The sequence below is a fragment of the Synergistaceae bacterium genome, from assembly GCA_017540085.1.
Classification (GTDB): Bacteria; Synergistota; Synergistia; order Synergistales; family Aminobacteriaceae; genus JAFUXM01.
Genome location: JAFYBQ010000009.1, coordinates 1 through 53,602, shown reverse-complemented (window position 1 = coordinate 53,602; position 53,602 = coordinate 1). Strand labels below are relative to the sequence as shown.

Sequence of the window (53,602 nt, the reverse complement as noted above, 5' to 3'; positions counted from 1 at the left end):
GCGGTGTCGAATGCGTCTCGCAAGTGGACAATGCCGATAAGCAACTGGTCAAAAGCGTTAAGCCACTTCTATGTGAGATACGCGGATCGTTTTCCGAAAGTGGCATAGAAAATCTCATACACAGTTTACTTGACAGACCCGGGAGTCAAAATAGCATACTGAGACAAATAATCCGGGGTATCAGGCGCAAACCTGCCCCGGAATTTTTCTGACTACATCACCGCAAGCATTACCCACCGCGTAATCATGGCCGCAATCCACGCTATCACGCACTGCCAGATCACAACGCCTAACGCCCATTTTCCGCCCATCTCGCGCCGTATTGACGCTACAGCCGCCGCACATGGTGTGTACAACAGGCTGAACACTAACAGAGAGGCCGCCGACACTGACGACAATACAGAGCTGACATTATCCCCGAAAAGCACATTGAGAGTCGATACTACGCTTTCTTTTGCGAGAAATCCGCTGATTAATGACGTGCATATTCTCCAGTCGCCTAACCCTAAAGGAGCGAATACAGGCACAAGAAGCCCCGAAACCGCCGCCAAAATGCTCTCGTCCTGATTCGCCGTGAAGCTGAAGTGAGGCGTGAACGTCTGCAGGAACCATATCACAACCGTTGCGACGAATATCACAGAGAACGCCCGCTGAATGAAGTCTTTTGCCTTCTGCCATATCAGCATGATTACATTTCTCGCGCCGGGCATACGGTAATTAGGCAGCTCCATCACGAACGGCACAGCCTCGCCCCTGAACAGCGTATTTTTGTACAGCAATGCCACAAGAATCCCTATCACGATTCCAAGAACGTATAATCCCGTTATGATAAGCCCCTCGTGTTCCTCAAAAAATGCGTCAACAAAAAATGCGTATATCGGCAATTTCGCCGTGCAGCTCATGAACGGTGTCAATAATATCGTCATTCGTCTGTCTCTTTCACTGGGAAGAGTCCTTGTTGACATTACAGCAGGGACAGTACAGCCGAAACCTATTAACATCGGGACAATGCTCCGCCCTGAGAGTCCTATCTTCCGCAATAGCTTGTCCATGAAGAACGCTACACGCGCAGTATATCCGCTGTCCTCAAGAATCGACAGGAAAAAGAAAAGCGTTACGATTATCGGCAGGAATGACAGAACGCTCCCGATACCCGCAAAAACTCCGTCAATAACAAAACCGTGAATAACGTCATTGACTCCCATCGCCGTCAAAAATTCGTCTGCGTGTTCCGTCAATGCCTCTATCCATTCCTCTAACACGTCCTGAAAGTATGCGCCGATGTATTCGAACGTAAGCCAGAAAATTCCGGCCATGACCGCAATAAACAGAGGGATTGCCGTATATTTCCCCGTCAAAATGCTGTCGAGCTTCTGACTCCTGAGATGTTCCCGGCTCTGCTTGGGTTTCTTGACGGACTGGGCGCAGACCTTCTCAATGAATGCGAACCTCATATCAGCCATTGCCGCGTGGCGGTCTAATCCCCGCTCGTGCTCCATCTGCACAATAATATGCTCTAACATTTCGCGCTCGTTCGTGTCGAGACTGAGACGCTTTAATGTCAGCTCGTCATTCTCAATCACTTTGCTTGCGGCGAATCTCAGGGGGATATTTGCGCGTTCGGCGTGATCTTTGATGAGGTGTGATATTGCATGTATTGCCCGGTGAACCGCCCCGCCGTGATCGTTCTCATCGCAGAAATCATAGCGCGATGGCTTTTCCTGATACTTTGCGATGTGGACAGCGTGATTCACGAGTTCGTCAACGCCTTCATTCTTGAGGGCTGAAATCGGCACGACAGGGACTCCCAGCAATGACTCCATCCTGTTTATGTCGACTGTTCCGCCGTTGCCGCTCAATTCGTCCATCATGTTAAGGGCTACAACTGTCGGTATCTGCATTTCGAGCAATTGAACAGTAAGGTACAAATTCCGCTCAATGTTCGTAGCGTCAACGATATTGATTATGGCTTTGGGCTTTTCGTTGAGGATGAAATTTCTTGAGACTATCTCCTCTCCGCTGTAGGGGGACATAGAATAAATGCCGGGCAAATCGGTAATGAGGGTATCAGGATGCCCGCGTATAATTCCGTCTTTGCGGTCGACAGTAACGCCGGGAAAATTTCCGACTCTCTGTGAAGCTCCCGTGAGCTGGTTGAACAGAGTCGTCTTGCCGGAGTTTTGATTCCCTGCAAGCGCGAATGTTAATGTCGTCCCTTCCGGCAGAGGCTCGGACTCTCCTTTGACGTGATATTTTCCTTCCTCGCCGAGTCCGGGGTGTTCTATGCTGTGGAAAGCGTCAATGAGTTTTGTGGCTGTCTCTGTGTCATTGGCCGGGGTGATTGTTATCCGTGAAGCGTCTTTTGCCCGGAGCGTGATTTCGTAGTCGTGAATCCTGAACTCTAACGGGTCTCCCATAGGGGCGGGGCGAATCATTTTGACTCTTGCGCCGGGGATTATTCCCATGTCAAGCAAATGCTGACGGAGATGGCCTTCACCGCCGACTGTCTCAATGACGGCTGATTTTCCTGCTGATAATTCTTTGAGCGTCATGTGAAAATTCCTTCCTGTGAAAAGTTTTTGACGACTCAAATTTTACCCGTCAACCGCAAAACGCAAAAGGGCAGCGGCAATTCTTCACGGCAAAATCACAAAGGGGGGCAGGAAAAAAGCTGCCGGGATTCCTGTGAGCCTTTTCGGGAGTCCCGGTTTTGTTGCGGCCTAAAGAGTGTTGAAGACTGTGTATCTGTTTCGTATCTTTAGCGCGTAGGGTATAAGGCCGGAAAATTCGTCCTCGCTCCATGATATGCACTCGTCAAGTATTCTGTTCATGCCCAAGTCCCGGAAAAATCTGCTGAGAGTCTCATACTGCTTGGGATTTTCGCGGTAATTCCTCTCTATTATCATATGCGCCCATGCTACTTGAAGCCCGTGTATTGATGACCTTTCCGGGAAATGCTCATCTATTGCGTGGCTTATGAGGTGTTCGGCACCGCTGTTTGGTCTTGTTGAACCGCATATTATCATCGCAAGCCCTGACGTTATGAGGCCGTCAGCCAAATCCATCAGAAAATCACCGCTCATAATATCGTCTGACTTATAGCCAAGCATAGGCATAACAGCTTCTTTTGACAGCATGAACGCAAGCTCGTTGATGTCCTCGCCTGTGTCTTTGTGTGAGAGTAGCCAGTCGTCAAGCGCGGAAAGATTTGACACAAGATCACCGACTCCGGCATATATCAGTTTCAGCGGGGACTTCCTGATTATGTCCAAGTCTACAATTATTCCCATGGGAGGCTGAACGGCGTAGCTTCTTTTTTTCCCGTCAGCAGTGAGCCGGGCAACGCATGAATATACAGCGTCATTTGACAGCGCAGAAGGCAGGGTGATATACGGCATGTCGCATTTTGACGCGCAGTATTTCACGATGTCGAGAACGCTCCCCCCTCCGAACGCGAGAATAACAGCGTCCCTGCCCTTTATCTGCTCTATGACTGAGTCGGCCTCGTCAATTATTCCGCCCTGCACGAAAATTTTGCGGGTAAAAGAGTTCTCATCAAGCGTTTTCCTGTACATGTCGTACAAATATTCCTGCGTGATAAGAATCTTGTCCGGGAAATATAAATGCCTGTGCCTGAGAATGCCGTCAATGTTTCCGAGAATGCCGCTTCCTGTTTTTATCAGCGCGGGTGCTTTGAACTCATCGTAGAACATCAGCGTATCTCCTCATAAACATTCATGATTGACCCGAAACAGTAATCCGGCTTTATCTCTGAGGCAGAAATTTCTTCCCTGTCAGCCTCGCCCGTAAGAACGCATACCGACACCGCCCCGGCATTTACAGCGGCTGCAATGTCCGTGTATAACCTGTCGCCTATGCAGGCTATATACTCGTTTGGGATATTCCATTCTGCTGAGACTGAGTCAATCATTTCGCGGTCAGGCTTTCCGACAAAGACGGGCATTCTTCCGGCGGCGTGGCTTATCATTTCGGCGATGGCCCCGCAGTCAGGAATGAATTTCCCCTCACGGACCGGGCATTTCAGATCGCAGTTTGTTGCAACATACGGATAACCGCGGCTGACATAGTAGCAAAGCCCCGCAATTTTCCCGTAAGTAAGCTCCGTGTCGAACCCAAGAACCGCGAAATCTATATCGCTTCCCCGGTAATCTTCCGGCATTATCCTGAAGCCCGCCCCGGAAAGCTCGCGCCTCAATGACTCCGTGCCTGCAAGGTAAATATTCCGCCCTTCTCCCTGCCGTCTGAGATAGCGTATGAGAGCGTCCGCCGATGATGTTATGTTCTTCACGCCCGCTTTGATTCCGAGCCTGTTTAGTTTGCTGACGTAATCGGCTTTGCTCCGTGATGAGTTGTTCGTCATGAATACATAGGGAATGCCGTGCTCATTGAGGAGTCCGAAAAATTCAAGCGCACCGGGGATTAATTCGTCCTCATGGTAGATTGTCCCGTCCATGTCGAGCATGAACAGCTTTATTTCCTTCAGGCTTTTCACAGCGAGTCCCCCCTGAAAATCTCTGAGGCTTTCTCCAAATCCTGAAGGCTGTCGATTTCGTACCATCTATCATGAATCACATACGGCTGAAAGTCTGAGTCCGGGAAAATTTCATCAAGAGCTTTCTCCGTCCATGAATTTACATCGCCGCGGACCTTTATTGTTTCTTCCGCTTTCCTGAAAAGCAATGATGATGTACGCGCCGAAATCTTGTAGACATCAATCGAAACCGCGTAATATTCCTCCGGGGTGATTGTCTTGCTGATGTGGGTTATTTTCCTGCCGTCGTAAATAACCTTCATGGACTCTTCTAGGTACTGTGATTTGTCGCAGGCTATTGCGTCTTCATGGCCGCAGGAGAGAAGCCCGGCTGTTATTCCCGCGTCAAAATAAACATCTCCATTCATGAGAAGGAAATTGCTTCCGTCAAGAAATTCACGTGCGAGGAAAAGCGAGTACATATTATTTGTGCGGTCATAGTCTCTGTTAGTGATTACGCGGACAGAAGGCCATCTGTCATTGATGTGTGCTGAAAGAATTTCTGACTTGTAGCCGGAAATCATGTATATGTCGCTGAGTCCGTTTGCCTGAAGGTTTGAGAGCTGACGGTCAATAATCTTGATACCGTTCACTTCTGCCATACATTTTGGGCGGGTGTCTGTGATTGGGCGCAGTCTTGTTCCGAGTCCCGCCGCGAGGATTAATGCTTTCACGCTAATCACCTCCCTTCGTGAGAGGGCTGCGTTTTCTGAGGTTTTTACCCTCCCCTATAACATAAAACACGCAGACTTTCATGCGTAATATTGCCTGTAGTAATTCTGTATGTCAGCATAAAATATCACTTCTTTCATTGGGATATAGAGCTTCCGGGATTATATGCAAAATGATTCCGCTGTGTCAATGAAAAAATTTCCCGGCCATGTTTCAGACCGGGAGTCCTGTTACTGTTCTGACGTAGTATCACTCTTCTGCTTCAGTTCGCCGTTCATGTATTTCATCATCGACTCAGCTGCCTTCTTTGCGCCTTCAACAGCATGTACTACAGTCTTTGCCCCAGTAACAACATCGCCCGCCGCAAAAACTCCTTCCCTTGTCGTCATATAATTCTCGTCAACAATCAAGAGTCCATTTTCTGCGGCAGTGAGTCCGCTTGTTGTGCGTACCAATTTCCCGCGGGGTATCTGGCTGATTGAGATGATAGTCGAGTCCGCGTCAACCTGAATCCGCTCATCCTCATGGCCGATAATCTCATCATTTTCGCCGTAAATCGTCCGGCAGAAGACCGGCCCTCTTTCTGTGATCTCCTGAACCTGCATTCCCGTCTCAATTTCTGCTCCGTCAAGTTCTGCGTATGCCACCTCGCTTGAGCTTGCCGCTATCTCTTTTCCCATTGCGTAGAGTGTTACGGATTTCGTGCCGTTCCGCAGGGCTGTGCGGGCTACGTCCATTGCCGCATTACCCACGCCAATAACAGCGACATGATCCCCAAGGTGATGGGCTTTAGGGTTGGCAAGGTAATTCATCGCAAAGTGAACATTTCCGAGACTCTCGCCCCTAATCCCTAACGTTCGCGGCCTTTCCGCCCCTGTCCCGACAAAAACAGAGTCGTAGCCGTCGCGAAACAAGTCATCAATCATCAATATACTTCCGATTGTCGCATTCAGCCTGATTTGTATTCCCATTTCTTCAAGCCGGGACTCGTAGCGGTCAAGAATGGATTTCTGCAATCTGAACTCAGGAATCCCATACTGCATTACGCCGCCGATTTTGCTTTTCCACTCGAAAATTGTTACCCTGTATCCCTCATGCGCGAGAATCACAGCTACAGTAATCCCCGCCGGGCCTGCACCGATTACGGCGACATGCTTCCCGTTTTGCGCTGACGGTGCCGAGACGGGCATACGGTCTAAATACATGTCGGAGATATACGTCTCAATGCTGGAGAAATGAACGGGGCTGTCCTTTCGTCCCCTGATACAGTTTCCGGCGCACTGATTTGCGTGGTTGCAGACCATAGAGCAGACGAGCGACAGAGGATTGTTGCGGAAAAGAATTTCTCCGGCCTCCATGAGTTTGTGTTCCCTGAATAGCAGTATCACCTGCGGGATCGGAGTGTGAACAGGGCATCCTTTCTGGCACATGGGATTTTTGCACTGTAGACAGCGTTCGGCTTCTGTGATTATGTGCAGAGGCATTAAATTTTTCCCCCTCGTTTGATTTTGGAATTGCCGAGATTATATCAGCAAACAAAAACCGAGTCCCCCGAAAGAGACCCGGCCATGTGAAAATGAATCTGCGCTAGAATTTCGCGGCTTCCTGCCCGGCGATTCTCCCGAACACAACAAAATCTGACACCGCAGTGCCTCCGAGTCTGTTACCGCCGTGAACGCCCCCCGTAACTTCTCCGGCCGCATACAAGCCCTCAATCACTGAGCCGTCAGCACGGAGAACGCGAGTCCTCGTGTCAATCTTCAGTCCGCCCATCGTGTGATGGATTCCCGGCGTTACCTTTATCGCGTAATACGGTGCTTTGTCGAGAGGATTCATAAAGCTCGTGCGCCCAAAATCAGGATCTTTCCTCGCCGTTACGTAGCTGTTCCAATCGGCCATTGTCTTTGCGAAAACATCAGCAGGAATATTTATCTCCTTTGCTAATGCCTCGTATGTGTCGCCCTTAAATGAATAACCCTTTGCGATATATCCCTGAATGAGAAGCGACTCATCAGCCATTTTCTGATCTATTATCAGGTAAGCGAATGAGTTAGGCTGCTCGATTTCTGCCTTTGAGACAACATCACGCGCAAGAACTTCATCAACGAATCTCTTTCCGTTCGTGTTGACGAGAATAGCACCGTCCCCGCGCAAACCTTCCGTAATGAGATTCGATGAGTCATACTGCACTGTAGGGTGAATCTGAATCTGCTTCATGTCAACCGTAGCCGCTCCGAGTTCCTGAGCCATTACGATTCCCTCGCCGTTAATGCCGGGTGCGTTCGTTGTCATGAAACCTTCAAGCGCGGGATTGAGTCTCGCTACCATCTTCAGGTTCGCGCCGAATCCCCCTGTCGCAAGAATTACGGCCTTTGCGTTCACGGTGATTTTCGCGCCTTTGCTTTCTGCCTCAATGCCTGAGATTTTGCCGTCTTTGTCGGTCATGATTGATTTCGCGGTCGTCTCCATTAACATTGTGATGTTCTTGCGTGATTTGCAGGCCGCTTCAAGTCTCGGAACCATATAGCCGCCGACAGAAACAACTTTCTTCTGCTCGTTCAACGGCCTGTGGATTCGTTTGACTGATGCCGCCCCCGCAAAACCTACAGATGACAAGTCAATATTTACCGTCTTCAGCCATGCTATAGCGTCTGCTGTGTTGTCGGCGAGAGTCTTCACGAGTTCGGGATTATTGATTCCGTGTCCGCCTATGAGAGTATCGAGCTGCATTAATTCGGAGCGGTCAAAATATCCGTCGGGATTCGCTTTGTATGCGTCCCATTCTTTTTTGACGGCCTCAGCAAGTTTTGTGATTGCGGGATGGTCTTTCCATTTGTCTGCGGCATTCTTTAGAGTCTTCTCGACTCCGGCATCCTCCGTGAATTTGTTGCTGTTCTGCTCAGGGGTATGAGCCGCGTTCATTCCGCCGGAAGCCCGCACAGAGTTCCCGCCCGTCATGGCCTGCTTCTCAATGAGGACGACTTTTTTCCCCGCGTCCGCCGCAGTAATCGCCGCAATCATTCCCGCACCGCCCGCGCCAACGATGACAACATCAGCATCATATGTCTTATCCTCGGCCTTTGCTGATGAGGCACCCATGAAATCAGCAGGATTCACGCCCGCCGCTTTGAGGGCTGACTCTGCCGCTTTGAGGATTCCTGTTGATGTTACTGTCGCCCCTGAAACGCCGTCAACGTTGATTGTGTTTCCCGCAACCATTTCGCCGGGCATTTTCTCGACAGCTACAGAGCCTATGCCGGGAGTCTCTTTCGGGCCGTCGGCTTTTACGTCGGAGATTTTGCCGTCTTTGAGGGTAATTGTTACGGAGATCGCCCCCGGTCCGCCGAAACCGTCAGCAGTCCCCGAACCCATTACAGCCGAGCCGCGATTCTGCTGTGTGATTACCATAATGACAATTATCACTATGGCTGAAACAAGCGCAAATACTTTTTTCTTCATGATAGTAATTGCTCCTTCTGAAAAATTTTTGATTGGGTGCGATAAGTATATAACATATTAAGCTATAATCACTGCAAATTTTCCCAATCATTAAAGGAGGAATCATCTTGCACAGAAAATTATTGCTGTTATTGTTCTCACTTCTCATAATTACGATAGCTCCATCAGTTTTTTACGGCGCGGAAGAAAACGAAATGGCCGCCGATTACGTTACAAGAATCAAAAACGAAATCAGCGCGGACATCTCAAAACTCAGGGACACAGCTGAAGCCGAGCTTGCCGATATGAGACTCACAAGCTCAGACATCACAAACCGCATTCATGAGCTTGAAGCGATGAGTCAGACTCTCTCCGATGACATGGCCGCATGGGGCTACACTCCCGAACAAAGAGAGATTCACGCGAATATCGTCTCAGAATTAATCACGGCATATTCCGCCTATCTCGGACTCGTTCAGGGTCAGACAGTCCGCCAGCCAGACTCAAATGATATATCAATCCTCGCGAATATCGCCTCACCCGACATAAACGCAAGCGACAATTTACGGCAGGAAATCTCAAAAGTCTCACGCGGACTCGATGTTCAGGTGTTCTATTTGCAGTCGAAAGTCAGCAAGCTAAAATTAGACCTCGCAGAAGCATCATCACTCCGAAAACAGCTCAAAGCAGCCCAAGAAGGCGGCGAGGCTCTCGAATTTCCTCACACTCATATAATTATGCTTGAGAACGCACGAATAGACGCTGCATTAACCCGGCTTCAGGTTCGCGAGCAGATGAAATTTTTTGAGGCTAACATCTCGGCGATTTTGCGGCTAAGGAGACGGCTTTCCGATATGCAGGGCAAACTGTCATTCCCGCAGTCGTTATTAGAATCCAACATTGAGAAACTGAACGCCAGACTCAAAGAATTAAGCACGGAAATGAGCGAGGCTCGCAAGGCTTTGGACTCTGCAAATTCATCGCTAAAACGCGCAAGGGTTACTCTCGGTTCTGCTGACGTAAACATTCTCACGAACGCTTCAGCCTCATACATGGCAAGGAGCGTTAGAGTCCGTTACTGGGAATACATGATAACAATGCTCAATGAGGAAGCAGCATTTATACGCGAGCTTCAGGAAGTCTGGCGCAAAAGATACAAGCTCTTCAACGACACAGCAGCAGGCGAGGAAATATGGAGGATACGCGAGGAGTCTCAGACAAGAATCGCAGAATTACAGAGGCAGCTTGACGGAGTGCGCTCGATGGAGAATGCAATGATCCGCGATGTAAATTCCGCGCAGGCTCAGGCAAATGCGGAGGGCATTACGGGAATCGTTCAGCAGAATCTTCTTCAGGTCGTCAGCAACAGGCGCAAAATTATTTCGGACATATTCGAAATATACGGGCTGCTGATTCCCCGTATGGTTTTCTACTATCAGAGGCTATATGATGAGGCAAGCGACAAAATGAGCGCGGTACGCCTCGCCGAGAAAGTAAGCGAGTTCAGCAAAGAGACCGTTATGAATTTCCTGAACACGGAATTATGGCAGGGCGAAGGATATTCCGTAACAGTCAGCAAACTAACGATAGCTGTTGCTGTATTGCTCTCAAGTTTCTTCCTCAGCTCATGGGGCAGCAGATGGATAAAACGCCGGATAATGAAACGCGCAAAGGCCAGCATAACCGCGGCGAATGCGATTCAGCGCATAACGTTCTATATATTGTGGATAGCGTTCGCATTGATTGCCCTGAATATCGTTGACATTCCTTTGACTGCGTTCGCGTTCATGGGCGGAGCTATTGCGGTCGGTATAGGTTTCGGAATGCAAAATATCTTCAACAACCTCATAAGCGGCTTCATCGTGATATTCTCGCGCCCCTTCAAGGTGAATGACATTGTGGAGGTTGCCGGGACTCAGGGAGTCGTTGAGGACATCGGCTCACGGTCAACAACTATAAAGACATGGGACGGACTCGACGTTGTATTGCCCAACCGTTATTTTCTTGAGAATACCGTAACAAACTGGACAGGCTCAGACATAAAGAAGCGCGAAATTCTGAAGGTCAGCGTGTCATATGACGCAGACTCGCGGAAGGTTGAGAAAATATTGCTTGACGTTGCGGGCGGGCATTCAAACGTTCTGAAGAATCCTGCGCCGTTTGTTATCTTCAAGAATTTCGGGGATGACGGACTCGAATTTGAGATATATTACTGGTTCGAGCTGAGAAAAGGATCGGGCGCAAAAATATCAAGCGACATGAGGCATCATATAGCAGCTGTATTCAAGCGTGAGGGAATCGATATACCCTACCCGCAGAGAGTCATACACATGGCCGGAAACGACAGCGCAAAAATCCCGGAGGCCGCCGACAATGACAGAGAGTCAGCAGAATGATTTAACGCTGAATTTGTGCCGGGCGTTTGCTGTGCTGAATGACCCTGAGAGCGTCCGCGCTTTTCTCGATGATATAGCCTCGCCGGGGGAAATCCGCGCAATGTCCCAACGCTTAGAGGTCGCAAGATTATTGAGCGAGTCGAAAACGTACCCTGAAATCATGAGGCTTACGGGTGCAGGTACAGCGACAATCAGCCGCGTGAAAAGGTGTATTGATTACGGGCCGGGTGGGTACAAGAGAGTTTTACGCGGGGAGTAAAAATTCCTCAGCGTGATAAAATATTCGGACAATCCAAAAATTTTTCAGGAGGTTGTAGCATTATGAGGAAAATATTTTCTCTTGCTGTAATTCTGGCACTGGCTCTCAGTGTCCCGGCTTTTTCTGCTGACGGCGGAATGCCCCTCAGCGGGCCGTACAAGGACGGTACACAGCTGATATTTGCGACAGGCGGCGAGCAGGGCGAGTATTTCGCATTCGGCACGGTGCTTGCGGAGGCAGTTAGCAGGGCGACAACAACGCAGATACGCATAGCCACATCAAGCGGTGCGATGACGAACGTTGAAGCGGTCTACATGAATTACGCCAATCTTGCCTTCACGCAGACAGACGTAGGATTTTACGCCTCACGCGGTACAAGGCTCTTCAATACGAAAATGGACAACTTCTCGACAGTCGCCGTGCTTTATCCTGAGCCGGTTCAGATAGTAACGCTCAATCCCAAAATCAACAGCATAGAACAACTCCGGGGCAAAACTGTTTCAATAGGCGAGGAAGGCTCCGGGACATACTTCAACGCGGTTGACGTTTTCGCGGCTTACGGGATGGACGTTGACTCGGACATCAATCCGGTGTATGAGTCATTCGGCAATTCTGTAGAAGCTCTCAAAGCCGGACAGATTGACGCGGCTTTTATCGTTGCCGGGACTCCGACTCCTGCTGTCAGCGAGCTTGCTAAAGCCGGAAAAATTAACCTCGTCAGCTTTGACGACAGGCACATCATGGACTTAATCGCCAAATGCCCCTACTACAACAAGTGCGATATAGCCAAGTCAATATACGGCACTGATGAGGATGAAGTTACGGTTGCGGTGAATGCGGTAATTGTCGCCCGTGATGACGTGAAAGCAAATGACGTGTACAACTTCATGTACGGGATATTCGAGAACATTGACGGCCTGAAGAAAGTTACGCCCCGCGCAAATTCTCTCAGCCTCAAGAAAGCGGCGGGCTATCCGGCAGTCCCCTATCACCCCGGCGCAGTGAAGTATCTCGGCGAAAAGGGAATCCTTGTGTCAGGCAAAAAGAAATAGGAGGGAATCATAATGAGGAAAATTTTTGCGGCGTTCGCAGTTCTGATGATGTTCGCGGGCTGTGCGTTTGCTGACGGTATGCCGGGCGGGACAAAACTTGTGTTCACGACCGGCGGCGCACAGGGAACGTATTACGGTTTCGGCGGAGTCCTTGCGGGCAAAGTCGGCGAGAAGACATCAACGACAATCACGGCAATAACTTCCGGTGGGTCAAAGGCTAATATCGAGGCTATGGACAACGGGGACGCGCAGTTAGGCTTTGTACAGTCAGACGTAGGAGCATACGCCTACAAGGGTACGCGCCTGTTCGAGGAGAAAATCACAAACTTCTCGACGGTGGCGAATCTCTACATGGAGCAGGTACAGATAGTAACGCTTGACCCGTCAATAAAGACAGTGGCCGATCTGAAGGGGAAAAATGTATCAGTCGGCGCGGCAGGGTCAGGGGTCTACTTCAACGCGGTAGATGTTCTTGAGGCGTACGGACTCGATGTCGACAAGGACATTAAGCCGACGTACCAGTCATTCGGCGACTCTGTTGAGGCACTGCAGGACGGGAAAATTGACGCGGCATTTATCGTAGCGGGTGCGCCAACGACAGCGGTAACCTCACTCGCGGCGACAAAGAAGGTCTACCTTGTCGGGTTCGATGATGAGCATGTACTCGCGCTTATCGCGAAATCGCCCTACTACAGCATGAACGTCATCAAGAAAGATGTTTACGGCACGGACAGCGACACAGTAACGGTAGCTGTCGGAGCTGTCGTAATCGCCCGTGATGATGTCTCAGAAGCTGACGTGTATAACTTCCTGTGCGGAGTGTTCGACAACAAGGACGAAATCACGAAGGCACACGCAAAGGGCGCGGAGCTTGATATGACATTCGCGGCATCGTATACGGCAGTCCCCTACCACAAAGGCGCGGTGAAATATTTCGGCGAGCATGACATCAAAGTAGCGGGGAAATAATTTCCCGTAAAACAGAAAATTCGCGGCTGCGGCTTTAAGGAGTTGCGGCCGTTTTTTGTTAATCTTTGCTCCTTGCGACCCCGCGGCGCCCCCTCCGGCCTGCGATCCCTCCGTTAGCAACCCCACCGCCTTTCAGGCACCTCCCCTTACGCAGGGGAGGCAAGAACATGGGCGCGAGTCTCTTGTCCCCCCTGTCAAGGGGGGAGGGAGCGACAGCGGAAGGGGGGTAGACCTGCCAAGGGGGGAGGGAGCGCAAGCGGAAGGGGGGTGAACCCGCCAAGAGGGATTAAGGGAGATATAACAACAAAAGGAGGAATTTTCATGAGCGATGAAATTACACGTGAAGACATAGCACAAATGGAGGCAGATGTTGACGCAGTAATGAAAAAGTATGACCGCGAGTCCAACGTCAGAATATGGGAAGGGACTCCGGGCGTTATTGTGCGGTGGCTGTCGGCTTTGTTCTCGCTGTACTGCATATATGTTACTCTCTTCAGCACGGCCATGCCTGAAATACGGCTGAATGTCTTTCTCGGACTGATAATAATTCTCGGCTACCTTCATTACCCGATACGAAAATCATCCGGGACTCTGAAGCCGGGAATAAGCGACTCACTTTCAATCCCGCTGACGTTCGACACGACTCCCCGCGTGAACTCGATACCGTTCTACGACATAATATTAATGCTTGCCGGGGCTATACCGTTTTTCTACTTTGCATTCAACGCCGAGAGCATCATAAAACTTGCGCTCCGTGTAACGAGTCCCCGTAACCCGAATTATATGATGATGGTAACTCTTGCGGTGATGGCGATTTTGTCGGCTATGGAACTGTGCCGGAGGTGCGTGGGAATCCCAATACTTTGCGTTGTCGGGGCGTTAATGTTCTATGCGTTCTCGACAGTAAGATTCGGGAAAGTCATCTACGATTTGTTTTACTCGACAGGGGACGGCCTCAGAAGTACGCCTATTGAGGTCTGCGCGAAATATATTGTTGTGTTTATCATTTTCGGGGCATTCTTGGAGCGCACCGGGATTTCTACGTTCTTCATAAACTTGGCCAACGCCATAGCAGGAGCGAGCGCGGGAGGGCCTGCGAAAGTTGCGGTGATTTCGTCAGCACTTTGCGGAATGGTATCAGGCTCATCAGTCGGAAACACAGTAACAACAGGAAGCGTTACGATTCCCATGATGAAACGCACGGGGTACAGGCCGGAATTTGCCGGGGCAGTCGAGGCAGCAGCGTCAACGGGCGGACAGATAATGCCTCCGATAATGGGCGCGGCGGCGTTCCTCATGGCCGAATACATGGGCATACCCTATTCACAGGTCGCACTGAAAGCGATATTGCCGGCGGTTTTATACTTTGCGGGAATATATATCGCTGTTCACCTAGAGGCAAAGAAACTCGGCCTGAAGGGAATCCCGAAAGAAGAATTACCCCGTGTACTTTCCCTTCTGCCGAAAATATATCTGCTCCTGCCGTTAATCATTCTCGTTGTGATGGTGTCGATGAATATTTACACTATGCAGTTTTCAGCGGCCATTGCGATAGGTTTTGCGATTCTTGTGGGATTGCTGAACAAGGACGAACGAATCACCCCGCGAAAAATCATTGACGCATTAGAGGCAGGCGGGCGCGGAACAATAACGGTAGCAGTTGCGTGTGCTATGGCCGGGCTTGTTGCAGGGTGCATAACGTCAACGGGGCTTGCGTCAGAATTAATCACAATGGTAGTAAACGTATCGGGCGGACATGCGTTTATCGCGCTCGTACTCACAATGATATGCTGTGTAATTCTGGGAATGGGAGTGCCTACGACGGCAAACTACTGCATAATGGCGGCGACATGCGCCCCGATTCTGATGGCTCCTGCGATAGGGATAGAGAAAATCTGCGCACACTTCTTTGTGTTCTATTTCGGGATAGTTGCGGACATCACACCGCCTGTAGCTTTGGCGGCTTACGCTGGCTCTGCGATCGCGAAAGCTCCCCCGATGAGGACTGCCTTCAACGCGACAAAGCTGGCGATAGGGGCGTTCATTGTGCCGTATATATTCGCGTTCACACCTGCGATGCTGTTCGAGAACGTACAGCCGATAATCGCGATAACGGGCGCGGGGGCAGTGCTGACGAATATACTTGTCGGGCTTGAGATCGTGCTGATATGCGCGACGGCTCTTCTTGGGATTTTCGGGGTTGTGGCGAGCCTGAACGGGTATCTTTTCGGGCGGATGAATATCATCATGAGGGTGATAATCTGCGCGGGTGGACTGAGTATGCTTGTGCCTGGAATTGTGAGCGACCTTATCGGGTTAATGCTTGTGGGATTCGTCTTCACTGTGCAATACATGAAGGGCCGGGCGAGTCCTGCTGTGTGAGAAATTGAGTCCCCTGTCGTGAATGGCGGGGGATTTTTTGTTGACGGGGAAAAAAATTGCCCCGGTGTTTTGTCCGAAGGCAAAAATATTTACAGTCTTACTTGTTGACGTTTGAGATCCCGCCTGAATGAGGCAAGGAATGATATTCTCTCGGAACTAGATCCATTGTCCCCATGTCTGAGCGTTCGTGCCATGTGAGATTGTTATCTTTTCGGAACTGTGCTATATCTTTTGCTGAAAGATTCAAATTGTTCTCTCCGTTGAGCTTGTCGGCAAAAATTTTATCGGCATTCCTGAAATTATCCGGACGGCTGCGTGTGAAGTTGTTTATCTTTACAGTGCCGACTGACACCGCAGAGAAGTCCGGCTCTCCGTTCTTGTAAGGAATATTCTTGATGTCGTTCCTGTACTTTGCGTTGATTTCGTTCCATGTAAGTTTTTCGGGATTATAGAGCTTGTTTGCAGGTACAGTATTTTCGTCCATAATCCAGTTTGAATTTCCGCGTTCGCCTGCCCACGTTCCACCGTGTCCGTTAATCGGTGTATGAGAGTAGCCATTACTTGAAGATTTCTGCTGACTCGCAACAACACCGCCAGTACCGCCGATAGCAGCAGTTCCTAAACCGATCTTCCCGATTGTAACAGTGGCACCGGCACCTCCCGTAGCAGCTCCTCCGGCAACAGCTCCACCGCCCGCCACAACACCGCCAGCAGCAGCAGCAGCAGCAGCTCCCGCCACGACCCCCGCGCCCGCACCAAATGCGCCAGCTCCAACCAAGACACCCGTATCTTTTGCGAGCGATTTTTCTTCAACGTTGTAACCGTAATACGCTCCCCCGGCCGCTCCGGCAACTCCAGCCACAGCAGCAGCACCAACCACAAAAGGAGTCGCAAGGCCGCCCGTGAAGAATATTAGAGCCGCCGCCCCTATTGCCGCAGCTGTCCCGGCACCCGCGCCGTATGCAACCGCATCACCTTCCCGCGAGCCTGTACGATTTCCCCACGCGAACGCAGGCTGAACAACTCCGAACACCATTACGCACACCGCAAGCAGCGCAACTTTTTTTGACCTTTTCAGCATGATTATTACCTCCCTATTTTTCTTTTTTACCAGAGATAGCAGCAGTAGCCCCCGCCACAGCCGCACCTACAATTACACAATCGGACTCCCAAGCCTGAACAAAAGCGACAACAGCACTAAAAACGCGACTCTCTTCATTAACGCCTCCTTCCCAAAGTACAAAACGTTGCGCCAAACAGCCCCCTTCACGAAGAAAACTACCCGGCGCAAGAGCAAAAGCACACAACTAACAATCACACGTCTTGCGCTATGCTATAATAAGCAACGGACAAGACGAATAATTAGACTACATGAGAATAATCGGGTGCTTAATATGAACTTTAGACAGCAAATATTATAGCATAGTGTTGTTTTACCCATATTTTTATCTCTGAATTTCCATAAATTAATCACATAAATTTTTACATACGCGCAAAAAATTACCCCCGGCACTTTCACCGGGGGCGTAATCTTCTCTATATCCTCATTCAAACATCTGACTCAACGGCAGCTCCTCATGCACCCGCCTTATCGCCTCAGCAAACGCAGGAGCTATCGACAGCTGCAATATCTTGTCCGTCCTCTTCTCCTCCGTCAATGGTATCGTGTCAGAGAATATCAGCCTCTCTATCGCGGACTCGCTGATGTATTCCATCGCCTTCCCCGAAAGAACCGCATGTGTCGCGCACGCAAATACCCTCTTGCACCCGCGCTCCATCAATCCGTCAGCGGCATGGCATATAGTCCCGGCCGTGTCGATAATGTCATCAACAAGAATCGCCGTGCGTCCTTTCACGTTCCCGACAATGTCCATAACCTCAGACTGATTCGCAACGTCATGGGAGCGTCTCTTGTCCACAATCGCTATATCAACATCGAGTTTCACCGCAAATTTTCTCGCCCGCGCAACTCCGCCCACGTCAGGCGAAACTACTACGACATTTCCCGCCTTCAGGTCGTCAGCAAGAAATTCCCGGAAGTAATCCGCGAAAAGATTCATGGCCGTCAGATGATCCACAGGTATGTCAAAGAATCCCTGTATCTGCCCCGCGTGAAGATCCGCCGTTATTACACGGTCTATTCCTCCGTGCATGATGAGATTCGCGACAAGTTTCGCCGTAATTGGCTCTCTGGGCTTGGCTTTCCTGTCCTGCCGACAGTAACCGAAATACGGAATAACAGCGTTCACATAATTCGCCGAGGCCCTCTTCACAGCGTCCGCCATTATCAGCAAATTCATTATTCGCTCATTTGTCGGGCAGCATGTCGGCTGTATGATGAAGACATCCGCGCCCCTCACGCTTTCGCCGAATCTGATTCCCGTCTCGCCGTCCGAAAACTTGAAGCTCTTTACGTCCGCAATCGGGACTCCAAGTTCCTCGCTCACTTTCTGCGCGAACTCAGGGTGCGCGTTTCCTGATATGATTTTGAGGCCGTTTCCTCTGGGCATGATTACTTATCCCCTTCCGTTGTAGTCTTGTGGTGATGGTGATTGAACAATGACCAGTCCGCAATATTCTTCTGTCTCGCCCTCCCTACCCCTAGTGAATTTTCCGGCACTCTCTGCGTAATCACAGAGCCTGCCGCTGTCGTTGACCTGTCTCCGACTTCAACAGGTGCCACAAACATTGTATTTGATCCGATAAAGCACTCATCGCCGATTACTGTCTTGTTTTTCCTCATGCCGTCATAGTTACAGGTAATGCTACCCGCGCCGATATTCACATCATGGCCGAGTGTCGCGTCTCCCATGTATGACAGGTGCGGGACTTTTGAGCCTTCTCCGATACGCGAATTTTTCAGCTCAACGAATTTCCCCGCGAAAGAGTTTTCCTCAAGGCATGTATTATCCCGAATGTAGCAGAATGGCCCGGCCTTTGTGTTGTTCTTGAGTGTACTGTTCTCGATTACCGCATAGGCTATTACGTGTACATTTTCGCCGATTTGGGCGTTCGTGAGGATTGAGCCTGAGCCGATTACAGACCCTGCGCCGATTTTCGTACGCCCGTAAATTTGCACGTTCGGCATTATTGCTGCGTCATGCGACAATTCAGCGTCCGCAGAAATATACACCGTGTCAGGGTCAGCGATTCGGACTCCCTCGCTCATCCAGTGAGTCAGAATCTCACGCCGCATTTCACGTGATACCCGGGCTAATTCCTCCTGAGTGTTCACGCCCTGCATTTCGGACTCCGGCATGATGAACGCTCCTGTTGACATTCCCGCGTCATTCATGAGGGCTAATGCGTCCGTGATGTAGTATTCGTGCTGTGCGTTGCTGTTTGTGATTGAGTCTATGATTCCGAGAAGTGATTTCACATTGAAGGCGTAACATCCTGCGTTGACCTCGTGAATTTCGCGCTGTTCCGGGGAAGCGTCTTTGTATTCGACAATTGAGACCGAGTTTTCCCCGCGTATTATTCTGCCGTAAGCACCGGGGTTTTCTGCCTCGAACGTTATCACAGAGCAGTCATTTTCCCCGGCTGAGGCGATTAAACGCTTCAGGCTCTCAGGCTTCATCATGGGCAGGTCTCCGTTAAGGACAATGAGAGTCTCATAGGCTGACCAAAATTCGCGGGCTGTCTTCACCGCATGGCCTGTGCCTAGCTGTTCATGCTGCCATATGATTTTTACGTTCGGGAAATTTTCTGTAATGTGTGATTCGACAAGCTCACCGCCTGAACCTACAAGAACCGCTAAATCTTCCTGAGTGATTCCGGCTGATAATGCGCTGAGTATAACATAGTCGATAATAGGACGGTCAAGCACTGGCTGTAAAACTTTAGGTGTTGCGCTCTTCATTCGTGTGCCTTTTCCGGCGGCCATGACTAGAACGCAGAGTTTACTCATGACATGCATCACCTCTATTATTTGTCGTGTGGCTGGGATGGATGGATTCGAACCATCATTACAGGATCCAAAGTCCCGCGTCCTGCCCTTGGACGACATCCCAACGCAAACACGCTAATTATTGCCGATTAACTTTCAGCCGTCAAGCTATGCGATAAAATCCCGCCCCGTTTTTGGGAGTGTGTCTACCCTAGTTTCGGGGATTTCGGGAATGTCTGATACTTTTTCCGGGCTGTCTGATACATTCTGAGGCTGTGAGGGTGAATCGGAGGGGGTATCATCTTTTGCGGGGCTGATATTTTCCTCCTTGCTGAGTATGTCCGGCGATGTTTCCTCATTCATGAGCCTGTCGAACTCTTCCGCGTCAATCACTTCACGTTCAAGAAGGACTCCGGCTATCTTGTCCATCAATGCACGGCGTGAAGTCAGAATTTCTTTTGCGGTCTCGTAGCATGTATCGATTATTGCTTTCACTTCCTTGTCAATCTGATACGCTATCTGCTCGCTGTAATTCCGATCCTCCGAAATGTCGCGCCCTAAGAAAATTTCCTCGCGCTTATTGCCGAGTTTCACCAGTCCGATTGTCTCGCTCATGCCTAACTGAGTAACCATCTGGCGGGCTGTCTGCGTTGCTCTCTCAAGGTCATTGGCCGCACCGCTGGTAACGTCATTGAACACAATTTCCTCGCTGACTCTTCCGCTGAGGAGGATAGATATTCGGTTCATGAGTTCATTTTTTGAGATGAGGAATCTGTCTTCCTCCGGCACCTGCAATGTGTAGCCTAAAGCCGCGTGGCCTCGTGGGATGATTGAAATTTTGTGAACAGGGTCAGAGCCGGGGAGAATTTTTGCGACTATCGCATGTCCCGTTTCATGATATGCGATAATTTTCCGTTCGCGCTCGTTGAGGATTCTGCTTTTCCGCTCAGGCCCGGCCATGACTCTCTCTATTCCCTCTTCAAGGTCTTCCATTGTGATTTTCTCGTGGCCTCTGCGAGCCGCCAGTAACGCGCCCTCATTCACGAGATTTTCGAGATCAGCACCCACAAGCCCGGGAGTACTCCGCGCAAGAACCGCCGTATCTACATCGTCAGCAAAAACTTTATCCTTCATGTGAACCTTCAATATTTCCTCGCGTCCCTTAACATCAGGGCGGTCAACCGTAATATGACGGTCAAATCTTCCCGGCCTCAAAAGTGCAGGGTCTAATATGTCCGGCCTGTTTGTAGCCGCGATTAGTATCGTTGTGCTAGTGTCGTCGAACCCGTCAAGCTCAACAAGCAATTGATTCAATGTCTGCTCCCGTTCGTCATGGCCTCCGCCGAGTCCCGCTCCCCTGTGCCGACCAACCGCGTCCATCTCGTCAATGAATATGATACAGGGCTGATACTTTTTCGCCTGCTCGAACATGTCCCGGACTCTTGCCGCCCCGACTCCAACGAACATTTCAACGAAATCTGACCCGCTTGAGCTGAAGAACGGAACATCAGCCTCGCCCGCCGCCGCACGCGCAAGAAGAGTCTTGCCTGTACCGGGAGGGCCTACAAGCAATACGCCTTTCGGGACTCTCGCGCCCAGCTTCTTGAATTTCTCCGGGTCTTTCAGGAAGTGTATTACCTCTTGCAGCTCTTCTTTTGACTCATCGCACCCGGCAACGTCAGCAAATGTTACTTTCGGCTTGTTGTCGAGGAATAATTTTGCCTTGCTCCGCCCGAACGACATAATACGCCCGCCGCCGCCCTGCATGTTGTTGAGGAAATATATCCATACCCCGATAAGCAATAGAGTCGGGAAAAGTGAAGTCATAAGCGACATAAGCCACGTATTTTTTTGCGGTGCCTCAACAGTAACCGTTATGCCTTTTGCCGATGCTTTGTCCGCAAGCCCTGAGACATCGAGTCCGTATGTCAGGAATCTCTGCCCGCTGTGAAGCTCGCCCTGTATTGTCGCCGAGCTTGACTCCCCCGGCACTGTGTTGTTCCGTATCTGCAGAACCCGTATATTTCCCGCGTCTAATTCTTTCAGGAACTGGCTGTAGCTTATTTCGTCATACTGCTTCTGGACTTCCTCAGGTGTTAGGAACGTGTTGACCATCGTAACGACAACAAGAACTAACACGAGATAGAGTCCGAGATTCTTTACTACCTTGCCCAAGATTTAATTAGCCTCCAAATTTCAAGTGAATATTAAGGATTATAGCAGAGTGAGAAATTCACGGCCAAAAAAACAGCAGTCCCCCTCAAAAAAGGAACTGCCGCAGCGGTCTCACTGCTTTTTCAGGTCAGCGCGGATTCCGTTAGTGAGTGCCAGCAGTCTTTCAGGCTCAACCGGAAAAAATGCATGATCTGTACCTGCGGCGGCCCATACAGTTTTGTGCGCGAACAAATCAGCGTCAACAACAACCTTCAAATCCTCGTCATATCCCAAAGGCGGGACACCTCCGACATGATAGCCGTAACGCGAATATACTTCCTCCGGCGGCATCATTCTTGCGCGGTTATGCCCGATAACTTTTGCGGCTGATTTCGCGTCGACTTTGTTCGCCCCGCACATAAGCGCGAGGAAAGGCTCTGTCTTGTCCGCAACAAGTATAAGGCTCTTGAGGATTTCCCCCGGAGTTACCCCGATTGCTTTGGCTGCGTCGTCAACGGTGAATATTGTACTGTCCGCCGTGATTATCTCGATGTCCTCTGCTCCGGCCTCGTCCAATGCTTTTCGGACTCTCTCAACTGGATTCATGACTGTAATTCCTCCTTTACGTGAGCAAAAAAACAGGGTGAGGATTATTTCACGCTCCCCGCCCTGCCGCTAAAGCTCCGCGCTAATTATTCTTCCAGTAGTCTGAATTTCTGTATGCCATAGTCTTGGCGTAGTAGTTGTACAGGGCTGTTACAGCGTTGTTGAGGCCGCTGTATTTCTCCGCGCCTGTCTCATTCAGCACCGCATATGCGTACGAGAGAGCCGAGGCTGTGATGACATACGTTGTACCGCCTGATGTTACGTTAATCGTGTATTTGTTGCCGAGCTTGTGCGCTGAGATTCCGCTTACTGTTACGGTGTACGTGTTATTGCCGGTGTCTGTTACGGTTATTCCGTCAGCCGCTGTTACTGTCGCGGAGGTGGCGCACGTGATGTAAACGTTAAGCGTTGTCGCGGAGTTCAGCTCAAGATCCATCTGCGCGGACTGGATTAATGTCTTGTTTATGTCGGTGTTCGTGAGGGCGTAATCTGCTACCGCTGTTTTTGCCTCTGCTACTGTATCATCTGAGTACGCTGTCGCCGCTGTCATTTCGGCGTAGTCCGTGTCGATTGTCCATTCGTGATAATCCGCTAGGGGAATCTGGACATAATGCCCGTAATCTTTGATGGCGTTGACGATGTTCAAAAGCGCGTCGCCCTCCTGAAGAGTCGTGTCAGCAAGCACCATGTCAATATAGTCGCTTGCACTGCATTTGTTGCTGACTGTGAGTCCGTCCCCGTATGCGAATGTCGCTGTGATTTTCTCGGCCATCTGTATTGAGTTTATCGGGCAGATGAAATATATTCCGTCTGAGTCCTCCGCGGCACTGCTCATCGCTATTGGGTCTCCTGCCGTGCCGTTTACCGTGAATGTCATAGCGGCGGTGCTGTATGTTGTTTTGTCCGGAACATTTACGTAGAACATGACTCCTATCTGCCCGCTCAGAAGCAGCGAATGCCCCTCAAACACTACTGTGTCATTCCCGTTTGTTATGCTCAACCCGGGATCGCAGGTGATATTGTCCAGAGTAAGAGCCGTGAGATTCGAGATGTCGAGGACTTTTGCTGACTCGTTGCCGCTTACGTCAAGTGCTGTAAGCCCGGTGAAGTGTTCTATCCCGGTGAAGTCCGCTATTCCCTTGTTGCTGAGGTTGAGTTCTGTTACGGCCTCAAGTGCTGATTTTGTCGGTGTCGCGCCGTAAGTCTCCGTTACGTATGAGCGGAAAATCTCATCGGGGAATGTAGATTTGTCAGCCGTGATTGTTTCAGCCGCCGTTACGGTGAAGGCTTTTATGCAGGCGTTCATGGGAGTCGGGCTTGATTGTCCTCTGAATGTTATTCCGTCGTAGCCGTCTGACCATGAGGATGGGAATGATGACCCGAAAGCAAAATAGCTCTCCCCAGAATTGATTACAGGCTGTGAATAATATCCCCCGCTTGTGTAAGATACTGTACGCTCAATCGCGATATTATATGTACCCGTGTTCAGTGTGTTGACGACAACCGCGAAATATTCGCCCTCGTCAAGTGCTACAGGGTCATCAAGCGTAATCACATGATACCCGGCGTAAGTCATTGTGCCTGTCTGCTTTGTGGCGGCTTCTTCAGCGGTTACAGTGAACCCGGACGGCTTCGTTGTTCCCAGCTTGTAGACATAGACACCGTAGCCCGCATTATTCTCTGTAGTGATGAGTGAGACCTGAGTCAGTGTTTCGTTCGCTCCTTCAGCCTTGAAGACATTGGCCGCCCAGCCCTCAGAGCCGCTGGTGCCGAACATACTGCACTGCCCTAAAGCGTCATGGTAATACACCGTCATGTTGTCCGTAACTGCCTCGCCGATATAGGCTGTAACGTCCGTGATGTTCTGCTCGTATGACATCCAGAAATATCCGCTGTTGCCCCATGTGCTGCCCCAGGAGTTACGCACTAGCCATGCTCCGTTGGCACTGGGTTTGCTGCTGGTGTCGAATTTTTCCGCGCTGAAATTGTCATCCCATCCCACGATAAGCACAGCGTGATTCGGGGTTGTTGTTGCCGGGTCGTAATACGTGTATGTATTGTCGTCATACTTGTAGTACGCTGACACATCAGAGCCGCTTGATGTTGCTGCTACAGTCTGCCTTGAATAGTAGCTTATCTGAACAGCTCCGTTATCCATGATTAATTGCTTGACCGTATCCCGGAGGCTTTCTGTCATTTTGCCGAGCGTGTATGCGTCATGAAGCCTCATAACAAGCGTGTAATCTTCCGGGCAAGCTGTCGCGGGGATAGTCTCCTGCATTGTGCTGACATCCGCGTCAATGCTTGTGTAGGGAAGCTCTGACTCATTCACCGGGACTGAAAGCCGAGACATTAATGCTATTACCTTGTCCGCGTTCGCGCCTTGGCCGAAAACAGGTCCGCCGACAAAATTGCCGTCCTTCATGGTAAATGAATGCCCGTCTCTCGGATCTTTGTACACGAACCACGACAAATGAAGCTCCGACAAATCCGGCTCGCTCCCGGTGAGATATGTCCCGCCCTGCATGAGGTAGTTGGACTCCAGTGCGCCTAGTGCCGCGTGCGCCCAGCATGTTCCGTATGAGCGTTGATTTCTGACTGAGGGAAGATAGCTTTTGCTGTTCACGTCCCGGAGGTCATACGATTCCGGGATAGTGGTATCGCCTACGTTCCTTGAGTCGCGCCTGATTACCGGGGGATTGCTTTCTAGGTGGGAGCGGTCTATAGGGCTTGGGACATAGCCGCCCTCGTAAGCAAGTGCTGAACATACAGACAACATGCACAAAATCACGGCCATGACGAAAACAGCCGGAAATTTTTTCGGTGAGAACATGAATTTTCCTCCTCTTTTTATGATAGATTTCTGGATATTGCCAAATCATAGCACAAACACAGCGGGCAATAATTATTTCACGCGGCGAAAATCCTTCAACAGCCACAAAATTACGCTCACGCACAATAATACATGATACAATTTCCGGCGAGGTGATATTAACATGAAGACAGCTGCAATATTTCTGATTGACGGCTTTGAAGAGACAGAAGCATTAACGACAGTAGACATACTCAGACGCGGAGGAGTCGTAGTAACAACAGCCTCACTCACAGGACGGCAGGAAGTCATCAGCAAGAACAAAATCCCGGTGAGGGCGGATGCAATGTTCGATGACGTGAAAGAGCAGAAATTCGACATGCTCATACTTCCGGGGGGGACTCTCACGATAAAGGATCATGACGGCCTTCAGGAACTCGTGAAGAAGTACCACGCCGAGGGGAAATTAATCGCGGCAATCTGCGCGGCACCGGCGGCACTGGGCAGAGCGGGAGTCCTCGCGGGAAAAACTGCGGTGTGCTATCCGGGACTCGAATCACATCTCACGGGCGCGAAAATTGGCTCTCACATCGTGGAAACTGACGGAAACATCACAACGGCGAAAGGCCCTGCGGTTACTCCGTTCTTTGCGCTGAAGCTGCTTGAGATTCTTGAGGGCAAAGCTATGGCTGATGAGGTCGCAGAAGCATTCCTGATTCCGCTCGTGTATAACAGGTAAAAATATTCCCCCCGGCTTCAGGGCTGAGGGGATTTTTTTGTGCGCTACAATGTGCTGTCAAGTATGCGGGAAATCACGCTGTCCATAATCCTGCGGCGTTCGCCTTTCGTGAGGTCTCTTAACGCCTCGTTGATTCTGTAGCGCAGGGATGAGTCATTCTTCCTGACTCCGGCGCATATCCCGGTGAAGCCGAGCTTGAAGCCTTCATTCTGCGGGAAGCGTATAACCTTTATGTTCTTGTACGTCAGCTCATAGGAGCGTCCTGTGTCAAGATTGATTACACTGCAATCCGCCCGGCCTGTAGTTACGGCCAACAGCATATCCGATACAGTATCGACAGCCGGAAGGGCTAACGCTCCCGGAAGCTGTGAGATTGCCGCGTAAAGGTTCGTGCTTCTCTGAGCCGTGAATTTCGCCCCCCGGAAGTCTGTCATCTTCTTTGCGATGGCGTAGGGGCTGTTGACGTTCACGATTACGGCGTATTCTGTGGAGCTGACCTCGTATGTGTCTGTGAATGAGATTAGCCGCCTGCGTCCGTTTGTGTCGAGCATACCGGAAAATATCGCGTCAATTTCTCCCTTCTGCAATGATGATATGAGGCTGTTCCACGAGATTTTATACACCTCAAGATCTGCTTCGAGCTTTTCGGCGACAAATTTCGCTACCTGTATGTCGTAGCCGTCAGCGTAATGCCCTTCATGATTCGAGATTGGGACAGTGTATTCTGTCGGGGTTCTCTCTTCCCAGTTGTTCGGGGCGTAATCACACTCAACACCGATCCTCAGCACGAATTTTTCGCGGGGCTTCTCTTTCTTCTCTCCTCCGAAATAAGCGAAGGCAAACGTACAGACCACAAGCACCAGCAACTCGGCAATATACTTTTTCATGACGTATCACTTCCTGCCCACTGAATTTTATTGCTGAAATTGTAGCGTATCACGCTGTATCAATGTCAACAAGTCATAATGCTGTTCACGAAATTCATACGGCATTTGCGTTCCTCAGTGCCGCCTGTTAAGCATCCTGCTGTTTACGCCGTCCATTATTCTCTGCCGTTCATGCTTGTCTATTCCTGCGATTGCAAGATTTATCCTGTGAAGAAGCTCCGAGTCTCCCTTCCTGACCGCCGCGCAGACTCCGTGAAAGCCCAGATTAAAGCCCTCATCCCCGGAAAACTTTACCAGCTTCAGGGGAGTATTTACCAGCTCATAATACTGCCCCGCTTCAATGTCAATCACAGCACCGTGAGCCTCACCCGACATAACAGCGTCAATCATTTCTTTGATTGTATCAACCGGCTTCATGTGAACGACTCCAGGTATCTGCTCTATAACGTCATCGAATTTTGTCCCTCTCTCGCCGATTATCTTTGCCCCGCTGAAGTGCTTTAACGTTTTCCCCGCGCTGAAAGGTGTTTCCCTGCGGGTTATTATTCCGTATTCGGTAACAGTTATCTCGTAAGGCTCTGAGAACGCCGCGACTTTCCTGCGGTCATGAGTGTCGAGCATTGATGAAAATATAGCGTCAATCTCTCCCCTGTTCAGGGACGGAAGCAAATCATTCCACGCGATTCGCTTTATCATGACATCATAATTCATGCGCTCGGCTATGAGCTTCACTATCTGAATGTCGTAGCCGTCAGCGTAATATCCCGCGTGATTCGACACGGGCAGGGTGTAGTCTGAGGATATAATTTCCTCCCAGTTATTTGGAGGGTACTCGCATTCAGCACCGATTATAAGAACAGGTTTTGCGGGCTTTGCCTCTTTTTTTGCGCCTAACATAAAAAACAGCGGCAGGCACATAAGCATAACGGTAAGAAAAACATACTTCTTCACGGCGTATCACTCCATGTATATCTATGTATATTATTCAGGGATAATATGAATACATAAAATTTTATCGCATGAAGGCATTTGTGTTCAACAATTATTTCACGAAACTAGCTGAATGTTCGCGCATTTTCTGAACGTCAAGAGGCTTCACCGTGTCAACAATCCACTCCCGCATTGATTTCCCCTCGTCCGTGTCCTGAGAGGCCGACAGAAATTCGAGGGTGATACCTAGATTTTTGGCTGCGTCATGAGCGATTAACGGCCAGACTTTTCCGATGTCGCCTACAATGGGTATGCTTCCCTCGTGCCGGGCGAACGCTGACATTTCCATGCGGAAGGGAATCTTTGCGGCTTTCGTTTTCGGGAGTCCTTTGTCGATTGCCTCCTGCACTGTTTTGTTGAGGTCAACGGCTTTCCGTAAATTTTCGTCAAGGTCAATGCGGATTAATGCCTTGTCCTTTAGGCTGTACGTATTCTGCCCTGAGTGCCAAGCCCAGATTCCGTGCCCTGTGTAGCATTCAAACGGGCCGTCGTGAATTTCCTGCGTCAACGCCACAGCCGACTCAATAATCACATCACAGTCAGCAAGCATACGCGATATTCTCATGGAACGCTGAGAGACGGGAATAGAGTCGCCGATTGACATTCCGACAGCCCCCCCGCCGACAAGCTGAGGGATCGTAACCATCACGGGAATATTCCTGCGTGAGGCCGCTCCCAGCATAGTGCGCTCATCACAGCCCCAGCCCGCGACAGTCTCAAAGGGAAGCCCGTACATTCTCGCGAGGGCTAAGACTTCATGCGCGAGTCTCTCAGTGTAGAGTCCCATAGGGTAGGCCATATTTCCGGCGGCCTTTATGATTTCGTTTACGTGCGGAAGATTCCTGCCGCGTTCGAGAAGGTCATCATCAAGCGGCATTTCGCGCCTCAGTGCGTCAAGCTCAGAGTCATTCATGCAGGTGAACTCAAAGACATCTCCCCGCGGCATTTTGGCCATATCCATGCCGAGGGCTTCAGCGTCAACACGGTAAACCCTGTCGAGACTTCCGGCCATTTCGTGAGCGACAACCGCCGAGCTTGTAGACACAGCGTCAACGAGTCCAACCCGGATTAATTCTGCGATGAGAGTCGTTACGCCCTCATGAATGTTAGGGCCTGAGCCGGTTACTACCATTACGCGCCCGCCGTGAAGTTTTGCGTCTGTGATTCTTTTTACTGCTGAGGTGAGAGCCTCCCGCGAACGTTCGTCAAGTGAATCGCGGAAGTAATCAAGCTGTGAGAGTCCGAATAAATTTGACATGAAAAAATCCCTCCTTACTAATGAATATTATCACCGCAAGGAAGGATTCATGTTATACATATTTGAACGCTGTCCCATACATTATGATTTCCGCCGCGCCCCCTGCGACCTGCGGAGTCGCTATCATTACCCCGTAAACACCGTCAGCCCCGAATCTTTCGGCCTCGCCTATGAGTCTTTTGCGGGCAACCTCGATTCCTTTCTGTATCATGGCCGTGTAGCCTGAGAGTTCGCCGCCGACAGTAAGATTCGTGAGGGTAGCCGCTGTGTCTTTGAAGAAATTTGAGCTTAGGCAGGATACTCCGTATATAATGCCGATGTCCTGAGTCCCCGCCGGAGGAAATGCCCGCGTGCTTAATGTGATTCCGCCTGCGCTGTTTTCGCTCATGCTGTAGTGCCGTTACAGAAGACTTATAAAAAGTTATCAGCTTTTTAACTTTTGCGCTTCTTTCCTCATTCATCGCGTCCGCTTTCGCTGTTGTTACTGGCTATTCACGTTTGGTATGACGCTCCAGAGGCTTCAATTCCCCGCTAACGTACGGGTACATATCAATAATTCCGTGTCAGTGGCTGATTATTGATTTCCCATATTGATACAAATTTATGCTGGCATTCAAATCCCGGTCAATCACAGCCCCGCATTTTTCACAGTGATATGTTCTGTCCGAGAGCTTCAAATCTTTCTTGACGTTCCCACAAAATGAACATGTCTTAGAGCTTGCGTAAAACCTATCCGCCGTGATTAGCCTTATGCCGTGCCATGAACATTTGTACTGCATTATCCTGTAAAACTCCGCAAATTTCTGTTCCTGTACAGCACGCGCCAGATGTTTATTTTTCATCATTCCTGATACATTCAAATCTTCCATGACAATAAAACTTGGCTCTCGCTTTATTATCTCTGTCGTAACTTGCTGAATGTAATTTGTCCTGATGTCCGTTAGCTTATGGGTTATGCGTAAAAGCTGCTTTTCACTTTTTACAATGTTGCCTGTCTTCTGGTAACTTTCTCCTTTCTTGTTCTTTTCGTATTTACGTGAGATTTTGCGCTGCAACCTTCGCTGTTTCTTCTTGAGCCGTCTCACTCGGCTTGTCTTGTTGATATTTCCATAAACATGGCCTGTACTGCATATCGCAAGTCTTTAACTCCTAAATCAATACCGATACCGTCATTTGTGCTTGCTACAGGTTCACGAGTCTCAATCTCAATTCCGACAGTCAGAAAACAATTCAGCCCGTCATAACTTATTCGCGGATTGCTATATTTTGCGGCACTCGGCACTCGGTCATGCTCGGCCATTCTGAACCAGTTTGCACTCTGGCGGTTCTTCTTTTTGCTTGTCGCTATACTTTCTAGCTTTACATGTGTTGCCGTGAACTTTATCTTTACCGGGTCTGCATAAAAACTAGGCTTATTGCGCTTACGGCTCTTATATTTCGGGTGTTCCGCAAGTCCTCTGAAAAACTTTTGATATGCTGTTACTGCGTCTTTCACTGCCTGCTTGCATACGTTGTTACTTATCGTGTAAAGCCATTGATTATTCGGCTCATTCTTGTACTCCGTGAAACGTCTGCGTAATTCATAGTCTGACAGCAATTTTCCGCCCTCAGCATGATTTTTACTTTCCTGTTCCAATGCCCAGTTGTATGCGTATCTCGCGCTTCCTGCAAACTGAAATAACCGTGTCTGCTGTTTATCGTTGGGAATTAACATTACCCGCAATGTTTTTAGCTGTGATAGCTGTATATTTGAGTTCTTCCGGCTGTATAACCGTAATACTTTCTCTGTGCCGACTTACCCAGCGCGAAATAGTGTCGAGGCTCTCAAGCTCCGCGCTGAAAACGTAATTTCCGCTTCCGTCATCCGCCGGGATTAATGTCTGCGATATGTCCCACTGAGATTTACGGGCTTCCGCGACAAATTCAGGGGATATGATGAGTTTGACCTCGTATTTCTTGATGACAACGGGCTGTGCGGGCTGAGGGGGCATTGAGATTATCACGGGCTGTGAGGCTTGCGGAAGTGCCTGAGTCCGTCCCCTGAACAAAGGTATTAATATCCTCGCCAGAAGCGCAATGAACACTAACGCCCCGGCCATGATGATATATATCTTGTATTTCGCGAACATGTACTGCCATTCCGACATCCACGGAACGCGGGAGTCCTCCGGCAAATCTCGCAGCCTCTCAATCTCATAATGCACCGCCTCCGGGTCTTTGCTTCTGTCGCCGAAAAGCTGAGACAAATATCGCTCCGGCAAATCATTCATCACAAAGAGAATATCATTCACCGAAAGTTTTGACGCTGTATTACGCGCTGAGGGTGTGAGACGCTTTGACATCCACGACAATATTTCGAGGGACTGCGAATCGGGCTGGAATTTCTCCCACACATCGCGGGGGAACAGCGCGTAGAAGTCGTAATACTGAGTCCCGGCAAGTTTCAGCCATTCGACAGCCTGCTCTGTGTTTTCCTGCTGTAGAACCTGCATTAGCCTGCGGAAATTCTGAGGTGAGGACTCGCGGATTCTTTCGCCGAAATTCCCGATGACGTAATCATATTTATCATGGCCGAGAATCTCAACCGCCGCCGATATTCTTTCAGCAAACTGCATAGCCTCCGTATCGCTGAGTCCCGCGCTGAGAGCCTGAACACGTGAGTCATTCGCAAAAGTTTCAGCGTTCTTTCTTGCAGTCTGAAGCATTCCGTAAGACGACACAAAGACATCCATCACATATGGCTCCATAACGTCCCAATACACCGCTGGCATTTCGCGTGAATACATGTTCATGTTGCGCTCGGTGAGCATTCTCCGCACGTCTTCTTCAGCGTTCCAGGCGATAGAGGCTACATCATACAGAGACCATGCGAGCATTACCGGCCCTACAAGGGGGAGAGTCTTACCGATTAATTTCCCGGCGGCACTTGCGGCAACCTTCTTGAATACAGTAGCCTTCCCCGCGTATTTGGCGAGATACTTCACGAGCTGTTTGCGGAAAAGCAGAGAGATTCCTGCGGCGGCTGTGGCACCTGTGATTTTGAGGTCGGGATATTTTGCGGTGAGGGTGTCGCTGATTTCGTCGAGGATTCTTTCTCCGCTGTCTTGGGCGGCTGTGCTCTGGCGGATATATGCCCTCATCATCGGATTTCTGTCGGCGGCTATGAGCATGATGCTTGCGCGCTTGTAGAAGTCAGACAAATCCCCCTGCAATGACTCGCCCCATTTGTCCTCGACATCACGCAGGAAATCGTCATACGTCTCGGCAAAATTGAACGCCGTGGCCTCCTGAATGTCATTGACGATGTTGCCGATATTCGCGCCGAGCCTGAGTCCCTTAGTCCCCCAGAGCATTCCGCCGGTTTTGTCCTGAAATGCGCGGTCAATGGCCTTTTCGAGCTTGTCATTCATTCCGAGAGCCTGCCACCTTGCGCGGTATAATCTGAGGAAGTTAGCCCGGCTTTTCTTGAGGCCGTCCCGGAAATTCACCCGGTCAACTTCAGGAACATTCCCTATCTCATTTATTGCCCGGTCAATGTCGGCGTTTCTCTCTGTCTCTGTCCTCATGATGTTGTCATCTGCCCATGAGACAGCGCAGAGAGCCATAACTATGAACAGCGTGGTGATTTTACGCATGAATTTTTCCTCCTAATGTCCTTCGTGTATGCGGAATGTTTTTGGTGTTGCTGACGGTGAGTCCGGCTTGATGTCCGGGCTTGTGATGTCGCGTGATACTACGGGGGCTGTTTCGGGCGGGTAATGTTCAGGGAGCGTGTCTGACTCATACAGTACTTCCTCGAACCTGTCAAACTCCCTGTTGCTTGTGCCGAGTATAAATTTGCCGTAACGTGTGAGAACGTCATCAACGGTATAATTTTTCCCTTCCGCGACAACTTCCTCGACTCTTGCTATTTTGTCGGCAAACAAATTCCGCTCTGATTCTTGGAGGCCCCGCGACAATTCATTGATACGGACGGCGCGTTTTGTGAGAAGCTCCTCTGACTTTATCAGCATGGCCGCGAAGTCCTCGAAATCTTCCTGCTTTGAGTCGCGTATAAATTCGCCGTGCTGTGTGAGAATGTCATCAAGCGTGTAATTTTTCTTGTCGACTATTTGCAGAATGTCCGCGATTCTGTTTGTGAAAATTCTTTCTTTCGGTTTCTTCAGACCCTGCGTCAGTAGCTTGAATTTTGCGTTTTCTGACACTGCCAGACCTTTCTCAATGCTTTCGGAAAGTGAGTTATAGGCGAATATATACGTGTCCCGGACGTAAGACTCTATTCCGTCCCAGTACACTAACGGCACTTCTTCAGAGTACATGGCGTTGTAGGACTCGAAAATTTTTGTCCTGATTGTGTCTTCAGCGTCCGCGAGCATGGAATACATATCCCACGCAGACCAGGCCAGCATAGCCCATCCGATTACGGGAACGGCAGCCCCCACCGCTTTTCCCAGCGCAGACCCGGCCAATTTCCGCCCTGCAATTTTCACGATTTGTTTTTGCAGCTGCTTGCGTGCCAGAACCATAAGCCCGCCTCCGATTATCCCCGCCCCTGAAACCGTGAACGTGCCATATTTCCCGGAAAGCTCAGACGATATGCGAGCCATCACCGATTTCCCGTTGTCCTCCGTTATTCGGTCGTAATCCTGCCGGAGGAATGCCTGCGCCATCGGATTGGAGGAAAGCTCGAAATACATAGACTCGTTCTGCCGCTTGTAGAAGTCCATAATGTTAGATCTCAGCTTTTCGCCCCAGTTGTCTTCAAGCTCGGACAGAAATTTGTCGTAATCCGCCGCGAATTTGTACTCCGCCGCCTGCTGAATCTTCTCCTGAATGTTGTCGTAATTCGAGACAAGCTGCGCCCTCATAGTACCCCACATGAGATTTTCTGTCTGCTCGGTGAATGCCTCCTCAACAGCCCGCTTCAGTTTTCCGGGAAGGCCGAAAAGCTCCCACTGTGTTTTGTACAGCGTGAGGAAGTCTAATTTTGTCCGGGACATCGGAATTTTGCTGAGGTCAATTTCAGCTGCCGACAAATTTCCCGTCAGCAGAAACAACAGCGCAATTAACGCCAGTACACGCAGAAATTTCACGCATGATACATCCCCTTCACGTTAAGTATTGGAATTGCAGGGAATTATACCAATTCACACCGCCCGCTTAGGCGTGATTTGCTTTTTCCGCAGGATTACAGATTCGCACGGCTGCCCGCTCACCTTCCGGCAGAAGTTCCGGGTCATCGTGCGTAATGTCAATGTCGTATTCCGCCCTCATTCCGTAAATATCGACAAGGGCATCAAGAACAGCACCCCTTAGCCCGCGTATGTCCGATCCCGTCTCAGGCAGTATCATAATCCTGTAACTGTCGCGCCCCGTCTGAATGAGCCGGAAATCTCTTACTTCCGGGATTTTCATTACACGCGCCGTTAATGCCTCTTCTGTTACTTCATGGCCGTTGGGAGTCCTCGTTATCGTGATTTTTCCCCCCTGAGATAAACATACCAGTACGCAAGCCCGACAAACACACAGCCCCCGATTATGTTCCCGATTGTTACGGGGATTAGATTCCGCGTGAACATGCTGACCCATCCGAGAGCGTCAATATTCGCCTGAGAGACTCCAATCTCAATAGCCTTTGCGACATACAGCGGTGATGATTTCGCGATTATCCCCGCCGGAATGTAGTACATGTTTGCTACTGAATGCTCAAATCCTGACGCTATGAACACCCACACAGGGAAGAACGCGCAAATTGCCTTAGTGATTCCGTCCTTTGCGCCGAACGACATCCACACCGCAAGGCACACAAGCCAGTTACACAAAATCCCAAGCGTTACGGTCTCAGTGAATGAGAGAGATATTTTTCCTGCTGCGACTTTGAGCGTGAAAGCTCCGAGAAGTCCGGCTGACATGTTCCACTGCCCCGACAATGACACGAGGCAGGCGACAATGAGACTCCCCGCGAAATTTCCGAGATACACGATCAGCCATGAGGATAATAATTCGGTGAGGGTGATACGTTTTTTGACGAGGGGAATAATCATGAGGCAGTTGCCCGTGAAGAGTTCCGCCCCGGCCATGAGTACGGCGATTAATCCGGCGGGGAATATCAATCCGGCTGTGAGCTTTGCGGCGGCTGGGTCTGTGATTGTGTGGGTAACGAGACTCGCGGCCTGCGATCCGAACGCGATAAACGCCCCGGCGAGAATGCCGAGAAGAAATTTTGCGGGCAGGGTCATTCCGGCCTTCCTGATTCCGATATTGACGGCTGAGTCTGCGATTTCTGACGGTGAACTGTACACTTTTATGCGCCTCCCTATAGACAGTTGCATTTGATGGGATTATAGCGCAGGTGATAAGCTCACGGGAGATGACAAACGTTAAGGGCTGTGAAAATTTTGCGGAGGAAAAGTGAAAACGGTGAATAAATTTCGGCACAATAAACAATCGGACAAGCCCATGTGCTATAATTCATTCTGTCTGAAATAAACTAAGCATTCGGCTGATGCTGGAGGCATTTTGCCCTGACTTGTCCTGTGTCAATTATAGCATAGCGCGGTTAAGGGCGTATCTTTGCCGTGTGCGCTTGAGAGTTTGCGCTGAGGTTGTCGAATCAGCCCGGCGCATTTTCTGTATTATCACCGTGAGCAAAACACCCCTAAGCTGACCGCTTGAGTCTCTATACTGAGTCAGCAAAAGGAGGAATATACAGTGTCAAAATCAATGTCATCATTACGAATCGAGAGGCTCAACCGTCTTCTTGGAGTCCTGAAATCGGAGGACTACATTTCCCGCGAGGCTCTCATGGCTGAGTGCGCTTACGTGTCAGGCCGGACGCTTGAGAGCGATATACGTTTCCTGCGCGAGTCGTTCGGCGCAAAAATCCGCTTCAGCCGCAGGAACATGGCATATCATCTTGAGGATACCGGGAAATACATTCTCGCCGGAGCAAAACACGCCTAAGGTGTCGTTATGCCCTTGTAGAATCTGTGCATATTAAGGAGGTAGATACGCAATGAGCAAGGAAATACGGAGCGTTGAAGATATTGACCCGAAATATCAGAAAGATTACTCGGACGACTCTTTCTGGGACAAGGTGAAAGGAGTCCTCAAGGCCGCGGGGCTTCCGTTAATCTACAAGGCCATTCAGCTTTACTACGTCATGAAGCGTCCCGACTGCCCTATTCACATAAAGGCGGCAATAGTGGCGACACTGGGCTACTTCATTTCGCCGATTGACATAATCCCGGACTTTATTCCGTTCGTGGGATTCACTGATGACTTAGCGGCGATTGCGGCGGCTCTGATTATGGCGCAGATGTATGTCAATGATGAGGTCAAACGGCAGGCGCGGGAAATGATAGACAGCATATTTGGCCCGGGAACATCGGACGGCCTCGACTGATGGCGTTCCATTGCCGGAAGTGCGGAAAGTGCTGCGAGTGCTTCAGGTTTTTCCCGGAGGACAGCCGGGAGCGCAGGACTCTCGACAGCGGGGACGGGACATGCAGGTATTTCGACCGTGAGTCCCGCCTCTGCTCCATCTACGACAGAAGGCCGATAATCTGCGACAACGAGCGCTATTACGCCGAATGCCTCAAGGACACAATGACACGCGGGGAATTTGACGCTCTACTCAATGAATACTGCGAAAAGATCAGGAGTGATGAAATTTGAGAGACTGGGCAAAAATTAATTTCGTCAGGGACAGGAAAGCCGCAAATGACGAGGCCGAAAATATCCGTAACCTTGTCGCGAATCATCTTTACCCTGAGAGATTCACGATGCCTTTGACGCTTCAGTTTGAGCTTACCGCGCACTGCAATGTTCACTGCAAGCACTGCTACAACGTTTCCGGGGAAGACAATTCCGGCCATGACCCAATGACCCCGGAACGCTGGAAGGATTTTGCCCGCTACATCGTGAATCACGGCGGGATATTCCAGTGCGTTATATCGGGAGGCGAGCCGCTGTTATTGGGCGATGACCTTTTCGGAATTATGGACATCCTTCACGATGACGGGACATCATTTCTCGTAATCTCCAACGGCTTATTGATGACTCAGGAAAAGGCCAGGCGTTTCACAAAATACCGCTGGAAGTGGTTTCAGGTCTCAATAGACGGAGTTACACGTGAAAGGCATGATGACTTCAGGCAGAGGGCGGGAAGCTGGGACAAGGCAGTGGAGGCCGTCTTCATGCTGACGAATCTGGGAATCCCCGTAACGATAGCCCACACAGTAACCCCCGCGAACCTTCACGAGGTCGACTCAATGTGCGAGCTTGCCTACGAGTTAGGCGCGTCCGGGATAATTCTGGGCGAGGTCATGCCAAGCGGACGGAGCTGGCTCAATCCCGAAATCATGATGACGCGGGAACAGCGCAATATTCTCGGCGAGGCCGTCAGCGTCAACACGCAGAAATACGCCGGGAGAATGTCGGTACAGAGAAGCTCCGGGACAAAGATACAGCTTCTGCGGGACATGAGTACGCCCAACACGGGAGCGATTATCCGCCCGAACGGTGATATAAGGCTGGACTGCGTTGCGCCGTTCGTCATCGGGAATGTGATTGAGGATGATTTTTTTGACGTGTGGAATGCCAAAGCCCATGACGCTTGGACGAGGCCGGAAGTATTGAAGTATGTAGCCTCATGGGAGGATGAGGAGGAAATCAATCACGGGCTGAGGAATTATTCTGACGCTGACGTGAGATTATAGAGAGGAGGAATATATATCTTGAGGGAGTACAGGAAGCCGGAAGTAACAAATATAGCAGAGACCGCCGGGGGAAGGGTTGTGCCTCTTGCTGTAGGGCTTGCGATGGTGGGAGGCTATGCAATCGCAAAGGCTGTGAAAAACGCTATGGACGCACACCGGATTTTTTCGTCTGACTTGCGTGTGCCTGAGTGCGTAATGGAGTAAGGCAATGACAGCGGCATATGATTTCCTGAAGGATTATATCCCCGTTCACAGTGCCTTGAAGACTCGCAATGAAGGCGAATTTCTCATAGCCTCGAACCGTAACAGCGAGATATATTACCTCAACGGAACGGCGCGGGAAATGTGGAATATTCTTGACGGCAATATGACGATTGAAGGGCTTTGCGCTGAAATTCTCGGTGAGTATGAAGTTGACCGCGAGACCCTCGAACGCGATATAGTGAGTTTCATACGCGATATGCAATGGAAGAAATTAATACGTCTGAAGAAAGGAGCAATATCATCATGAAAGAGTACATTACACCGTCAGTTACGGGAGGGGCTGAAGGCGGCTTTGCGTTCCCGGCGGCATTGATTGCGGGCGTTACGATGGCGAAAGTTGCGGCGGCATTTGCGGGGGGCGTTGCGGCGGCTCTGCTGACCTCAAAATCAGGGGACAAAAGCGTTGCAGGGGGACTTCCCGCACTAGAACCCTGCCTCGACTAGGGGGACACGGCCATGAAGGAATACATGAAGGAATATCGTTCGCCGACTGTTACAGGTCGCAGGACGGGGAACAGCTACAGCATAGCGTTCACCGTTGTCCAGGCAATTAATGCAATGCTTAAGCCTGACCCTGACCCGAAACCGTTTTCATCAATAGTTTCATCAATAGCGCTCGCAGTTACGGACATAGCTTCTGCCGGAGGCGCGCTCGAACCCTGCCTCGACTGACCGAACGGAATATATTTCTGCCTCAGCCCGAAAAGCCGGGGCAGTTCGTTCCCGAAAGGATGACTCACTATGAGCAAATACAATCTCAGGCTCGTATTATCTGACAGGTGCAATTACCGCTGTGTGTTCTGCTCCCATGACTTCAACAGGTGCCGGAATAGAGATATTCCCCCCGGCTTCCTGAAAGAATGCGTGAAAGTTTTTGCCTCGCTCGGCGGGGAAAAAGTCGCTTACACTGGCGGAGAGCCGCTAATCTTCCCTCACCTTCTGGACATCATGAGGCTGTCAAAATCCCTCGGACTCACTAACGCAATCACCACAAACGGATCTATGCTCCCCCTTCAGCCTGAAGAGTTTTACTCCCTCACAGACTCCCTGAATATCTCTGTGCCTTCATTCGTCCCGGAAGAATATTCACGCCTCACGTCATCAGAATACAGCCCCGCGGACATAATTCACAGTGCCGTAAAAGCTGCCGGGCATGGCCTCCGCGTGAAGATCAACACCGTTTTCGCACGGCAGAATCCAGACTCAATAAGGCGCATGGCCGAAGCTCTATTGCCTCACGGGATAATAATCAAGCTCATGAATGACATGACAGCGGACGAGGAATATTACCGCGAATTTCTTGGATTCGCCGAAATTTTCAGGGACGACACGCGTGTAGAAATTGAGAGCGCGAAAAATCCCGGCCTCGAAATGTGCCGCGAATGCCGAATCCCTCACCCTACAGGCTGCCCTTCATGCCGTTCTGTGTGGGTATACCCTGACGGAAGAATCACTTTATGCCCGTTCGATGATACAGGGAGTTTCTTGGAAGCGGGGCATGATAATATATTGGAGCATATAGCAGACTTAATGAACAGGAGATAATTTTACCTTGGACAGAAAAACAATACTCGGACTTTTAATCAATAAGCTGAAGGAAAATATATCGTCCTCAAATGAGGGTATCGAAATGCAGAAGGAATATCTTGCAGATCAGCCCGGCCCAATGCAGAGCCGTTACGACAGCGCATTAGTTGAAGGACAGTGGCAGCTCTCGGAAATGAAGAAGAGCCATAACGAAATGGAGAAAGCATTATCCCTTCTTGAGGCGGAAATTTCACGGACAGGCGGCGAAATTATCGCTAACGGCTCAATCATCATCCTTAAACAGAACGGAGCGCATAACGGCTATATACTGCTTGACGCGAAAGGCGCGGCGGGAGTCTCAGTCGTCCACGAGGGCAGGAAATACACGGCCATAACTCCGCAGAGTCCGTTAGGGAAAGTTCTTGCGGGAAGGAAAAAGGGCGATACCGTAGAATTTCGCACGTCAAAAATTATGCGCTGCACAGTGGAGGAAGTGTTGTAGAATGCTAATCACTCTTGAAGGCACTGACGGAACCGGGAAAAGCTCCGCGGCAAAAATTCTCGCCGACTCTCTCGGATTCAAATTTGCGTCAACCCCAGGCCCTGAATATATGCCCGTGAGGAAATTCGCCGCCGCCAACAAATATTCAGCGTATCACTATTATCTGTCATCATGCTATTACGTCTCGGACATGGCCGGAAAATATGATATAGTCTGCGATAGGTATATTCATTCAACGCTCGCATACAACTGGCCTTTTGACCGTGAAATCCCTGATGACATTTTCGGATATTTCGAGGGACTCAGGAAGCCGGACAGAAGTTTCCTCCTCTGCGCCAGCGATGACACAAGACGCGAAAGAATGTCAGACCGCAAAAGCAAAGGGGGAATCATCTCAGCTCTTGACCGCGATTTTGACGGGCAGAAGAAAGCGCAGGATGTTTACATGAAACTTCCCGGCCTGATTCATGTCTGTACTGACAATATGACTCTCGATGACGTAGTGAAATTCCTGCTCAATTCATGCGGGGAGATGATCGGCAAATGAAACCCAGTCCAAAAAACGGCGATGTTCTCCGCGTGAATAGGGGACTATATTCCCACTACGGAGTCTACGCTGACCCCGGCCGCGTCATTCACTACACAGGCGCGACAGGCCCGGACGACTTCAACGGCATTGTGCGCGAGACGACATTAGCGGAGTTCCTGAACGGCTCAGAGGATTTCAGCGTCTGCAACTTTCCCGAACACCCGAATAATTTTCCCGTAATCCCCGGCGTTAAGGGACTCGCCAAAATTCTACAGTTAATCCGCGTCATAAAGATGATGGATTACCACCTTTACAGCGGAGAAGAGACCGTGAGACGCGCAAGAAGCAAACTCGGCGAGGGCGGCTACAATCTTGCGCTGAACAACTGCGAGCATTTCGCGGTGTGGTGCAAGACAGGCGTTAAGGACTCCACGCAGGTCGACAGGATTCTTGACATTGTCGCCCGCTTTTTCGGCTGATGGGTCGCGAAATTTCGTCCGTAAGAATACGGCGGCTCCTGAAACTGGCGGCATACCTCCGCAAAAAGGGTGAGGCAGGCGCGGAAGTCTCAGACCTCATCACACACTGCGAATACTCCGGGCGGCGCGCTCTTCAGGATGATATACGGTTACTGCGGGACGAGTACAAAGCCGGAATCACATTCAGGCGCGATTATCCACGGCGTTACTGCATGACGTATGAAGGCGAGTTCCTTATGTCGCTGAGTCTGAACATGAACGACATTTCAGCACTGTGCATAGGCTTGGGAATGGCGAGTCATTTCGTGCCTGACTTCAAGAGTCACTGCAGGGAATTATGGCACAAAATCGCGGAGATTGTCCCGGACAGTTTTGTGGAGCTGGGCGAGATTCTAGCCGGACTTACGACAATTCAGCACCCTGTTTCAGGCATAAAGCCGTGGGTCTTTGAGACGGTATTAGAGGCGATACACGAGCATGAAGCGATAGAGATAGACTACATTTCGCCGTACGGAGACAGGAAGGTGAAGACTCACAGAATTTCCCCCTACGATATGTTCTTCAAGGCTCACTCGTGGTACATGGCCGCCGGGGACGGAGAAAGGATTCTGACCTTCAGGCTGTCGAGAATTGAGAGGATAATTATCCCTGATGACGGGAAATTTATCCCACCTCCTGATGACTACAGCCCGGAAATCTTCAGGCAGTCTTCATGGTACGTGAAAGGCGGACAGCTCCGGCACACGATAAGACTCGAAATCCGCGAGCCGATGGCCTCAATCGTCAGCGAAATGAAACGCCATCCCACGCAGAGAATAACGCGCCTCAATGATGACACTATAGAGCTTACTGCGACAATCCCAGATCTTGAGGAGGCCGCAAGGTGGATACTGTCATGTTCCCCCGGGATAACGGTCAAAGCCCCGGATGAACTGCGCGAAATGGTATGCGACTTAGCCCGGAAAGTTATTGCGGCAAACTCCACAGCGGAAAATACAATCTCAGGTGCGTGACTCTCTTCAGCCCGTCATCAACCTTCCCGGAAATTTCCGGCAGGCGTTCCCAGTTTCCCCCGTCAACCCTGCACAGCACGAGCGGCCTTCTCCCGTAATGACTCCACAAGTCCGGCAGTCTGTCCGATAACTGCGCTCCGGGGACAAAGGCATTCTTGAACAGTGGCGCAGTCCCCTCAAGATCAGGCATTCCCGGCAGGGGCGCGACAATCATCCACTGAGTCAGCTTCCAGGCGTTGAGCATTTCCGGCGAGGTCAGCGCGTGCTTCAGCGGCATAATCTGAATCCCTCCGACAGAATCACGCGGGGATGTCGCGACGCATATCACACCCGAATGTGAAGCCCGAATCCTTCCCCGGTTCTGATATATGCTCCCTCCGAAACGCCCGACTCCCTTCACGGGGCGTATCACCCTCGCGATAACTTTAGGCCCGTCTGCCCCGTAAGCGATTACCCTTCCGCCCGGCCTGTTCTCGAAATCGGCCATGTAGTATGGGAGTCTCTCAGGCAGGGGCGAACGTATAATCAGAATATCGCCCTCCCTAGGCGTATCAGTCAGCAGAGACTCGATCCCGTCATGCTCAACCGTAACCCCTGACCCTGTGAGAGGCGCGAACCCTCCGAATATCCCCGTACCCGCGTCCATGTCAAGCGCGAAAAACGCCCCCGGAGCCGCCGCGGGAGCTACCGTTACTGACGGAACAAGGCTGATGATTCTTCCTCTGTCATTCTCGGCGCGGACAAGAATGTGAATCGCGTTGACGGCAGTCGCGCATACGGTTGACGGACTCGCCCACCTGCTTGCGGTGTAAGCGGGCCAGTTTGTTTTTGACGGAATCATTTTCACGCGCCCTAACGGAATCACATTGCCCCCGGGCAATTTTGCCGTAACGTTTTCGCCGACAATACACGGGAGCCTAAGCTCAATGAGATTTTCCGCCCACGACTCCGAGACCGCCAGCAGAAATATCAGTGTGAGAAATATTTTCCTCATGGCCTAAACCCCCGGCAGCGGCGAGAACCATACCGCCCAGACGTTGCAGACAGCATGATAGATTATCCCCGGCATTACAGAGGCGTTCCTGTGCCGCAAAAGTGCCATGATTAAGCCGGGGAAAAATGTCAGAAGCCGTATGATTTTCTGAACCGCGATTAAGTGTACAGCCGCAAATACCGCCGTAGCTATTATGATTCCCGCGAAAGCTCCGAATTTCCGCACCGCCAGAGTCTGAAGCCATCCCCGGAAAAATGTCTCCTCAATGAATGCCGCGGCGATTCCTCCTCCGAGAATGTTCAGAGCGTCCCAGAACGGCGGAGTCTTGAGTCCCCCTCCCCAGCTCACAGGCATATACATGACAATCACCGTCAACGGAATCAGCGTAACAGCCAGCGCGGTTATCACGTCAATTTTTGCCCGGCGCGTGAGAAACCATTTCAGGCCGTAAGATTCTTCAGGCTCATTTTTCCACCTGCACCACGTGTACGGGAAATACAGCATGAAGGCCGCGGCAATGAGTCCGATGATGTTGACCAGTATGAAGCCGACCATGAGCTACAGCACTTTCAGGGCATCCTGAATGAATTGGAATGCGTTGTTGATGTAGGCGGCTATGTTGAAGCGGTTGACGTAGAGAGTCGCCGAGACTTTCCACAGCAGAATTATCACGGGGATTCCGACGATTACGACACCGATCTTGTAGAGGATTTTCGCCGGGATTTTCCCGTATTTTTCTGACAGCTCCCCGACAAGCCAGCCCATTACCATGAAGGCGAATCCGAGAATCCATATTGAGAGTCCCAATACTGCCTGAGTGTTTACGATACGCAAAATGAATCAGCTCCCAAATTTTGAGATTGTTTCTTGTGATTAGCCTTTATATTTTAGTGTATTACGGAAAAAATTTCTCGGCGGGAATTTCGCCCTCCCTCATGTGAAAGCAGGGGGGGCTTTGCGTTTTACCTGCGGGGAACTGAGGCAAATAGCTTCTTGTGTTTCTGGACGATGTTATATTCCGGGTTGGCTTCTTTGATTAACGCCGGCAGAACTTCGGGGTCATCAGGAAGATGATATGTGCAGATTGCCAGCTTTGGCGCGAATTTTGCGAGAGTCTCCCGCGCTCCCTCAATAAGATTGCGTTCAAAGCCTTCTATGTCTGACTTTATGAAATCCACGCGGGGCAGGTTGTTTTCACGCACAAAATCATCAACGGAGGTCTGAATGATTTCGCCGTCTTTGTTTTCGCTGACCGCCGCTGTCCCGGCCTCGCCTGACATGCTCACAAAGCCTGATGAACGCCCTACAGCCTTTTTGACAGGCACAATACCCGGATTGAGGGCGGCTGTCCGTGCAAGAACATCATAATTTTTCTCGAACGGCTCAAAGGCATAGCACGTAGCACCCTTAGCGGAGGCATAAGCGGCAAATTCCCCTATCCAGCTTCCCGCGTCCATCACTATGTCGCCGGGATTGATCCTCACGTCAACAAGGTCATTCTTCAGGCAGTAAGGCCCTTCAGGGAAGAGATAGAAATATTTGTTTATCTCACTTTCGCTGTAATTGTCGTCAAGATACATGTAGCAGTAGAAGACATCAAAAATGGTGTTCGAGAAGAAATCAGACTTGTATTTGCCTTCAAGCACGGGGATTTTCGCGTCCTTCAGCCTGTAATAATCTTTCTCCGCGCAGCCTTCTGAACGTAGCTGCTTTATGATTCTCCGCGCCATGAGGGAGTCGCCCATATGTACATCGCTTCTTGTTACGAATGAGAGTCCCTTGTCGGCGCACATCATCACGAACTCAAACGGAGTCATGATTCCGGCCCGCATTCTTTGCCATTTTGCGATAAACCGTCCTGTTATGCTTTCTCCGCCTGTTTCCTGAATCGGAATGTCTGATTTTGACTGTTTCATTGTACCGCCTTCATTTCATTTTGATACAGATGGGAAATTTATCACGGCCGGGATTATATCATAAACAAAATGCGTTAATGTGATAAACTTTGCGGGACTAAAATATATCATCAGGAGTGATTCATTTGGCAAGGAAAATTTTTGCGGCGTTCATTCTCGTTCTGGCATTCACTTTTTCAGCATTCGGCGCGGAGTCCGGCAAAGTGCTGGCGCGTGTGGGAAGCCAGGACGTAACCGAGGCTGAAGTCTTAGAGTTCATACAGCCTTTCGGACAGCAGGCGGTTACGCTTTACGGCACGGAGCAGGGCAGGAAGATGATTATCGATGATGTTATCTCCATGAGGCTCTACGCTCTTGACGGAGAAGCCTCGAAACTCGATCAGACAGCCGAATTTCAGTCCCAGCTTATGAACGCAAAACGGGCAATGCTGGCGCAGGCGGCCATGAGGGAAATTGTGAAGGACATCGCAGTAACAGATGACGAGGCCCGGAAATTCTATGACAGCAACCCGGCAATGTTCAAGAATCCCGAAAGAGTACACGCCCGGCATATTCTCGTGAGCGGCGATGAGAATCTCGCAAAGGTTCAGGCCGAACTCAAAGCCGGAAAATCATTCGACGTTGTAGCGAAAGAATACTCCATTGACCCCGGCAGCGCGGCAAACGGCGGGGACTTGGGCGAATTTCCGAGGGGCATGATGGTTCCTGAGTTCGAGAAGGCAGCCTTTGAGCTGAAGAATCCCGGCGATGTCTCCGCACCCGTCAAGACACAATTCGGCTGGCACATCATAAAACTAGAGGAACGAATCCCGGAGTCCCCTATACCGTTTGAGCAGGTGAAAGCGCGCCTGCTTCAGGAGCTTAAAGATCAGAAAACACAGCAGGCACTTCAGGACAGGGCGAAAGAGCTTGAAGGAAAGTACAAAGTAGAGAGGCTCTACGACAAGCCGCAGGAGACTTCCCCCGACAAGTAACGGCAAAAATTTACCCCTCGGAGAAATTTCCGGGGGGCTTTCTGTGAGTCATATCCGCGATTTTGCGTCCTCAATCTGTTTCCTGACCTGCGCGAATCCTGTCCCGCCGTAAACATCCCTCCGACTTACGCTCTCACGCGCCGACAATATTCCCATCATGGCCGAATCTGCTTCGGGTACATGCTCCTGCCACTGATCCTGCGTCATATCCTCAAACCTGATATTATTCTCTATGCACCATCCCACAAGCCGCCCGACAATCGCATGAGCTTCCCTGAAAGGGACTCCCTTCATCACGAGATACTCGGCGATGTCAGTCGCAAGCGAGTAACCTTTCTCAAGCCCCGACAGCGCGAGTCCCTCGTCAACTTCAACATGTGAAAGCAGTTCCGCAATAATTTTCACGGTTGCTTCTACTGTGTCAACTGATTCCCACAGCCCGCGCTTGTCCTCCTGCAAATCACGGTTGTACGTCATCGGCAGACCCTTCAGCGTAATCATAATGTCGACAAGATTCCCGATAACCTGCCCCGTTTTTCCCCGCGCTAATTCGAGGACATCGGGATTTTTTTTCTGAGGCATCATGCTTGACCCGGTGCAGAAATCATCAGGCAGGACGATAAACCCGAACTCTTGAGTGTTCCATGTGATTAAATCATTGCAGAGGCGTGAAACGTGAAGCATTAAGATTGACGCGAAATAGTGATAATCTGTCATATAGTCCCGGCTTGCTACTGTGTCGAGGCTGTTGCGCGTGGGACGGTCAAAGCCCAAAATTTCACACGTCATGAATCTGTCAATCGGCAATGTTGACCCGGCCAAAGCCCCGGCTCCGAGGGGACATTCATTCAGCGACTCAAGCGCGAAATCAAGCCGCCCTAAATCCCGGTGAAATGCCTCGAACCATGAGAGCCAGTAATGTCCCATTGAGATCGGCTGTGCCTGCTGCATGTGAGTGTAGCCCGGTATGATGATGTCAATATGCCGTTCAGCGTTTGAGACTAACACCCGGAGCAAGTCCCGGACATTTTCGCGGAGTCCCTGAAGACGTGAGCGCAGATATATTCTTGTCGTTGTCGCAACCTGATCATTACGCGAGCGGGCTGTGTGAAGTTTCGCGCCGAGCGGCTCAATCTCCGTGAGTCGCGCCTCGATATTCATATGGACATCTTCAAGCGACTCTGAAGGCGTGAATTTGCCCTCTCTGATTTCGTCTGATACCTTTCCTAGTCCTGCGATGATTTTCGCTGACTCTTCCCGCGTCAAAATTCCTGTCTCGCCTAACATTTTTGCGTGGGCTATGCTCCCCTGAATGTCGGACTCGGCCATGCGCCAGTCAATGTCAAGAGACTGCGTAAAATCCTGAACGGTTTTTGCTGTGCCTTTCGTGAATCTTCCGTGCCACATAAAAATAATCTCCCTCCTTGCTGAATGTGAGAGAGATTACCATTTACGCCCGGCGATAACAAGACTTGTTGACTTTTACAGCTTGAGCCGCGACAATGTTTCGCCGTCAGTTTCCCCGCCGAAAAATTTATCGAGTACCCTGTGAAACACTGAGCTTTTCTCCGAGACCGCCGCGAAAAGTGTCATAGATGATTTCAGCTTCAGCGCGTCAATTCCGCCCATGACTTTCACGGGGTCAGACTCTTCAAGCTCAAGCAATGCCCCGGAAATTTCCCGGAGGTGTGCGCCTAATACAGGGTGCGACAAATATTCTTTTGCCTCATCCGCTCCTGTAATCCCGAAATCCCACGAGTATTGAGACCGTCCAAGCCCGCGGAGCTGAGGAAATATGTACCATATCCAATGGGACACCTTCCGCCCCGCTCTGATTTCCCGGAGTGCCTGCGGATAATCGTTATCATGATACGGGAAGAACCGCCCTAAATCGCTATCCTTCATGTGTATCCCCTCCCTGATATTCTGCCGGGCTGACTCTGAGAGTCCCCGGATTTGTGTACGTAACAAGCGCGACAGTTCCCGGCACTGAGCGGACATACTTGCGTTCTGTGTAGTCGACAGGAACAGAGCCGGAATTTTTCCCGGACGAATGCCCCGCGGCGAGTCCTGCGGCAAATTCGAGAATGTCCCGGCGGTCTGTCTCAAGCTCAGAGCGTTTCAGCCCGCGTATTATGACGTGCGCCCCCGGCATTTCGTGAGCGTGAAGCCAAATGTCCTCCGGCCTTGCTGTCTTGAGGGTAACATATCGGTTGCCTCTTGCTGAGAGTCCCACGAGGATATTCACCCCGTCCCGGTCAATATTGAGATGAGGCGGGATATTTTCGCGCTTTCGTTTGGGATTGCGTGATTGTGATTTGGCGGGTGAAATCCATTCGGCGAGGTCTTTCACAGCCTCCGTGAAATTCTCCGGGTCATCAATGGCTTCAAGAAGTGTGCGCTGTTCTTTGAGTTCGAGAATTGATGAGTTCACAGCGTCAAGGCTTGCTGAAATTTCCGCAGGGTTTCCTTTCGCTTTCCTGTAACGTTTGAAGTAACGTTCCGCGTTTCTTGACGGGGATAAATCCGGGTCAAGCGTGATTTCGAGTATTGAGCCGTCCCAGTCGGTGATGGTGATATTCTCTGCCCGCTTGGGAATTTCGTACATATGCGACAATATAGCCTCGCCCTTTGCCCTGAATATTTCGGCCTCCCGGCACTCTCTGAGCTGCTTTGCGAGTCCGTCTCTGTGGCGTTCTTTTGCTTTCACGGCGCGTTTGATTTTCGCGTCAATCTCGTGAAGTGTCTTCTCCCTTCCCCGCCTCAATAACGGAACAAGGACTCCGAATCTTGCGGCCATGAGCGAATCCCGGCCAAGCTCCCGCGTTCCTTCGAGGGGGAAATCTATGCGGGTGAGATAATTATTCCTGATGATGAGCCTGCACACTGAGTCCGAGTCACCGTCAGCAATTTTCAGCAAAGCCGAAAGCCACGACTCCGGCTTCCTTTCCTGCCACTGAGACATGATGAGGCGCGCCAATGGCCTGCCGATTCCCTTCACGTTTGGGACATCCTCAAGCCGCAAATTCATTCCGTGAGTCAGCGTCAGGCCGTCAAATTCTGGCGGAGGGGTGTACGAATGGCCGGGGAGAATTGTCCTGTAGCGGTTTGTGTCGGGTGCTGAATGCCTCGCGGCCTCGTCAATTTTCCCGGACTCGTCAAGAAGAAGGAAGTTTGCTACAGGCTCTGTGATCTCAAGAATGATGGAGTAATTCACGCTGACACCAGCCGAGACTCGCCGCCTTGCTGACAGCTCTAATATACGGTCATGATTTATCTGTCTGACGGAATATATTTCGCTGCCGTGGGAGAGTCGGCTCTTCATTGCCTCAGTGATAGAAGCTCTTGACGGTGATATTTCCCGGAGCGCGTTAATTTCGGGCTGAGTCGCTGTGCAGATTCCCGCCGCGCCGGAAGTCCACGACATGAGCAGCCATTTTTCGCCGGAAACTTTGAGGGCCGCCCATGAGTCTCCGCCCTCTATACGATTTATGCGGAGCGGAAGAATTTTGCGAATCTCTCCCGCGAGTCCTGAAATAAATTCTGGTCCGAATGCCATTGATTTTTATCCTTTCACGCAGGTACAAAAAAAGAGAGGGGATTCGCTCCCCTCCCCTTTGTGATTCCGTTATTGCTGCAAACTACCTGATGAGGCTCAATACGTTCTGCGGCTGCTGGTTCGCCTGAGCAAGCATTGAGTTTCCGGCCTGAAGCATGATGTTCAGCTTCGTGAACTCCATCATCTCTTTGGCCATGTCCGCGTCCCTGATTCTGCTCTCTGCGCTGGTCAGGTTCTCGCTGGCTGTGGTGAGGTTGTTGGCGGTGTACTCTAAGCGGTTCTGGTACGCTCCGAGTTTCGCCCTCTGAGTGCTTACCTTGTCGATTGCGTTGTCGATGACCGTGATTGAGCGCGCTGCCCTGTCATGACTCATCATGTTCACCTCGTCAAGTCCGAGTGCGTGCGCCCTCATGTCTCCGATGTCCATCGCTAAATCCTCGCCCTCATTCGCTCCGATCTGAAGGACTGTCGTGTTGTCGGCAATATGAAGCGTAGTTGACTGCTCTTTCGCCGTGTAGACAAACTTGTTGAGGTTGCTGTTCCATTTCGCTTCAACGCCCTTCAATGCGCCGAACTCAACGTCAACATTCTCATGAATTACTCCGTGCATTACGTTGCCGGTCGTCTTCACGTTCTGGGCAAGAACTTTACCCGTATGCTCATCGAATACGTCAACGTTGTACACAGTCTCTTTCGAATCCTGAATCGTGTTCAGCGAGAATGCGTCAAGAATTTCCTGATCGCCTGAGAAGGTGATTTCACCCTGTGCGCCGGGAACTACCGACCTGATTACGAACGTTCCGGGTACTGCCTCAGAGTTCGCGCCCTTAGAGTCTACGAATGTTGCAAATCTAGTTGCATCGTCAACATACTTCGACTGCCCCAGATCCGTTGCAATCGCGTTGTTGATCTTCTTTGCAACTTCGTCAAGCGTGTCATTCGCATACAGCGTTACATTCGCAGTTTTGCCGTCGCCCTGATTCAGTGTCAGCGTCTTCGCGTCATCGAGCATGAATTTGCCCTCAGAGTTCCAGAACTTGTCGAGGTCGCGCAGTTTCACGTCTCCGCTTGCCGTCTTGCCGATGTATGACGATGTGAAGGAAGCAAGAGTATCGCCGTTCTTGATTGCGCCGTCGGTTGCGTTCAGTTTTCCGTCCGTAACCTTGAAGTCATTGTTCGTTATGAGGGTAATATCTCCCTCTGACACTGTGCCGGTTCTCTCGTTGAGTATGTAGTTCTTGAAGTGAACTTCTGTATTCTGAAGGTTGTCACCGTCGAGAGCATAAACGAGAGTGTTATTGCTTGTTGTTGTTCCCGTTGTAGTCTGACCGAAAACGCCGGTATCCCAAGCGTCATCCCAATCTTTATCGATAGTGCCTGTCACATCGACTTTCAATGCACCAGTTGCGTTACTCATTTTGCCGGCAGAAACGTAAGCTACGAACTTTCCGCTGTCTTCCACTGCAGAGAGCATTCCTTGGTTAAGTGCGATGGTAAGCTCAGCGTTAGTCGAATCGTTATCACCCACCAGCTTATCAATATTGACTGTTGCACCGCCGTCCGTAACTACGATATCATCCATCGTTGACGTGTAGTTTTTGCCATCCTGAGTGAGCCTTGTTGACGTAGCCTTGAGAGTAATTGTCTTGTTCGTGGTATCCCTTCCGGTAACCTCGAAGAGGATACTGGCATTCTCGATATTGTTTGCAGTGGAGTTCACTTTGAATACGGCACCGGCACCGACCTTTGTCTTCGCAGGATTCGGTGTCGCAGCTGTAGTTGCAATTTTTCCCACTGTTGCCGCAAAACTGTTTCCACTTGCCGTTGCAGCAAGTGTAGCTCCCTCACTACCCAATTTCGAAACCGTAATATTCGTTCCATCGAATCCCAAAGTTACGCCCTTTGCTGCTGCGTTAGAGACAACTGTATTCCACCCTGATGTTGTAGCACCCGTAGTGAACAGAGTACCAGGAACTGAAGCGCCGTCACCTACTGTTACACTACCTATTGACTCGCCACCAAGAGTAAACGCCCAAGTACCACTTCCTCCGCTCGGAGACGTAACGCTCGATATAGAGTATGAAGTTGTATACTGAGTTCCACCAACACCATAAGAGCCTGTAACTATTGCATCTTTCGCACCAACCGCTGTCTGATTCTTTTCGGTAACCAGCGAATAAGTGCCGGGTGTCATGTTGTCAACCTGAACGTCTTTCACACCGTCGGGAGCGTTGATTGTCTTGTTGGTGAGGACGTTGGGGTGCTTGATTGTCATGATGTCGGATTTCTGGACTTCTGCCTGACCCGGATCAGCCTTCACGCGGATTTTGTAGTTGCCCTCGATTGACTTTTTCTGCCCGAACTGGTCAACTTCGCGGAGTGATCCCCTGATGAGGGCTTTCGTCTCCATGTCGCTTGAACTCCAAAGTCCCGATGATGAGCCGTCAAGGAGCTTCTTTTTGTTGAACTGGGTTGTGTTGCCGACTCTGGTGATTTCGTCTTTCAGCTGGTCGACTTCCTCCTGAATGTAGGCTCTGTCCTGCTGTGTCAGTGTGTCGTTGGCAGCCTGGACTGAGAGTTCACGCATTCTCTGAAGGATTGAATGAGTCTCGCTGAGTGCGCCCTCTGCCGTCTGAATTAAGCTGATACCGTCCTGAGTGTTGGCTACGGCTCTGTCGAGTCCTCTGACCTGGGAGCGCATTTTCTCACTGATTGCGAGACCTGCTGCGTCGTCGGCGGCTGAGTTGATTCTGAGGCCGCTTGAGAGTTTTGCGATTGACTTCTGAAGAGCGTTGCTGGTGTTATTGACTATGTTGTAAGTCTGCAACGCCGGTATGTTGTGCTGAATTACCATTGACATGGTGCTTTACCTCCTTGTGTATTTTTGTTGCTGTTCCCCAATTCTTCCGTGTACTGGGGATTGTTCCTCCCCTCACGTGTTACGAGGGTAAATCTTGTGCTGCTGTGAAACTTTGTCCTAAATCGCGATTAGGTATTCTTTGAGGCGGTCTTGTGATTGCCTCTTCTCTTTTCACTGACAGTTTCGGAGCGTGATATGTGAGACTTTAGCGTGTGTGAAAAAAAATGCTGATGCCCATCGTTGGTGTACTCCGCCCGGCTCAAGCCTGCGGATTGCGGAATCACTGAACCGTGCCAGCTGAATCAACGCTTGTCGTGAAGCGCGCCGCCGACAGTGGCTCTCCTCCAAGGGCTGACACCCCAGCCCGCAAAATATTCATGGCCGCGTTCCTGTCCCTGTCATGATGTGTCCCGCATGAAGGGCAGTCCCACGAACGTATGCGCTCATCCTTCAGGGCAGTGTTCTTGAATCCGCAGACGTGGCAGAGCTGGCTTGACGGATAATAGCGGTCAAGGAAGATTATTTTTGTTCCCGTTTTTGTTGCTTCATATGATAATGTTTGCACAAAGTCATAGAAAGCAAGACTGTTAATCTTTCTGCCGTGCCTTTTGCCGATTGCCTGAAGGTCTAAAGTTTCGAGGCATATTACAGCGTATTGTTCACAGAGTCTTCTTGCTGTCTTGAAGTGGAAATCCGTGCGCTGCCGGAACATTTTGCGGTATGCTCGGATCAATTCCCTGTATGCACGCTCGCGGTTGTTTGAGGCTTTCTTCTTCCTGAAAAAATTGCGGCTCTTTATGTGGGTAAGCGACCCCACGCCTAAAGGCGGGGGCTTTCGGTGAAGTTTGGTACTCGGCCTAACGTCTGGACACGCATATTACCGCTCCAGAATACCCTTATTCGCCGGGGCTGGCTTACACAGCCTCTATCCTGTAGAGTCGTTAAACTCACCAGTTTACTTTTTCTCAGTATGTTTAATGCTCCGTTTACGTCCGCGTTCAAGATATACCCTGTTGATGTCCTGTACTGCCCACGTGTTATTCTCGTTCCGCTGAATTGATATTTTTGTGGGTTATCCGCGTTGTAGGTCGGCAATTCGTCATTATCAAAGAAACTTGCTTTTGACGTGTAACTTTCTTCCTGCTCTACATAATTTATGCCGTAAAGCTCGCAAAGATATGCTAATTTTTCTCGGAGCTGTCCATGCGGG

The 53,602-nt window shown here is 50.4% G+C and carries 52 protein-coding genes and 1 tRNA gene; 20 read left to right on the top strand and 33 right to left on the bottom strand.

All coding sequences use genetic code 11. The features are described from left to right. Positions 1 to 212: 212 nt before the first annotated feature. From feoB to IKQ95_01645, 6 genes are all read right to left on the bottom strand, one after another. Positions 213 to 2,552, bottom strand: coding sequence for a ferrous iron transport protein B (feoB, locus tag IKQ95_01670; protein MBR4195402.1), 2,340 nt, complete (start codon positions 2,550 to 2,552; stop codon positions 213 to 215). A gap of 168 nt (positions 2,553 to 2,720) precedes the next feature. Then, positions 2,721 to 3,713 carry an iron-containing alcohol dehydrogenase gene (locus tag IKQ95_01665; GenBank protein MBR4195401.1) on the bottom strand — a complete coding sequence of 331 codons (993 nt, stop codon included), beginning with the start codon at positions 3,711 to 3,713 and terminating at the stop codon, positions 2,721 to 2,723. After that, the gene (locus IKQ95_01660) at positions 3,713 to 4,513 is read right to left on the bottom strand and encodes an HAD-IIA family hydrolase (GenBank protein ID MBR4195400.1); all 801 of its coding nucleotides are present in this window, start codon (positions 4,511 to 4,513) and stop codon (positions 3,713 to 3,715) included. Before IKQ95_01660 ends, IKQ95_01665 begins: the two co-directional genes overlap by 1 nt. Continuing rightward, complete coding sequence (locus tag IKQ95_01655) at positions 4,510 to 5,226, bottom strand: phosphocholine cytidylyltransferase family protein (protein ID MBR4195399.1); 717 nt, start codon at positions 5,224 to 5,226, stop codon at positions 4,510 to 4,512. The genes IKQ95_01660 and IKQ95_01655 overlap by 4 nt, the downstream gene beginning before the upstream one ends. Before the next feature lie 228 nt (positions 5,227 to 5,454). After that, positions 5,455 to 6,708, bottom strand: coding sequence for an NAD(P)-dependent oxidoreductase (locus IKQ95_01650; protein ID MBR4195398.1), 1,254 nt, complete (start codon positions 6,706 to 6,708; stop codon positions 5,455 to 5,457). A gap of 103 nt (positions 6,709 to 6,811) precedes the next feature. Next, positions 6,812 to 8,683, bottom strand: a complete 1,872-nt coding sequence (locus IKQ95_01645; GenBank protein ID MBR4195397.1) for a flavocytochrome c — start codon at positions 8,681 to 8,683, stop codon at positions 6,812 to 6,814. Positions 8,684 to 8,790: 107 nt separating this feature from the next. On the opposite strand from IKQ95_01645, the gene IKQ95_01640 reads away from it, so the two are divergent. From IKQ95_01640 to IKQ95_01620, 5 genes are all read left to right on the top strand, one after another. Next, positions 8,791 to 11,058, top strand: a complete 2,268-nt coding sequence (locus IKQ95_01640; protein ID MBR4195396.1) for a mechanosensitive ion channel — start codon at positions 8,791 to 8,793, stop codon at positions 11,056 to 11,058. After that, complete coding sequence (locus IKQ95_01635) at positions 11,036 to 11,317, top strand: DNA-binding transcriptional regulator (GenBank protein MBR4195395.1); 282 nt, start codon at positions 11,036 to 11,038, stop codon at positions 11,315 to 11,317. The genes IKQ95_01640 and IKQ95_01635 overlap by 23 nt, the downstream gene beginning before the upstream one ends. Before the next feature lie 62 nt (positions 11,318 to 11,379). Then, a complete protein-coding gene (locus IKQ95_01630) occupies positions 11,380 to 12,369 on the top strand; it encodes a TAXI family TRAP transporter solute-binding subunit (GenBank protein MBR4195394.1) in 990 nt (329 codons plus the stop codon). A gap of 12 nt (positions 12,370 to 12,381) precedes the next feature. Continuing rightward, entirely contained in the window at positions 12,382 to 13,338 is a 957-nt protein-coding gene (locus tag IKQ95_01625) for a TAXI family TRAP transporter solute-binding subunit (GenBank protein MBR4195393.1), read from the top strand. A gap of 321 nt (positions 13,339 to 13,659) precedes the next feature. Continuing rightward, entirely contained in the window at positions 13,660 to 15,720 is a 2,061-nt protein-coding gene (locus IKQ95_01620) for a TRAP transporter fused permease subunit (protein ID MBR4195392.1), read from the top strand. A gap of 97 nt (positions 15,721 to 15,817) precedes the next feature. Here IKQ95_01620 and IKQ95_01615 read toward each other — a convergent pair whose 3' ends face one another. From IKQ95_01615 to IKQ95_01585, 7 genes are all read right to left on the bottom strand, one after another. Then, the gene (locus IKQ95_01615; protein MBR4195391.1) at positions 15,818 to 16,801 is read right to left on the bottom strand and encodes an HNH endonuclease; all 984 of its coding nucleotides are present in this window, start codon (positions 16,799 to 16,801) and stop codon (positions 15,818 to 15,820) included. A gap of 463 nt (positions 16,802 to 17,264) precedes the next feature. Further along, complete coding sequence (locus tag IKQ95_01610) at positions 17,265 to 18,230, bottom strand: ribose-phosphate pyrophosphokinase (protein MBR4195390.1); 966 nt, start codon at positions 18,228 to 18,230, stop codon at positions 17,265 to 17,267. 2 nt (positions 18,231 to 18,232) lie between these two features. Beyond that, the gene (gene glmU, locus IKQ95_01605; protein ID MBR4195389.1) at positions 18,233 to 19,630 is read right to left on the bottom strand and encodes a bifunctional UDP-N-acetylglucosamine diphosphorylase/glucosamine-1-phosphate N-acetyltransferase GlmU; all 1,398 of its coding nucleotides are present in this window, start codon (positions 19,628 to 19,630) and stop codon (positions 18,233 to 18,235) included. Positions 19,631 to 19,659: 29 nt separating this feature from the next. Continuing rightward, positions 19,660 to 19,733: transfer RNA gene (locus tag IKQ95_01600), tRNA-Gln, on the bottom strand. A gap of 44 nt (positions 19,734 to 19,777) precedes the next feature. Further along, on the bottom strand, positions 19,778 to 21,784 hold the full coding sequence (gene ftsH / locus IKQ95_01595; protein MBR4195388.1) for an ATP-dependent zinc metalloprotease FtsH: 2,007 nt from the start codon (positions 21,782 to 21,784) through the stop codon (positions 19,778 to 19,780). Positions 21,785 to 21,895: 111 nt separating this feature from the next. Further along, positions 21,896 to 22,369, bottom strand: a complete 474-nt coding sequence (locus tag IKQ95_01590) for a YbaK/EbsC family protein (GenBank protein ID MBR4195387.1) — start codon at positions 22,367 to 22,369, stop codon at positions 21,896 to 21,898. An 82-nt stretch (positions 22,370 to 22,451) separates the two neighbouring features. Further along, positions 22,452 to 25,202 (bottom strand): hypothetical protein, encoded by a 2,751-nt coding sequence (locus tag IKQ95_01585; GenBank protein ID MBR4195386.1) that lies wholly within the window; start codon positions 25,200 to 25,202, stop codon positions 22,452 to 22,454. A 163-nt stretch (positions 25,203 to 25,365) separates the two neighbouring features. On the opposite strand from IKQ95_01585, the gene IKQ95_01580 reads away from it, so the two are divergent. Continuing rightward, complete coding sequence (locus tag IKQ95_01580) at positions 25,366 to 25,920, top strand: DJ-1/PfpI family protein (GenBank protein ID MBR4195385.1); 555 nt, start codon at positions 25,366 to 25,368, stop codon at positions 25,918 to 25,920. A gap of 44 nt (positions 25,921 to 25,964) precedes the next feature. Here IKQ95_01580 and IKQ95_01575 read toward each other — a convergent pair whose 3' ends face one another. The 10 genes from IKQ95_01575 to IKQ95_01530 form a co-directional block, all read right to left on the bottom strand. Further along, complete coding sequence (locus IKQ95_01575; GenBank protein ID MBR4195384.1) at positions 25,965 to 26,807, bottom strand: transporter substrate-binding domain-containing protein; 843 nt, start codon at positions 26,805 to 26,807, stop codon at positions 25,965 to 25,967. Between the two features lie 114 nt (positions 26,808 to 26,921). Beyond that, positions 26,922 to 27,758, bottom strand: coding sequence for a transporter substrate-binding domain-containing protein (locus tag IKQ95_01570; protein ID MBR4195383.1), 837 nt, complete (start codon positions 27,756 to 27,758; stop codon positions 26,922 to 26,924). A 91-nt stretch (positions 27,759 to 27,849) separates the two neighbouring features. Then, complete coding sequence (locus IKQ95_01565; protein ID MBR4195382.1) at positions 27,850 to 29,055, bottom strand: hypothetical protein; 1,206 nt, start codon at positions 29,053 to 29,055, stop codon at positions 27,850 to 27,852. Between the two features lie 52 nt (positions 29,056 to 29,107). Continuing rightward, positions 29,108 to 29,443, bottom strand: coding sequence for a heavy metal-binding domain-containing protein (locus IKQ95_01560; GenBank protein ID MBR4195381.1), 336 nt, complete (start codon positions 29,441 to 29,443; stop codon positions 29,108 to 29,110). A gap of 175 nt (positions 29,444 to 29,618) precedes the next feature. Continuing rightward, positions 29,619 to 30,110, bottom strand: a complete 492-nt coding sequence (locus tag IKQ95_01555) for a transposase (protein ID MBR4195380.1) — start codon at positions 30,108 to 30,110, stop codon at positions 29,619 to 29,621. Between the two features lie 26 nt (positions 30,111 to 30,136). Continuing rightward, entirely contained in the window at positions 30,137 to 30,778 is a 642-nt protein-coding gene (locus tag IKQ95_01550; protein ID MBR4195379.1) for a helix-turn-helix domain-containing protein, read from the bottom strand. Continuing rightward, a complete protein-coding gene (locus tag IKQ95_01545) occupies positions 30,750 to 32,690 on the bottom strand; it encodes a WYL domain-containing protein (protein ID MBR4195378.1) in 1,941 nt (646 codons plus the stop codon). The genes IKQ95_01550 and IKQ95_01545 overlap by 29 nt, the downstream gene beginning before the upstream one ends. Positions 32,691 to 32,702: 12 nt before the next feature. Then, complete coding sequence (locus IKQ95_01540; GenBank protein MBR4195377.1) at positions 32,703 to 34,148, bottom strand: hypothetical protein; 1,446 nt, start codon at positions 34,146 to 34,148, stop codon at positions 32,703 to 32,705. 67 nt (positions 34,149 to 34,215) lie between these two features. After that, positions 34,216 to 34,470, bottom strand: a complete 255-nt coding sequence (locus IKQ95_01535) for a hypothetical protein (protein MBR4195376.1) — start codon at positions 34,468 to 34,470, stop codon at positions 34,216 to 34,218. Positions 34,471 to 34,523: 53 nt separating this feature from the next. Then, on the bottom strand, positions 34,524 to 35,387 hold the full coding sequence (locus IKQ95_01530; protein ID MBR4195375.1) for a formate/nitrite transporter family protein: 864 nt from the start codon (positions 35,385 to 35,387) through the stop codon (positions 34,524 to 34,526). Between the two features lie 379 nt (positions 35,388 to 35,766). On the opposite strand from IKQ95_01530, the gene IKQ95_01525 reads away from it, so the two are divergent. The 13 genes from IKQ95_01525 to IKQ95_01465 all read left to right on the top strand — a co-directional run bounded on the left by IKQ95_01525 (position 35,767) and on the right by IKQ95_01465 (position 42,089). Beyond that, a complete protein-coding gene (locus IKQ95_01525; GenBank protein MBR4195374.1) occupies positions 35,767 to 36,018 on the top strand; it encodes a hypothetical protein in 252 nt (83 codons plus the stop codon). Positions 36,019 to 36,070: 52 nt separating this feature from the next. Next, entirely contained in the window at positions 36,071 to 36,460 is a 390-nt protein-coding gene (locus IKQ95_01520; protein MBR4195373.1) for a DUF1232 domain-containing protein, read from the top strand. Next, positions 36,460 to 36,732, top strand: coding sequence for a YkgJ family cysteine cluster protein (locus IKQ95_01515; GenBank protein MBR4195372.1), 273 nt, complete (start codon positions 36,460 to 36,462; stop codon positions 36,730 to 36,732). The genes IKQ95_01520 and IKQ95_01515 overlap by 1 nt, the downstream gene beginning before the upstream one ends. Next, on the top strand, positions 36,729 to 37,775 hold the full coding sequence (locus IKQ95_01510; protein ID MBR4195371.1) for a radical SAM protein: 1,047 nt from the start codon (positions 36,729 to 36,731) through the stop codon (positions 37,773 to 37,775). Before IKQ95_01515 ends, IKQ95_01510 begins: the two co-directional genes overlap by 4 nt. Positions 37,776 to 37,793: 18 nt before the next feature. Further along, positions 37,794 to 37,979 carry a hypothetical protein gene (locus IKQ95_01505; GenBank protein ID MBR4195370.1) on the top strand — a complete coding sequence of 62 codons (186 nt, stop codon included), beginning with the start codon at positions 37,794 to 37,796 and terminating at the stop codon, positions 37,977 to 37,979. Positions 37,980 to 37,983: 4 nt separating this feature from the next. Then, on the top strand, positions 37,984 to 38,286 hold the full coding sequence (locus IKQ95_01500) for a PqqD family protein (GenBank protein ID MBR4195369.1): 303 nt from the start codon (positions 37,984 to 37,986) through the stop codon (positions 38,284 to 38,286). Then, positions 38,283 to 38,483, top strand: coding sequence for a hypothetical protein (locus IKQ95_01495; GenBank protein ID MBR4195368.1), 201 nt, complete (start codon positions 38,283 to 38,285; stop codon positions 38,481 to 38,483). The genes IKQ95_01500 and IKQ95_01495 overlap by 4 nt, the downstream gene beginning before the upstream one ends. A 12-nt stretch (positions 38,484 to 38,495) precedes the next feature. Beyond that, positions 38,496 to 38,711 (top strand): hypothetical protein, encoded by a 216-nt coding sequence (locus IKQ95_01490; protein MBR4195367.1) that lies wholly within the window; start codon positions 38,496 to 38,498, stop codon positions 38,709 to 38,711. A 69-nt stretch (positions 38,712 to 38,780) separates the two neighbouring features. Beyond that, positions 38,781 to 39,584 (top strand): radical SAM protein, encoded by an 804-nt coding sequence (locus tag IKQ95_01485; protein ID MBR4195366.1) that lies wholly within the window; start codon positions 38,781 to 38,783, stop codon positions 39,582 to 39,584. A 7-nt stretch (positions 39,585 to 39,591) separates the two neighbouring features. Next, positions 39,592 to 40,068, top strand: coding sequence for a GreA/GreB family elongation factor (locus tag IKQ95_01480; GenBank protein ID MBR4195365.1), 477 nt, complete (start codon positions 39,592 to 39,594; stop codon positions 40,066 to 40,068). Between the two features lies 1 nt (position 40,069). Next, positions 40,070 to 40,615 carry a hypothetical protein gene (locus tag IKQ95_01475; protein ID MBR4195364.1) on the top strand — a complete coding sequence of 182 codons (546 nt, stop codon included), beginning with the start codon at positions 40,070 to 40,072 and terminating at the stop codon, positions 40,613 to 40,615. Then, positions 40,612 to 41,076, top strand: a complete 465-nt coding sequence (locus tag IKQ95_01470) for a lecithin retinol acyltransferase family protein (protein MBR4195363.1) — start codon at positions 40,612 to 40,614, stop codon at positions 41,074 to 41,076. The genes IKQ95_01475 and IKQ95_01470 overlap by 4 nt, the downstream gene beginning before the upstream one ends. Further along, positions 41,076 to 42,089 carry a WYL domain-containing protein gene (locus tag IKQ95_01465; GenBank protein ID MBR4195362.1) on the top strand — a complete coding sequence of 338 codons (1,014 nt, stop codon included), beginning with the start codon at positions 41,076 to 41,078 and terminating at the stop codon, positions 42,087 to 42,089. Before IKQ95_01470 ends, IKQ95_01465 begins: the two co-directional genes overlap by 1 nt. Here the strand turns inward: IKQ95_01465 and IKQ95_01460 are convergent. The 4 genes from IKQ95_01460 to IKQ95_01445 form a co-directional block, all read right to left on the bottom strand. Beyond that, positions 42,043 to 43,083, bottom strand: coding sequence for a hypothetical protein (locus IKQ95_01460; protein MBR4195361.1), 1,041 nt, complete (start codon positions 43,081 to 43,083; stop codon positions 42,043 to 42,045). The genes IKQ95_01465 and IKQ95_01460 overlap by 47 nt on opposite strands. Positions 43,084 to 43,086: 3 nt before the next feature. After that, positions 43,087 to 43,638: a CPBP family intramembrane metalloprotease gene (locus IKQ95_01455; GenBank protein MBR4195360.1), complete on the bottom strand. Its 552-nt coding sequence runs from the start codon at positions 43,636 to 43,638 to the stop codon at positions 43,087 to 43,089. 3 nt (positions 43,639 to 43,641) lie between these two features. Continuing rightward, positions 43,642 to 43,917 carry a hypothetical protein gene (locus IKQ95_01450; GenBank protein MBR4195359.1) on the bottom strand — a complete coding sequence of 92 codons (276 nt, stop codon included), beginning with the start codon at positions 43,915 to 43,917 and terminating at the stop codon, positions 43,642 to 43,644. 128 nt (positions 43,918 to 44,045) lie between these two features. After that, positions 44,046 to 44,999 carry an FkbM family methyltransferase gene (locus IKQ95_01445; protein MBR4195358.1) on the bottom strand — a complete coding sequence of 318 codons (954 nt, stop codon included), beginning with the start codon at positions 44,997 to 44,999 and terminating at the stop codon, positions 44,046 to 44,048. Between the two features lie 443 nt (positions 45,000 to 45,442). On the opposite strand from IKQ95_01445, the gene IKQ95_01440 reads away from it, so the two are divergent. Continuing rightward, positions 45,443 to 45,973, top strand: a complete 531-nt coding sequence (locus IKQ95_01440) for a peptidylprolyl isomerase (protein MBR4195357.1) — start codon at positions 45,443 to 45,445, stop codon at positions 45,971 to 45,973. A gap of 48 nt (positions 45,974 to 46,021) precedes the next feature. On the opposite strand, the gene argH is transcribed toward IKQ95_01440, so the two are convergent. From argH to IKQ95_01410, 6 genes are all read right to left on the bottom strand, one after another. After that, positions 46,022 to 47,380 carry an argininosuccinate lyase gene (gene argH / locus IKQ95_01435; protein ID MBR4195356.1) on the bottom strand — a complete coding sequence of 453 codons (1,359 nt, stop codon included), beginning with the start codon at positions 47,378 to 47,380 and terminating at the stop codon, positions 46,022 to 46,024. A gap of 75 nt (positions 47,381 to 47,455) precedes the next feature. Beyond that, entirely contained in the window at positions 47,456 to 47,878 is a 423-nt protein-coding gene (locus IKQ95_01430) for a DUF1810 domain-containing protein (protein ID MBR4195355.1), read from the bottom strand. Beyond that, complete coding sequence (locus IKQ95_01425) at positions 47,868 to 49,532, bottom strand: NFACT family protein (protein MBR4195354.1); 1,665 nt, start codon at positions 49,530 to 49,532, stop codon at positions 47,868 to 47,870. Before IKQ95_01425 ends, IKQ95_01430 begins: the two co-directional genes overlap by 11 nt. Before the next feature lie 82 nt (positions 49,533 to 49,614). Further along, entirely contained in the window at positions 49,615 to 52,386 is a 2,772-nt protein-coding gene (locus IKQ95_01420) for a flagellin (GenBank protein MBR4195353.1), read from the bottom strand. Positions 52,387 to 52,672: 286 nt separating this feature from the next. Next, on the bottom strand, positions 52,673 to 53,209 hold the full coding sequence (locus IKQ95_01415) for a transposase (GenBank protein MBR4195352.1): 537 nt from the start codon (positions 53,207 to 53,209) through the stop codon (positions 52,673 to 52,675). A gap of 2 nt (positions 53,210 to 53,211) precedes the next feature. Next, positions 53,212 to 53,602: hypothetical protein (locus IKQ95_01410; GenBank protein ID MBR4195351.1), on the bottom strand; the 391-nt coding region annotated here is incomplete at its 5' end.

Excerpts from the sequence above, each read along its gene's own strand:
- IKQ95_01425 (MBR4195354.1), bottom strand. The coding sequence starts at position 49,532 with ATGGCATTCGGACCAGAATTTATTTCAGGACTCGCGGGAGAGATTCGC.
- feoB (MBR4195402.1), bottom strand. The coding sequence starts at position 2,552 with ATGACGCTCAAAGAATTATCAGCAGGAAAATCAGCCGTCATTGAGACA.
- IKQ95_01545 (MBR4195378.1), bottom strand. The coding sequence starts at position 32,690 with ATGCGTAAAATCACCACGCTGTTCATAGTTATGGCTCTCTGCGCTGTC.
- IKQ95_01625 (MBR4195393.1), top strand. The coding sequence starts at position 12,382 with ATGAGGAAAATTTTTGCGGCGTTCGCAGTTCTGATGATGTTCGCGGGC.
- IKQ95_01495 (MBR4195368.1), top strand. The coding sequence starts at position 38,283 with ATGAAAGAGTACATTACACCGTCAGTTACGGGAGGGGCTGAAGGCGGC.
- IKQ95_01645 (MBR4195397.1), bottom strand. The coding sequence starts at position 8,683 with ATGAAGAAAAAAGTATTTGCGCTTGTTTCAGCCATAGTGATAATTGTC.
- IKQ95_01470 (MBR4195363.1), top strand. The coding sequence starts at position 40,612 with ATGAAACCCAGTCCAAAAAACGGCGATGTTCTCCGCGTGAATAGGGGA.
- IKQ95_01575 (MBR4195384.1), bottom strand. The coding sequence starts at position 26,807 with ATGAAAAAGTATATTGCCGAGTTGCTGGTGCTTGTGGTCTGTACGTTT.
- IKQ95_01650 (MBR4195398.1), bottom strand. The coding sequence starts at position 6,708 with ATGCCTCTGCACATAATCACAGAAGCCGAACGCTGTCTACAGTGCAAA.
- IKQ95_01445 (MBR4195358.1), bottom strand. The coding sequence starts at position 44,999 with ATGAAACAGTCAAAATCAGACATTCCGATTCAGGAAACAGGCGGAGAA.
- IKQ95_01560 (MBR4195381.1), bottom strand. The coding sequence starts at position 29,443 with ATGAGCGAAAACAGCGCAGGCGGAATCACATTAAGCACGCGGGCATTT.
- IKQ95_01580 (MBR4195385.1), top strand. The coding sequence starts at position 25,366 with ATGAAGACAGCTGCAATATTTCTGATTGACGGCTTTGAAGAGACAGAA.
- IKQ95_01565 (MBR4195382.1), bottom strand. The coding sequence starts at position 29,055 with ATGTCAAATTTATTCGGACTCTCACAGCTTGATTACTTCCGCGATTCA.
- IKQ95_01460 (MBR4195361.1), bottom strand. The coding sequence starts at position 43,083 with ATGAGGAAAATATTTCTCACACTGATATTTCTGCTGGCGGTCTCGGAG.
- IKQ95_01590 (MBR4195387.1), bottom strand. The coding sequence starts at position 22,369 with ATGAATCCAGTTGAGAGAGTCCGAAAAGCATTGGACGAGGCCGGAGCA.
- IKQ95_01520 (MBR4195373.1), top strand. The coding sequence starts at position 36,071 with ATGAGCAAGGAAATACGGAGCGTTGAAGATATTGACCCGAAATATCAG.
- IKQ95_01465 (MBR4195362.1), top strand. The coding sequence starts at position 41,076 with ATGGGTCGCGAAATTTCGTCCGTAAGAATACGGCGGCTCCTGAAACTG.
- IKQ95_01430 (MBR4195355.1), bottom strand. The coding sequence starts at position 47,878 with ATGAAGGATAGCGATTTAGGGCGGTTCTTCCCGTATCATGATAACGAT.
- IKQ95_01475 (MBR4195364.1), top strand. The coding sequence starts at position 40,070 with ATGCTAATCACTCTTGAAGGCACTGACGGAACCGGGAAAAGCTCCGCG.
- IKQ95_01665 (MBR4195401.1), bottom strand. The coding sequence starts at position 3,713 with ATGTTCTACGATGAGTTCAAAGCACCCGCGCTGATAAAAACAGGAAGC.
- IKQ95_01630 (MBR4195394.1), top strand. The coding sequence starts at position 11,380 with ATGAGGAAAATATTTTCTCTTGCTGTAATTCTGGCACTGGCTCTCAGT.
- IKQ95_01535 (MBR4195376.1), bottom strand. The coding sequence starts at position 34,470 with ATGAAAATCCCGGAAGTAAGAGATTTCCGGCTCATTCAGACGGGGCGC.
- IKQ95_01500 (MBR4195369.1), top strand. The coding sequence starts at position 37,984 with ATGACAGCGGCATATGATTTCCTGAAGGATTATATCCCCGTTCACAGT.
- IKQ95_01585 (MBR4195386.1), bottom strand. The coding sequence starts at position 25,202 with ATGTTCTCACCGAAAAAATTTCCGGCTGTTTTCGTCATGGCCGTGATT.
- IKQ95_01455 (MBR4195360.1), bottom strand. The coding sequence starts at position 43,638 with ATGGTCGGCTTCATACTGGTCAACATCATCGGACTCATTGCCGCGGCC.
- IKQ95_01530 (MBR4195375.1), bottom strand. The coding sequence starts at position 35,387 with ATGCAACTGTCTATAGGGAGGCGCATAAAAGTGTACAGTTCACCGTCA.
- IKQ95_01635 (MBR4195395.1), top strand. The coding sequence starts at position 11,036 with ATGACAGAGAGTCAGCAGAATGATTTAACGCTGAATTTGTGCCGGGCG.
- IKQ95_01615 (MBR4195391.1), bottom strand. The coding sequence starts at position 16,801 with ATGCTGAAAAGGTCAAAAAAAGTTGCGCTGCTTGCGGTGTGCGTAATG.
- IKQ95_01485 (MBR4195366.1), top strand. The coding sequence starts at position 38,781 with ATGAGCAAATACAATCTCAGGCTCGTATTATCTGACAGGTGCAATTAC.
- IKQ95_01490 (MBR4195367.1), top strand. The coding sequence starts at position 38,496 with ATGAAGGAATACATGAAGGAATATCGTTCGCCGACTGTTACAGGTCGC.
- argH (MBR4195356.1), bottom strand. The coding sequence starts at position 47,380 with ATGTGGCACGGAAGATTCACGAAAGGCACAGCAAAAACCGTTCAGGAT.
- glmU (MBR4195389.1), bottom strand. The coding sequence starts at position 19,630 with ATGAGTAAACTCTGCGTTCTAGTCATGGCCGCCGGAAAAGGCACACGA.
- IKQ95_01420 (MBR4195353.1), bottom strand. The coding sequence starts at position 52,386 with ATGGTAATTCAGCACAACATACCGGCGTTGCAGACTTACAACATAGTC.
- IKQ95_01440 (MBR4195357.1), top strand. The coding sequence starts at position 45,443 with ATGAGGGAAATTGTGAAGGACATCGCAGTAACAGATGACGAGGCCCGG.
- IKQ95_01620 (MBR4195392.1), top strand. The coding sequence starts at position 13,660 with ATGAGCGATGAAATTACACGTGAAGACATAGCACAAATGGAGGCAGAT.
- IKQ95_01610 (MBR4195390.1), bottom strand. The coding sequence starts at position 18,230 with ATGCCCAGAGGAAACGGCCTCAAAATCATATCAGGAAACGCGCACCCT.
- IKQ95_01515 (MBR4195372.1), top strand. The coding sequence starts at position 36,460 with ATGGCGTTCCATTGCCGGAAGTGCGGAAAGTGCTGCGAGTGCTTCAGG.